The sequence below is a fragment of the Micromonospora sp. NPDC005203 genome (assembly GCF_042872705.1).
Taxonomy (GTDB): Bacteria; Actinomycetota; Actinomycetes; order Mycobacteriales; family Micromonosporaceae; genus Micromonospora.
In genome coordinates, this window is the sequence record NZ_JBIAKV010000022.1 from 1 (window position 1) to 56,833 (window position 56,833).

Annotated in this window: 54 protein-coding genes (1 of these 54 cut by a window edge); 15 read left to right on the forward strand and 39 right to left on the reverse strand. The window is 71.5% G+C overall.

Annotated features, from left to right (window positions below; translation table 11 throughout):
• Positions 1–135 precede the first annotated feature (135 nt).
• Positions 136–4,095 carry a CARDB domain-containing protein gene (locus ACFYPM_RS30420; protein WP_387204279.1) on the reverse strand — a complete coding sequence of 1,320 codons (3,960 nt, stop codon included), beginning with the start codon at positions 4,093–4,095 and terminating at the stop codon, positions 136–138.
• 447 nt (positions 4,096–4,542) lie between these two features.
• Positions 4,543–5,094 (reverse strand): GNAT family N-acetyltransferase, encoded by a 552-nt coding sequence (locus ACFYPM_RS30425; protein WP_387204282.1) that lies wholly within the window; start codon positions 5,092–5,094, stop codon positions 4,543–4,545.
• 51 nt (positions 5,095–5,145) lie between these two features.
• Here ACFYPM_RS30425 and ACFYPM_RS30430 point away from each other — a divergent pair, with 51 nt between their 5' ends.
• Together ACFYPM_RS30430 and ACFYPM_RS30435 are read left to right on the forward strand one after the other, a co-directional pair.
• Positions 5,146–5,985 (forward strand): YhjD/YihY/BrkB family envelope integrity protein, encoded by an 840-nt coding sequence (locus tag ACFYPM_RS30430; protein WP_387204284.1) that lies wholly within the window; start codon positions 5,146–5,148, stop codon positions 5,983–5,985.
• 11 nt (positions 5,986–5,996) lie between these two features.
• Entirely contained in the window at positions 5,997–7,592 is a 1,596-nt protein-coding gene (locus tag ACFYPM_RS30435) for a phytoene desaturase family protein (RefSeq protein WP_387204288.1), read from the forward strand.
• Here ACFYPM_RS30435 and ACFYPM_RS30440 read toward each other — a convergent pair.
• Together ACFYPM_RS30440 and ACFYPM_RS30445 are read right to left on the reverse strand one after the other, a co-directional pair.
• Complete coding sequence (locus tag ACFYPM_RS30440; protein ID WP_387204290.1) at positions 7,581–8,279, reverse strand: TMEM175 family protein; 699 nt, start codon at positions 8,277–8,279, stop codon at positions 7,581–7,583. The two genes, ACFYPM_RS30435 and ACFYPM_RS30440, sit on opposite strands and share 12 nt — an antisense overlap.
• Before the next feature lie 132 nt (positions 8,280–8,411).
• On the reverse strand, positions 8,412–9,992 hold the full coding sequence (locus ACFYPM_RS30445) for a Rieske 2Fe-2S domain-containing protein (protein ID WP_387204293.1): 1,581 nt from the start codon (positions 9,990–9,992) through the stop codon (positions 8,412–8,414).
• 290 nt (positions 9,993–10,282) lie between these two features.
• On the opposite strand from ACFYPM_RS30445, the gene ACFYPM_RS30450 reads away from it, so the two are divergent.
• Positions 10,283–10,504: a DUF2631 domain-containing protein gene (locus ACFYPM_RS30450; protein WP_272616168.1), complete on the forward strand. Its 222-nt coding sequence runs from the start codon at positions 10,283–10,285 to the stop codon at positions 10,502–10,504.
• Between the two features lie 76 nt (positions 10,505–10,580).
• On the opposite strand, the gene ACFYPM_RS30455 is transcribed toward ACFYPM_RS30450, so the two are convergent.
• From ACFYPM_RS30455 to ACFYPM_RS30465, 3 genes are all read right to left on the reverse strand, one after another.
• A complete protein-coding gene (locus ACFYPM_RS30455) occupies positions 10,581–11,858 on the reverse strand; it encodes a DivIVA domain-containing protein (RefSeq protein ID WP_387204296.1) in 1,278 nt (425 codons plus the stop codon).
• A 31-nt stretch (positions 11,859–11,889) separates the two neighbouring features.
• Complete coding sequence (rlmN, locus tag ACFYPM_RS30460) at positions 11,890–13,047, reverse strand: 23S rRNA (adenine(2503)-C(2))-methyltransferase RlmN (protein WP_387204299.1); 1,158 nt, start codon at positions 13,045–13,047, stop codon at positions 11,890–11,892.
• Between the two features lie 104 nt (positions 13,048–13,151).
• A complete protein-coding gene (locus ACFYPM_RS30465; RefSeq protein ID WP_387204302.1) occupies positions 13,152–14,594 on the reverse strand; it encodes a phosphatidate cytidylyltransferase in 1,443 nt (480 codons plus the stop codon).
• Positions 14,595–14,964: 370 nt separating this feature from the next.
• On the opposite strand from ACFYPM_RS30465, the gene ACFYPM_RS30470 reads away from it, so the two are divergent.
• Entirely contained in the window at positions 14,965–15,408 is a 444-nt protein-coding gene (locus ACFYPM_RS30470) for a hypothetical protein (RefSeq protein ID WP_357375617.1), read from the forward strand.
• Between the two features lie 52 nt (positions 15,409–15,460).
• On the opposite strand, the gene frr is transcribed toward ACFYPM_RS30470, so the two are convergent.
• The 5 genes from frr to ACFYPM_RS30495 form a co-directional block, all read right to left on the reverse strand.
• Entirely contained in the window at positions 15,461–16,018 is a 558-nt protein-coding gene (gene frr, locus ACFYPM_RS30475) for a ribosome recycling factor (protein ID WP_387204305.1), read from the reverse strand.
• Positions 16,019–16,101: 83 nt separating this feature from the next.
• Positions 16,102–16,869, reverse strand: coding sequence for a UMP kinase (gene pyrH, locus ACFYPM_RS30480; RefSeq protein ID WP_030487501.1), 768 nt, complete (start codon positions 16,867–16,869; stop codon positions 16,102–16,104).
• Positions 16,870–17,030: 161 nt separating this feature from the next.
• Entirely contained in the window at positions 17,031–17,858 is an 828-nt protein-coding gene (gene tsf, locus ACFYPM_RS30485) for a translation elongation factor Ts (protein WP_357250343.1), read from the reverse strand.
• A 130-nt stretch (positions 17,859–17,988) separates the two neighbouring features.
• Complete coding sequence (gene rpsB / locus ACFYPM_RS30490) at positions 17,989–18,945, reverse strand: 30S ribosomal protein S2 (RefSeq protein WP_387204309.1); 957 nt, start codon at positions 18,943–18,945, stop codon at positions 17,989–17,991.
• Positions 18,946–19,509: 564 nt separating this feature from the next.
• Positions 19,510–20,697: a hypothetical protein gene (locus ACFYPM_RS30495; RefSeq protein WP_387204312.1), complete on the reverse strand. Its 1,188-nt coding sequence runs from the start codon at positions 20,695–20,697 to the stop codon at positions 19,510–19,512.
• A gap of 230 nt (positions 20,698–20,927) precedes the next feature.
• Here ACFYPM_RS30495 and ACFYPM_RS30500 point away from each other — a divergent pair, with 230 nt between their 5' ends.
• Genes ACFYPM_RS30500 through ACFYPM_RS30510 form a run of 3 tightly spaced genes read left to right on the forward strand, consistent with a single transcriptional unit; the run spans position 20,928 to position 24,035 of the window.
• Entirely contained in the window at positions 20,928–21,287 is a 360-nt protein-coding gene (locus ACFYPM_RS30500) for a YraN family protein (RefSeq protein WP_357572114.1), read from the forward strand.
• A gap of 31 nt (positions 21,288–21,318) precedes the next feature.
• A complete protein-coding gene (locus tag ACFYPM_RS30505) occupies positions 21,319–22,839 on the forward strand; it encodes a YifB family Mg chelatase-like AAA ATPase (RefSeq protein ID WP_387204316.1) in 1,521 nt (506 codons plus the stop codon).
• On the forward strand, positions 22,836–24,035 hold the full coding sequence (locus ACFYPM_RS30510; protein WP_387204319.1) for a DNA-processing protein DprA: 1,200 nt from the start codon (positions 22,836–22,838) through the stop codon (positions 24,033–24,035). Before ACFYPM_RS30505 ends, ACFYPM_RS30510 begins: the two co-directional genes overlap by 4 nt.
• Here ACFYPM_RS30510 and ACFYPM_RS30515 read toward each other — a convergent pair.
• Positions 24,010–24,228: a hypothetical protein gene (locus ACFYPM_RS30515; RefSeq protein WP_387204321.1), complete on the reverse strand. Its 219-nt coding sequence runs from the start codon at positions 24,226–24,228 to the stop codon at positions 24,010–24,012. The genes ACFYPM_RS30510 and ACFYPM_RS30515 overlap by 26 nt on opposite strands.
• A gap of 92 nt (positions 24,229–24,320) precedes the next feature.
• Complete coding sequence (locus ACFYPM_RS30520; RefSeq protein WP_387204323.1) at positions 24,321–24,569, reverse strand: hypothetical protein; 249 nt, start codon at positions 24,567–24,569, stop codon at positions 24,321–24,323.
• 143 nt (positions 24,570–24,712) lie between these two features.
• Here ACFYPM_RS30520 and ACFYPM_RS30525 point away from each other — a divergent pair, with 143 nt between their 5' ends.
• Together ACFYPM_RS30525 and ACFYPM_RS30530 are read left to right on the forward strand one after the other, a co-directional pair.
• The gene (locus tag ACFYPM_RS30525; protein ID WP_387204326.1) at positions 24,713–25,798 is read left to right on the forward strand and encodes a tyrosine recombinase XerC; all 1,086 of its coding nucleotides are present in this window, start codon (positions 24,713–24,715) and stop codon (positions 25,796–25,798) included.
• Positions 25,799–25,890: 92 nt separating this feature from the next.
• A complete protein-coding gene (locus tag ACFYPM_RS30530; RefSeq protein WP_387204329.1) occupies positions 25,891–27,072 on the forward strand; it encodes an aminotransferase class V-fold PLP-dependent enzyme in 1,182 nt (393 codons plus the stop codon).
• Here the strand turns inward: ACFYPM_RS30530 and ACFYPM_RS30535 are convergent.
• Positions 26,993–27,730, reverse strand: coding sequence for a murein hydrolase activator EnvC family protein (locus tag ACFYPM_RS30535; RefSeq protein ID WP_387204332.1), 738 nt, complete (start codon positions 27,728–27,730; stop codon positions 26,993–26,995). The genes ACFYPM_RS30530 and ACFYPM_RS30535 overlap by 80 nt on opposite strands.
• 231 nt (positions 27,731–27,961) lie before the next feature.
• On the opposite strand from ACFYPM_RS30535, the gene ACFYPM_RS30540 reads away from it, so the two are divergent.
• Complete coding sequence (locus tag ACFYPM_RS30540; RefSeq protein ID WP_387204335.1) at positions 27,962–29,089, forward strand: sulfite oxidase; 1,128 nt, start codon at positions 27,962–27,964, stop codon at positions 29,087–29,089.
• Positions 29,090–29,162: 73 nt separating this feature from the next.
• Here the strand turns inward: ACFYPM_RS30540 and ACFYPM_RS30545 are convergent, their stop codons facing one another.
• The 22 genes from ACFYPM_RS30545 to ftsY form a co-directional block, all read right to left on the reverse strand.
• Positions 29,163–29,486: a DUF2469 domain-containing protein gene (locus tag ACFYPM_RS30545; protein ID WP_007075222.1), complete on the reverse strand. Its 324-nt coding sequence runs from the start codon at positions 29,484–29,486 to the stop codon at positions 29,163–29,165.
• Entirely contained in the window at positions 29,483–30,295 is an 813-nt protein-coding gene (locus ACFYPM_RS30550) for a ribonuclease HII (protein ID WP_387204338.1), read from the reverse strand. Before ACFYPM_RS30550 ends, ACFYPM_RS30545 begins: the two co-directional genes overlap by 4 nt.
• Entirely contained in the window at positions 30,289–30,786 is a 498-nt protein-coding gene (locus ACFYPM_RS30555; protein WP_387204341.1) for an NUDIX hydrolase, read from the reverse strand. The genes ACFYPM_RS30550 and ACFYPM_RS30555 overlap by 7 nt, the downstream gene beginning before the upstream one ends.
• 89 nt (positions 30,787–30,875) lie before the next feature.
• Complete coding sequence (lepB, locus tag ACFYPM_RS30560) at positions 30,876–31,511, reverse strand: signal peptidase I (RefSeq protein ID WP_387204344.1); 636 nt, start codon at positions 31,509–31,511, stop codon at positions 30,876–30,878.
• Between the two features lie 10 nt (positions 31,512–31,521).
• Positions 31,522–32,391, reverse strand: coding sequence for a signal peptidase I (lepB, locus tag ACFYPM_RS30565; protein WP_387204347.1), 870 nt, complete (start codon positions 32,389–32,391; stop codon positions 31,522–31,524).
• A 183-nt stretch (positions 32,392–32,574) separates the two neighbouring features.
• Positions 32,575–32,931 (reverse strand): 50S ribosomal protein L19, encoded by a 357-nt coding sequence (gene rplS, locus ACFYPM_RS30570; protein ID WP_030335223.1) that lies wholly within the window; start codon positions 32,929–32,931, stop codon positions 32,575–32,577.
• Between the two features lie 143 nt (positions 32,932–33,074).
• A complete protein-coding gene (gene trmD / locus ACFYPM_RS30575; protein WP_387204350.1) occupies positions 33,075–33,848 on the reverse strand; it encodes a tRNA (guanosine(37)-N1)-methyltransferase TrmD in 774 nt (257 codons plus the stop codon).
• 10 nt (positions 33,849–33,858) lie between these two features.
• Positions 33,859–34,419, reverse strand: a complete 561-nt coding sequence (gene rimM, locus ACFYPM_RS30580) for a ribosome maturation factor RimM (RefSeq protein ID WP_387204353.1) — start codon at positions 34,417–34,419, stop codon at positions 33,859–33,861.
• The gene (locus tag ACFYPM_RS30585; RefSeq protein WP_172862164.1) at positions 34,419–34,679 is read right to left on the reverse strand and encodes an RNA-binding protein; all 261 of its coding nucleotides are present in this window, start codon (positions 34,677–34,679) and stop codon (positions 34,419–34,421) included. The genes rimM and ACFYPM_RS30585 overlap by 1 nt, the downstream gene beginning before the upstream one ends.
• Positions 34,654–35,184, reverse strand: a complete 531-nt coding sequence (rpsP, locus tag ACFYPM_RS30590) for a 30S ribosomal protein S16 (protein ID WP_387204355.1) — start codon at positions 35,182–35,184, stop codon at positions 34,654–34,656. The genes ACFYPM_RS30585 and rpsP overlap by 26 nt, the downstream gene beginning before the upstream one ends.
• Before the next feature lie 228 nt (positions 35,185–35,412).
• Positions 35,413–36,060 carry a DUF402 domain-containing protein gene (locus ACFYPM_RS30595; protein ID WP_387204358.1) on the reverse strand — a complete coding sequence of 216 codons (648 nt, stop codon included), beginning with the start codon at positions 36,058–36,060 and terminating at the stop codon, positions 35,413–35,415.
• Positions 36,061–36,073: 13 nt separating this feature from the next.
• Entirely contained in the window at positions 36,074–37,480 is a 1,407-nt protein-coding gene (proS, locus tag ACFYPM_RS30600) for a proline--tRNA ligase (protein ID WP_387204361.1), read from the reverse strand.
• Positions 37,481–38,501: 1,021 nt separating this feature from the next.
• Positions 38,502–39,581 (reverse strand): amidohydrolase family protein, encoded by a 1,080-nt coding sequence (locus ACFYPM_RS30605; protein WP_387204364.1) that lies wholly within the window; start codon positions 39,579–39,581, stop codon positions 38,502–38,504.
• An 18-nt stretch (positions 39,582–39,599) separates the two neighbouring features.
• Entirely contained in the window at positions 39,600–40,178 is a 579-nt protein-coding gene (locus tag ACFYPM_RS30610; protein WP_387204367.1) for a Uma2 family endonuclease, read from the reverse strand.
• Positions 40,179–40,245: 67 nt separating this feature from the next.
• Complete coding sequence (gene ffh / locus ACFYPM_RS30615; RefSeq protein ID WP_387204370.1) at positions 40,246–41,805, reverse strand: signal recognition particle protein; 1,560 nt, start codon at positions 41,803–41,805, stop codon at positions 40,246–40,248.
• Positions 41,806–41,919: 114 nt separating this feature from the next.
• Positions 41,920–42,576, reverse strand: a complete 657-nt coding sequence (locus ACFYPM_RS30620; protein ID WP_387204373.1) for a response regulator — start codon at positions 42,574–42,576, stop codon at positions 41,920–41,922.
• A complete protein-coding gene (locus ACFYPM_RS30625; RefSeq protein WP_387204376.1) occupies positions 42,573–43,727 on the reverse strand; it encodes a sensor histidine kinase in 1,155 nt (384 codons plus the stop codon). The genes ACFYPM_RS30620 and ACFYPM_RS30625 overlap by 4 nt, the downstream gene beginning before the upstream one ends.
• Before the next feature lie 203 nt (positions 43,728–43,930).
• Positions 43,931–46,261, reverse strand: a complete 2,331-nt coding sequence (locus ACFYPM_RS30630) for a [protein-PII] uridylyltransferase (RefSeq protein ID WP_387204378.1) — start codon at positions 46,259–46,261, stop codon at positions 43,931–43,933.
• 19 nt (positions 46,262–46,280) lie between these two features.
• On the reverse strand, positions 46,281–46,619 hold the full coding sequence (locus tag ACFYPM_RS30635; RefSeq protein WP_172862163.1) for a P-II family nitrogen regulator: 339 nt from the start codon (positions 46,617–46,619) through the stop codon (positions 46,281–46,283).
• 25 nt (positions 46,620–46,644) lie between these two features.
• The gene (locus ACFYPM_RS30640) at positions 46,645–48,054 is read right to left on the reverse strand and encodes an ammonium transporter (protein WP_387204381.1); all 1,410 of its coding nucleotides are present in this window, start codon (positions 48,052–48,054) and stop codon (positions 46,645–46,647) included.
• A 275-nt stretch (positions 48,055–48,329) separates the two neighbouring features.
• Entirely contained in the window at positions 48,330–49,193 is an 864-nt protein-coding gene (locus tag ACFYPM_RS30645; protein WP_387204384.1) for an aminoglycoside phosphotransferase family protein, read from the reverse strand.
• A 6-nt stretch (positions 49,194–49,199) separates the two neighbouring features.
• The gene (gene ftsY / locus ACFYPM_RS30650; protein ID WP_387204387.1) at positions 49,200–50,381 is read right to left on the reverse strand and encodes a signal recognition particle-docking protein FtsY; all 1,182 of its coding nucleotides are present in this window, start codon (positions 50,379–50,381) and stop codon (positions 49,200–49,202) included.
• A 150-nt stretch (positions 50,382–50,531) separates the two neighbouring features.
• On the opposite strand from ftsY, the gene ACFYPM_RS30655 reads away from it, so the two are divergent.
• From ACFYPM_RS30655 to ACFYPM_RS30675, 5 genes are all read left to right on the forward strand, one after another.
• On the forward strand, positions 50,532–52,259 hold the full coding sequence (locus ACFYPM_RS30655) for an alkaline phosphatase D family protein (RefSeq protein WP_387204390.1): 1,728 nt from the start codon (positions 50,532–50,534) through the stop codon (positions 52,257–52,259).
• A 10-nt stretch (positions 52,260–52,269) separates the two neighbouring features.
• On the forward strand, positions 52,270–52,710 hold the full coding sequence (locus ACFYPM_RS30660; protein ID WP_387204393.1) for a MarR family winged helix-turn-helix transcriptional regulator: 441 nt from the start codon (positions 52,270–52,272) through the stop codon (positions 52,708–52,710).
• Positions 52,711–52,854: 144 nt separating this feature from the next.
• Positions 52,855–54,474 (forward strand): MDR family MFS transporter, encoded by a 1,620-nt coding sequence (locus ACFYPM_RS30665; protein WP_387204398.1) that lies wholly within the window; start codon positions 52,855–52,857, stop codon positions 54,472–54,474.
• Positions 54,475–54,483: 9 nt separating this feature from the next.
• Entirely contained in the window at positions 54,484–54,978 is a 495-nt protein-coding gene (locus tag ACFYPM_RS30670) for a universal stress protein (RefSeq protein WP_387204401.1), read from the forward strand.
• 42 nt (positions 54,979–55,020) lie between these two features.
• A complete protein-coding gene (locus tag ACFYPM_RS30675) occupies positions 55,021–55,551 on the forward strand; it encodes a DinB family protein (protein WP_387204403.1) in 531 nt (176 codons plus the stop codon).
• Positions 55,552–55,558: 7 nt separating this feature from the next.
• Here the strand turns inward: ACFYPM_RS30675 and ACFYPM_RS30680 are convergent, their stop codons facing one another.
• Entirely contained in the window at positions 55,559–56,179 is a 621-nt protein-coding gene (locus ACFYPM_RS30680; RefSeq protein ID WP_387204406.1) for an HAD family hydrolase, read from the reverse strand.
• Positions 56,179–56,833: the 3' portion of a chromosome segregation protein SMC gene (smc, locus tag ACFYPM_RS30685; RefSeq protein ID WP_387204409.1), read on the reverse strand. It continues 2,960 nt past the right edge of the window; only the last 655 of its 3,615 coding nucleotides appear in the window; its start codon lies beyond the right edge, outside the window — the gene reads right to left on this strand; its stop codon occupies positions 56,179–56,181. Before smc ends, ACFYPM_RS30680 begins: the two co-directional genes overlap by 1 nt.

Below are 56,833 nucleotides of genomic sequence, written 5' to 3' on the forward strand. Positions count from 1 at the left end.
CCCCGGCCGGCGCCGGGCGCCCCCCCCCCCCCCGGCCCCCCGGCGCGCCCCCCCCGGGGGGGGGGGGGGGGGGGGTGGGGGGGGGGGGGGGGGCCGCGCCCCCCCCCCCCCCCGACTTCTTGGAAAGCGTGTGGATCAGGGAGTGATGACGAACTGCGAGCCCGGCTGGATGACTATGTTGCCGTCGGCCGAGTTGGTGATTGTCACGTTGGTCAGGTTGGCGTTGCCGCGTGCGCCGCTCATCGCGAGGATGCCGGCGCCGTTGACGGACCTGTCGATCCGCACATTGGTGATGGCGAGGTTCGGTATGTTGCCGCCACCGTTCTTGAACTGGATGCCGTCGAACGTGGAGTCGATGATGTCGGTGTCCCGGATGGTGACCCCGACGATGTCCCGGGTGGCCGGGAAGATCGTGATGGCACCGAACTCCTGGTCCTCGTTCCAGAACGCGCCGCCGGTGCGGTAGAGCCCGTTGTTGGCGATCAGCGTCGTGCCGGAGAACGGCAGCGGGTCGTGGTCGGTCGCCAGCATGATGCCCGGGTAGTTCGCGGTGTCGTAGATCAGGTTGTTCTCGATCGAGTTGTCGTAGCCGCCGTAGATGGCGATGCCGTTGGCCCGCCAGGGCAACTGGATGGTGTTGTTGACGAAGTGGTTGTCGTGCGCGATGTCGACGTTGCGGTCCTTGACGTACGGGTTGGCCCAGACGGCGAGCGCGTCGTCGCCGGTGGTCCGGAAGGACGAGTTGAACACCCGCGAGTTACGCGTGCCGTTGCTGAAGTTGATGCCGTCGGCGTACGTGTTGCGGATCCGCATGCCAGTGAACTCCAGCCCGTCGGCCGGCCCCCACAGGTCGGGGATGTTGTCGTAGTCGCGACCCACCCAGACACCCACGTTGGCGTGCTCGATCCACACGTTGCTGATCTTCGTGCCGGTGCCGAAGCGACCGTTCAGACCGACGCCGCCCTCGGCGTTGCCGTCACCGCCCCGGATCCGGCCTGAGCCGAAGATGGCGATGTCGGAGATCTGGGTGTTCTTGTCGATGTCGAAGCCGAAGTTGCCCTCGTGCGGGTGGTTGATGCCGCCCACCACGTTCTGCGGCTCGGTGAGCGTGTAGAGCTGGGAGTGCCACATTCCGGCGCCCCGGATGGTGACGTTGCTGATGCCGACCTGGTTGTGCATGCCCCGGTTCAGCGGGTCGTCGGTCAGGATCTTCTGCTCCTGCCGCCACTGCCCGGCCGGGATCCAGACACAGCCGATGACACCGTTCTGGTCGTCGGTCACCGCCCGCTGGATGGCGGCGGTGTCGTCGAGCCCGTCGTTGGGGACCGCACCGTACGAGGTGATCGAGGTGCAGCCGGCCGGTTGGCTCGCCGCCGGGGCGACCTGCTCCAGGTCGACCGTGTCGATGACGTAGAAGGAGGCGGTGTCACCCGAGTCGCGCTGCAACTTGAAGCGGGTGCCGGCCGGGTACGACTGCGACAGCAGGGCGTTCGACTCGTCGAAGAGCCGACGGGCGTCGGCCTGCGGGGTGTTGGTGAGCGCCTCCGGCCCGTCGGTGTTGCCATAGAGCCAGCTGTGCTTCGACGACAGGGTCAGCTTGCGGGAGAAGACGTCGTTGACGTACAGGCTGATGGTCGCCTCGATGCCCCCGCCACCGGGCGCGTCCGGGATGGAGTTACGCACCACGATGGAGTTGGCCTGGTTGGCCGAGGTGAACTCGACGAACTGGCCGGTGCCGGTGAGCCGTACCGACTTGCGGCCGGAGGACTCGCTGGCGAAGTTGGTGTGCCCGAAGGTGCGCAGCGCGTCGGTCTCCAGCAGCGTGCCCTGGTAACGGCCGGCCTCCGCCTCGTAGGAGACATACGGGACGGCAGCCCCGCGCCCGACCACTATCGACTGACTGAATGCGTTGTTGGTCTCGTTGGTCTCGGCGACCGCGTTCGTGGCGTCGGCGGTGGCGGTGATGGTGGCGCCGCCGCTGGTGGCGGTCCAGCTACCGCTGATGGCCACGGTGACCGTCGCGCCGGCCGCGATCGAGGCGGTGTTGGTGGTGAGCGTGGTGCTGCCCGCCACCAGCCGGGTGACGGTGGTCGCGCCGGTCGCGGTGGTACCCCGGTTGCGCACCGTCACGGTGAAGGTGACGGACGCCCCGACGGCCGGGTTCGGCGGGTTCGAGGCGATGCTGAGCACCTGGAGATCCGGCCCGGGGGCCTGTGCCACCACCAGCGGCGACGCCGCCGTGAAGCTGTTGTTGCCGTTGTTCTGCTCGACGATCGTGTTCGTCGGGTCGACCACCGCGGTGACGGCGTAGCTGCCCATGGGGCGGGTGCCCGCGTTTGCCGACACGGTGGTCGAGGCACCCGCGGCGAGCGCGCCCACCGTGGCACTGCCGACGACCGCGCCGGCCAGACTGAAGTTGACGGTGGTGGCGCCGGCGGACGCCGACCCGATGTTCTGCACCACGGCCGACAGCGTGACCGGGCTGACCTCGCTGGGCGACGTGGGTGACCAGGTCACCGAGCTGACCACCAGGTCCGGGTTGGGCGCCGGGGTGCCGCACACCTCGAACTCGGCGACCTGGCCGGACGGGGCACCGGTGTTGCCGGTGAACCGCAACTGCACGTCCGCCGTGGTGGCGCTGACCGGGATGGTCACCGCGTTGGTGCCCTGCACGAACTGGTAGGCCGCCGCCGACACCAGACTGGTGTACGCCGACGACGCCTGGTCGCGGCCGAGGACCTGGACGGTCTGGGTACGGGTGCCCCACGACGAGTCCGGGTTGAGCTTCACGGTGACGCCGGAGATCGAGTGGTTGGCGCCGAGCGCCACGGTCAGGTTCTGCGGGTAGCTCGCCGCGCCCTCCCAGTAGGTGCCGAGCTGCCCGTCGTTCGCCTTGTCCGGGGTGAAGCTGAAGGTGGAGCCACTCGCCGTCATGGCCTTGCCCGCAGCCACGTTTGTGCAGGCGGGCGGGTTGCTGCCAGTCCGGGTGACGGTGTTGCTGTTGCCGGACAGGTTGCCGGCGCCGTCCCGGGCGCGGACGTGGTAGGACACCGTCGCCGTCGCCGGTTGGGTGTCCTGATAGGTGAGGACCGTGCCCAGCGTGGCGATCAGGCTGCCGCCCCGGTAGACGTTGTAGCCGGCCAGCCCGCTGCCACCGGAGTCGGTGGAGGCCCCCCAGGTGAGCGTGATCGTGCTGCCCGACGTGCTCTGCGACAGCGTCCCCGGGGTGCTCGGCGCGGTGGTGTCACCACTGCCGGTCCGGGTCACCGTGTTGCTGTTGCCGGAGAGGTTGCCCGCGGCGTCGCGCGCCCGGACGTAGTAGGACACGGTCGCCGTCGCCGGCTGGGTGTCGTTGAACGTGGTGACGTTGCCGACGGACTGGAGGAACGCGCCGTTGCGGTAGACGTCGTAGCCGGCGATGCCGCTGCCGCCCGCGTTGTCGGTGGAGGCCACCCAGTTGAGGCTGATGGTCGTGCCCGACTGGGTGTACGAGAGGTTGCCCGGCACGCTCGGCGCGGTGGTGTCCGGGGTGGTGCCGCCGCTGCCGTACACCTCCAGCTCGGAGAGCTGCCCGGCCGGCCAGCCGCTGTTGGCGGTGATGGTGATCCGGACGTAGCGGGTGGCGGTCTGGCTGACGTTGATCGTGACCGTGTTGCCGCTCGCCGGGTTGAAGGTGTACGTCTGCGACCCGACCAGGGTGCTGAACGACGAACCGTTGGTGCTGCCCTGCACGCTCAACGTCTGCGTCCGGGTCCCCCACCCGGAGGTTGGCAGCTTCAGCACGACCTGGTTGACGGACTGCGATGAGCCGAGATCGACCTGCACCCACTGCGGGAACGAGTTGTTGACGCTCTCCCAGTAGCTGCCCGCGTTGCCGTCGACGACCTTCGACGAGTCGTAGACGTCGGCGTGGCCACTGGACTGGGTGGGACGACCCTGGGCGAGGTTGGTGGCCGCCGCGGCGAAACCGCTGCTCGGTGCCGGCTCGGCGGAGCGGGCGGCGGCCGGGTTCGCGACGGCTGTCGCTCCGACCGTGGCGATCAGCGCGGCGGCGGCCGTGGCCGCCACCATCCTGAACAGATTCGTTCGTCTCATCACTGTCCTTGTCGTCGGGGGACGGTTGCCCCGGTGGCGGGACCACCGGGCGGGGGGGTGCGGCGGTGCGGCGCCGGCCGACGCGCGAGGGCCGGTGTCGAGAGCGACGGAGGTCCGGGCGGCGCGGGGGCGCCGCTCGTCCTGGAAACACCAGATGGGTACGACTATCAACGGGCCTCCCCAGGAGGCCCGTTGAATCTTCCGAGAGGGTGCACAGAACAGTGCACTTGTTTGTCAAAATCTTGCGTTACTTTGGCCAAAGGTTACTGACGTGCTACGGGAGCGTCAACACTTCGACCACCATGACTATTGACGGACTTGTCTGCCCTGGCAGCCGCCACCAGGGCAGACCTGCCCGGAATTTCGGGGAGGGGCCACCTCCCGACGACTGGAGGCGACACCTTCCCCGAACTTGCGCGGATCTTGCGTCAGGTCGTGCGAGAACGATCAGGCATCTGGTGCCCTCAGCACGAAGGTCTCCAGCAGCTCCCCGCCGTACCAGTCGCTGCGCTGGCCCACCTGGGTCATGCCCAGCCGCCGCGCCACCGCCATCGACGGCTCGTTGCCCGACGACACGACGGCGTAGATCTCCCGGGTACCGGCGGCGAACTCCCGGGCTACCGCCGCGCGGGCCGCCTCGGTGGCGTAGCCGTGCCCCCACGCGTCCGGGTGCAGGTGCCAGCCCACCTCGATGTCGTCGGTCCGCACCGCCGCATCCCGGCCCGGCAGCGGCTTGAGTAGCGCCGTGCCGACCACCTGTCCCGTCTCGCGTACCTCGATCGCCCAGGTGCCGTACCGGCCGCCGTCGGCGGCGTGCCGCTCCTGCCAGCTCCGCAGTCGCTCGGCGGCCTGGGCCGGGTTGGTCATCGGCAGACCTGGCGCCACGCCCAGATACCGGCTGATCTCGGGACGTGAGTAGATGTCGTAGATCCGGGCCAGATCGGCCGGATCGTCGGTCCAATCGCGCAGGATCAGGCGTTCGGTGGTGAGAACAGTCATGACCGGCGATCTTAAGGAGTGACGGCCCCGACGACAGGGAAGGAGGACCCGATGGGCAACGGATGGCAGCGCACGAAACGGATCACCAGTGCCGCGTTCCGTCCGGTACGCGGACGGGACCTGTCGCTGCACGCCGCCGCGATCACCTTCTACGGGGCGATCGCCGTGGTGCCGGTCGCCCTACTGGCGATCTGGCTCACCGCACTGGTGGCCGGGGCCGATCGGGTACGCCGGCTCACCTCGTACGCCGTGGAAGCCCTGCCCACCGCGATCGGCGCACCGCGGGCGGTGGACGCGCTCGTCAACGCCGGGGTGGAACTGACCCCGCTGCTGGCACTGGCCTCCCTCCTGCCCGCGTCCCTCTACGGCGAGGGTCTGCGCCGGGCGTTCGTCTCGGTCGCCGCACCCCGCTCCGACGAGCACCTGATCGGCTGGCGAGGCCGGCTGCTGCTGCTGCCCCTGCTCGCACCGGCCCCCGCCCTGCTGCTGTCGATCCTGTTGGCGCTCCCGCTCACCACCCGACTCGTCCGCCAGGGCGGCTGGCTCGGCGTACTCGGCATCGTGCTGTCGTTCCTCGCGGTCTGGCTGGTGCTCACGCCCGTGCTGGTGTGGGTGTTCCGGGTCGTCGGGCCGGCGTCACCGGACTGGCTCTCCACCCTCGGCGTCGGGTCGTTCACCGCGGCGAACCTCTCCGGCTTCCTGCACGGCTTCGTGCTCTTCGCCTCGCTCCCGCTGGACCTGGGCGTGCCGTTCGGCGGCTTCGACGACATCGGCGCCGGGGTGGCCGTACTCCTCTGGCTCTACCTGTTCCACGTGATCGTCCTGGCCGGCTACTCCGCCACCCTGGCCATGTCCCGATGGCGAGCCCACCGGGTCGACGGCGCGGACTAGGCTGCCGCGGCATGAGCAGTGAGATTCCCGCCCGCGCCGATGTCGTGATCGTCGGTGCCGGGCACAACGGTCTGGTCTCCGCCGTGCTGCTGGCCCGCGCCGGCCTGGACGTCCTGGTGCTGGAGGCCGCCGACGTGATCGGCGGCGCGGCCCGCACCGAAGCCCCGTTCCCGAAGGTGCCGGGGCTGCGGCACTCCACCGGCTCGTACCTGCTCGGGCTGATGCCCCCGGAACTGCTCGCCACGCTCGACGTACGGATCCCGGTGCTGCGCCGCGACCCGCACTACTTCCTGCCCACACCGGGCGGCCTCGGTTCGCCGTACCTCCTCTTCGGCAGTGACACCGCCGCCACCCGGGCGCAGCTCGCGGAGTTCTTCTCCCCCGCCGACGTGGCCGCCGACGACGCCATGCAGGCCGAGCTGGCGGCGCTGCGCGAGGACCTCGCCCCGGCCTGGCTGGCGGAGCCGCTGGCCGCCGAGGAGACCGCCGAGCGGTACGTCCGCCCGGCGCTGCGGCAGGTCTTCGTCGACCTCGTGCGGGGCTCGGTCGCCGACTACCTGGCCCGGTTCGAGTTCCGCTCCGAGTTGCTGGTCAGCATGTACGCGGTCACCGACGGCCTGTCCGGGCTCAACGCCGGCCCGGACGACCCCGGGACGGGTCACAACTTCCTCGTGCACAACATGTGCAGACTGCCCGGCTCCGGCGGCACCTGGATGATCGCCGAGGGCGGGATGGGCACGGTCTCCCGGACGTTCGCCGAGGCCGCCCGCGCCGCCGGGGCGACCATCCTGACCGGTACGCCGGTGCACGCGGTGACCCTGGACGGCGGCGCGGCCAACGGAGTCGTGCTGGCCGACGGCCGGCAGGTCGCAGCGAGGGTGGTGCTCGGCGCGTGCGACCCGTACCGGCTGATGGACCTGTTGCCCGACGGCGCGCTCCCGGCGCCGCTCGGCCAACGGATGGCGGCGGTCCGCCGTCCCGGCACCACCCTCAAGCTCAACCTGGCGCTCAGCGGGCTGCCGCGGTTCTCCTGCCTGCCGGACGGTACGCCGAGCCCGTTCGGCTCGACCATCCACCTGCTGCCCGGGTCCGCGTCGCTGGTCGGCGGGGACGCCACCTCGCCGATGACCGCGCTGCGCGACATGTGGGCGGACGTGCGGGCCGGGCGGCTGCCGGCGGAGCCCACGATCGAGTGGTACCTGCACACCACCGTCGACCCGTCGCTCTCCGACGCCGCCGGGCACCACTCGTCGGCGCTGTTCGTCCAGTCGGTCCCGTACGAGTTGGCCGGCACCACCTGGGACGCAGAACTGCCCGGCTACGTCGACCGGTTGATCGAGATCGTCGAACGGTACGCGCCCGGCACCGGTGACCTGATCGCCGACGCGGTGCCGCTGCCCCCGCCCGGCATCGAGGCGCACTTCGGCATCACCGGCGGGCACATCCACCACGTCGACAACACCGTCTCGTTCACCGACCGGATGCCCTACGCCACCGGCATCGACGGCGTGTACGCCGGCAGCGCCGGCTGCCACCCGGCCGGCAGCGTGATCGGCGCCGCCGGGCACAACGCCGCCCGCCGGATCCTCAAAGACCTAGGCCGCTGACCCCTCCTCGGCCGCGCCGGCGGACGGCCGGAGGTCGCCCGGACCCCCGATCAGGTAGAAGCCGACCAGCAGGAGGTACGCGCAGAGGCTGAGGATCGGGTTGACGAAGACGACCGCGAAGGCGACCAGGTAGAGCAGCGGCTTCAGCCGTATCCGGCGTGCGATCGCCTGGGCCAGCCGAGGATCCAGGTCGGGGTGGAGCAGTTCCCGGCGACGGGCCCACCACCAGGTCAGATTGACGAAGACCGCCTCGCCGAGCACGGTGCCGACGTAGAGCGCGGCGGTCAGTCGCTGCTCGGTCGCACTGCCGCGCAGGTTGTCCGACAGCAGGTCGGCGGTGAACGGGATCGTGGCGATGAAGAGCAGCACGAACAGATTGAGCACCAGCAGCATCTGGTCGACCCGGGCCACGTACCGCCACAGGTTGTGGTGGGCGAGCCAGACCTGCCCGGCGATCGCGAAGGTGATGACGTAGGCCAGGTAGGACGGCCAGGCGTGGGCCAGGGCGTCGGGAAGCTCCCGCCCGCTCTCCCGCGCCGGCCCGCTCTGCAGCAGCTCGACGGCCATCACGGTCAGTACGACACCGAAGACTCCGTCGCTGAACGTCTCCGCCCGGGCGGCGTCCCGGGTCTTCTCCCGGCCGCGCCCGTACCGGAACTCGTACTCCTGCGCGTCCGCCCCCGCCACGCCCGCCCCACTCTCGGCGGGTGCCGGTCCCGTCCGGGCACCCTCCCGCGATCTTGCACTTACTGTCGCCGTTCTGAGGTGATTGTCCTGCTTTGCCGGGACCGAAAGTGCAAGATCGCGGAGGAGGGCGGGTCAGATCGCGGCTTCGCCAGCGGGGGCTGGGGTTTCCGCGTCCACGCGGTGGGCTCGCACCTTGTGGCCCACGCTCGTCAGGCAGCGGCCGCTGGGCAGGTCGAACTTCCAGCCGTGCAGCTGGCAGGTGAGCTGGTCACCCTCGACGATGCCGAACCGGGTCAGGTCCGCCTTCAGGTGCGGGCAGCGCCGCTGCACCACCCAGCCGCCAAGCGTGATGTCCTCGGCGTCGGTGCTGCGCTCGTGCTCGTCGTACCAGCCCTCGGCGTACTGGAGTCGCTCCTCGGAGAGGCACTTGAAGAACGCGTAGACGAACTCGTTGTACTGGCCGATCCGGGCCGCCGAGAACCGGCAGGACAGGAAGAGCGAGTTGACCCAGTCCACCTCGTCGATGAAGAGCAGGTGCTCGATCAGCGACCGCTCGGTCCGGAACCGGTAGCGGACCTTCTCGTCCGCGTACGGCCGGACCTCCTTGCCGGGGAAGTCCACCACTATCGACTCGACACTCGCGCCGTCATACCCCACCAGATCGAAGCGGACCGGACCGCCCACGCCCTTGGCCAGGTAGATCGACTCGTCGAGCAGCGGCTCGATCCGACGCTTCATCTCGCCCAGCACGTCCACCTCGGGGTGCCGCCAGGACGCCTTCTCCGCCTCGATGATCGGGCGCTTGCGCTCCCGCATCTCCTCCAAGTGGGCGACCTTGTTCGCGAAGAACTCCTCGACCGGCACCGGGTGGGTGGTGCTCGCGCCCTCGGTGGTGACCTCGGCGACGCTGCCCGGCAGCAGCACGATCCCGTTGGTGCCACCGACCTTGGCGTACTCCGAGAGGAAGACCGACTGGTCGGGGAAGATGTTGCCCTCGTCGCCGTGGATGTCGTTGAACTGCCACAGGGCGTCGTCGAGGAAACACGGCGGGCCGGCGATCGGGAAGACGTGGTCGGCCTTCAGGTCGTCGATGTAGCGCCAGGTCCGGTCGAACTGCCGGTCCCGCTTCTGCTTGCCGAACGCGGTCTTCGCCGCCTGCGGCAACTCGTAGACCATCGGGTACCAGATCGCGCCGGAGAACTGGAGCAGGTGCGCGTGCACGTGCCCCAGCTCGGCGAAGACGCTCAGGTCGGTGGGGCGGGCGTCGTTCTGGTTGAGCAGCCGCACCCCGTCGTACTCGACCCAGAGCGAGGAGTCACCGATCGGCCCGTCGGTCGGGCTGGTCAACGCCTGAATCATGATCTTCAGGCCGCCGGGCAGCTCCACCACCTGCTCGTTGGGCGTCCTCAGGAACTTCGTGAAGCCCAGCGCCCGGAACTCGTCCTCCATCTCCGAGGTCGGGAACTCGGGGAGCAGGACCGTAGCGTCCTTCGAGACGAAATCTCGCAGGTGCTTCGCGTCGAAGTGGTCCCGGTGCAGGTGGGAGACGTACAGGTAGTCGACCTGGCCCAGGCTGCCCCAGTCGAGCAGGGAATTGTCCGGGAACGGGAACCACGACGCGAAGTAGGCCGGGTTGACCCACGGGTCGCACAGGATGCTGCCCGCGGCCGTGTCGATCCGCATGCTGGCGTGCCCGGTTCCGGTCACTCGCACCGCACAGTCCCCCTCAAACAGACAATCAGGTGTACGCCAAACGCTACCGGAGCGGGTCGGACCGCCGCCCCGCGACGCCGGTAGTGCCGTTCGACCAGCCGGGCAGGGCTCAGACGACCGGCGCTGCCCCCGTCCGGGCGCCGTCGACGCCGTCCCGCACCGCCGTGCCGGCGCGGGGCCGCACACCACCCGCTCAGGAGCGGGGGGATCTTCTGGTCGGACCCTGCGCCGGGGCCGGTACGAGGCGTGCCAGACTAACCAAAGATCCGATCGCGAGGGAAGGACCGACAGTGGCAGGAAGCGAGCCGGTAACGTCGCCAGACCAGCACAAGCCCGGGCACCGCAAGGCCGGGCAGATCGGCGCCGTGCTCTCCGCACTGGCGCTGCTGGCGATGATCTGCGGCAACCACGAGGGCAAGGTCGAGGACATCTGGCTGATCGGCCTGGCCGCGCTGCTGCTGATCATCGTGATCGGCGACGTCGTGCTGCGGCGCAACGGTCTGCGCTCCTGACCCGACCCGCACCGGACGACAACGCCGAGGGCCCGCCCCCACCCGGGGGACGGGCCCTCGTCCGTACGCGTCGGGGTCAGCGCCCGAAGAGGATGTCCTGTACGTCCTTGAGCGCCGCGTCGACCTCGGCCTCGAAGTAGCCACCGGGCACCAGCCCGAACCGGAGCGTGTCCAGGTCCTTCGGGTCGACAGGCATCGGGTTGCGACGCTGCATGCCGCCGAGCAGGGTCTCGAAGAACCGGTCCACCTGGTCCGGGTCGTACCCGCTGCCGAACCGGCGCACCTGGAAGCTCCGGCGGATCTGGTCGACCCGGTAGAGATCGCTGCCGGGCGGGCCAGCCATCGGCGGGCCGACCATCGGCGGACCGGCCACGGCGGGCGGACCGGCCATCGGAGGCCCACCTATGCCCTGCTGGGCCAGCGGAGGCGGACCGCCGGGGCCCCGGCGCATGTCGCGCAGGTCCCGCTCCGGCATCCGGATCTCCGCGGTCATGTCGGTACGCCCGTGCCGCCCGGCCTCGAAGCCGTCGAAGCGCGGCTCCTCCGGGGGATAGCCGCCCGGCGAACGCTTGTCGTCCGGACCGTAGCCGCCGGGAGAGCGGTGATCGTCCGGGCCGTAACCACCGGGCGCGCGGTGATCGTCCGGGCCGTACCCACCGGGCGCGCGCTGGTCGTCGGGGGGGCCGTAACCGCCGGGAGCGCGCTGGTCGTCCGGGCCGTAACCACCGGGCGCGCGCTGGTCGTCGGGGGGGCCGTAACCACTGGGGCCGGCGGGCAGGCCGCGCGGCGGAGAACCGTGGCCCGCCATCGGGCCGGGACCCATCGCAGCGCCGGGACCCATCGGGCCGCCAGGTCCCATCGGGCCGGGGCCGGCCGGGCCGCGCGGCGCGTCGTAGCCGCCCCGGGGAGCGTCGTACCCACCGGCGAAGGCGCCGGTCGGCTCGTCGTAGCGGCCGTAGCGATCGGCGGGCGGACCGGCCTGCGCGGGCATCGGCCGGGGCGGCATCGGCTGCGGGACCATGCCGCGGTCATCGCGCATCGGTGGCCCCATGCGGTCCGGTGGACCCATCCGGTCACCCATTCGGGGGTCGCCACCGCGACCGGCGCTGGTGCGCTCCTCAAGCTCGGCCAACTGCCGCTCGACCCGGTCCAGGTGCAGGTCGACCTGCCACTCGTCGTAGCCGTTGAAGCGGACCCGGAAGACGACGTCGTGGACCTCCTGGGAGGCCACCGGCGCGCCGACCTGGCGGCCGTCGAGCGTCGCCTCGACCCGGTCGAGGAAGGCATCCACCTCGTCGACCTTGTATCCCCGGCGGAGCGCCTTGCGCCGGAAACGCTGACCCTGACTCGCCACTATGTCTCCTGGTCTCGTTCGCTACGCCCGGTCACGCCGGTGCCTCTCCGGCGCGGTCGGTGAAGGTGTCGTTGTCCTCGGCGGCGGCGAGTTGACCACACGCGCCGTCGATCTCGCGACCTCGGGTGTCCCGTACGGTGGTGGACACCCCGGCATCGCGCAACCGCCGGACGAACTCCCGCTCAACCGGCTTCGGGCTCGCGTCCCAGCGGCTGCCCGGCGTCGGATTGAGTGGAATGAGGTTCACGTGGGTCAATTTGCCGGCCAGCAGCCGCCCGAGGAGGTCGGCTCGCCACGGCTGGTCGTTCACGTCCCTGATCATCGCGTACTCGATCGACACGCGACGGCCCGTCCGGGCGGCGTAGTCCCACGCCGCGTCCAGCACCTCGGCTACCTTCCAGCGCTGGTTCACCGGCACGAGTTCGTCGCGCAGATCATCATCGGGCGCGTGCAACGACAGCGCAAGGGTCACTGAGAGGTCTTCGCTGGCCAGTCGGCGGATGGCCGGAACCAGGCCGACCGTGGAAACGGTGATGTGCCGCTGGGACAGGCCGAGCCCCTCCGGAGCTGGGCTGACCAGGCGGCGGATCGCCCCGATGACCCGGTTGTAGTTGGCCAGCGGCTCGCCCATGCCCATGAAGACGACACGCGACAGCCGCGGCGGGGAGCCGACCACCGCGCCGGAGGCCGCCACGCCGGCCATGTACACGGCCTGGTCGACGATCTCGGCGGTGGACAGGTTGCGGGTCAGCCCGGCCTGGCCGGTCGCGCAGAAGGGGCAGGCCATCCCGCAGCCCGCCTGGCTGGAGATGCAGACGGTCACCCGGTCCGGATAACCCATCAGCACGCTCTCCACCAGAGCGCCGTCGTGCAGCCGCCAGAGCGCCTTACGGGTCGCGCCGTCGTCACAGGCCAGCTCGCGCACCGGGGTGAGCAGGGTGGGCATGAGCTGCTCGGACAGCCGCTCCCGGGTCGCCGCGGGCAGGTCGGTCATGGCCTGCGGGTCGCGGACCAGCCGCCCGAAGTAGTGATTCGAGATTTGCTTGGCGCGGAACGCGGGCTCGCCCAGCTCGGTGACCAGCGCCTGGCGGCCGGCCAGGTCCAGGTCGGCGAGGTGCTTCGGCGGCATGGAGGCCCGGCGCGCGGCGCGGGCGTCCGAGATGGCGGGGATCAACGGCAGGCTCGTCATGGCTGGTCCAGTGTGTCACGCCCTCGGCGGCAGGTGCCGGTCCGGAGGTGTCGAACGGGCCGCCACCACCGGAGCCGGATGACCAGGACGCCGTGATTCATACCTCAGTTCACCACCGGCACGAAGATCGCCAGGAGCAGGTACGCGGTCGGCACCGCGAACAGGATCGAGTCCAGTCGGTCCATCAGCCCGCCGTGGCCGGGCAGCAGGTTGCTCATGTCCTTGACGCCGAGATCCCGCTTGATCATCGACTCGGCCAGGTCGCCGAGGACCGCCGCACAGGAGATGGCCACCCCGAACAGGGCACCCCACCAGGGCTCCAGGTCGAACATCAGCCACAGCAGCAGCGCGCTGCCCACGGCCGCGGCGGTGACCGAACCGGCGAAACCCTCCCAGGACTTCTTCGGGCTGATCGACGGCGCCATCGGGTGGCGACCGAACGAGACGCCGGCCGCGTACCCGCCGGTGTCGGAGAGGACCACCGCGATCAGGGTGGCCAGGATCCGCATCCAACCGTCGTCGGGCGCCGCCGCGAGCAGCGCCGCGAAACCGGCGAGGAACGGCACGTAGACGGCGATCAGGGTGGCCGCGGTGACATCCCGCTGAAAGCCGGCCGGACCGTCACCCAGTCGCCAGATCATGGTGCCGAGCACGGTGACCAGCAGTCCGAGACTGAGCGCGTCCGGACCGGCGAACCAGGCCAGACCCACAGTCAGCACCCCGCCGGCGATCAACGGCACCAGCGGCGGGTGCGCGCCACTGCGGCGGACCGCCCGGGCCATCTCCCAGCTGCCGACGGCGACGGCGGCGGCGATCACCGGCAGGAACGCCAACGGGTAGAAGATCAGCGGCACCACGATCAGCGCGCCGAGACCGAGCCCCACGCCGATCGCCGCCGGCAGGTTGCGCCCGGCCCGCCCGTTGCCCACCTGCTGGGTGGCCGGTCGGTCGACGCTGGCCCGGCGTCGGCCCTTCGGCCGTCGGCCACCCGGCGGATCGGGCTCGGTCGCCGGCGGCAGGTCCGGTGCCACCTCGGCCCCGATGGGCGCGAGCTGCGCGGTCGGGAAACCGGCGTCGTCGTCGTAACGGACCGGCCCGTCGAACGGCTGCGGGCCGCCGTACCGGCCGGGCTCGTCGAACCGGCCGGGCTCGTCGCGCCGCTCCGGGTCACCCGGGCGGGCCGGGGCGCCGTCCGGGCCGGCCGGCGGACGATCGCCGTACCGGCCGGCGCGACCCCGGTCGTCGTACCTGTCGGGTTGGTTCCGGTCGTCGTCGTACCGGTCGCGGCCGTCGAAACGGTCGCGCCGGTCGCGGTCGTCGAAACGGTCGTCCGGGCGGACCGCGCGGCCACGCTCGTCGTACGGGTCCGTCGGGTGCGGGTCGGCGGGTGGCCGGGTGCGCGGGTCGGCGTACAGCTCAGGACCGGCGGTGGGTCGGCGTTGCCACTGGCCGGCGTCCAGGTCCTGCTCGGGCCAGGGCAGTGCCACTGGGTGCTCCGGGCGGTCCCAGCCGCGAGGCTCGCTACCGTAGGGGTCGGGGTGGGACATCACGCACCGCGACGGGGCGCGAGAACCACCACATGACGCAAGACCACAAGCATCCCCTACACGTGCGATGTTCCTCCGATTGACCGCCCCGACGGTCGGTCGATCCCCGGTGTTCACCGCCCGGTGGCCGGGAATCCTGCCGAGCCTACTGCACCCGCCGGACCGGCACGGCGGACGAGGCACGGCGACGGGCGTCGCCCCCGGCCGGCAGGTAGTCGCGGACCGAAACGCACCCATCCGGTACGCAGATTTGCAGCCATCGATCCGACTCGTTCGCTGCACGATCAGGAACTGAGCCCGGCCCGCCGGACGTGGTCCGCTGGGGCCGCGCCGGTCTCCGCCGACGTGACCACGGGGAAAGGGCACGCACATGTACAAGATCAGTCTGGCCGTGCTGGCGGCCGCGGCAATCGTCCTCGGAGCAGGGGCACCAGCCGCCGCCACCACCGCACCGACCAGGATCACCATCGATCGGCACGCCAGCGAGTTGTTCCCGTTCGAGCCGCCCGTCGGTGAGCCGGGGGTGACGTACCCGGCGACCGCCGTCACCGCGACCGCCCGGCACTGCCCGGCCGGCATCGTCCTCATGTCGGCCTCGCTGGTGCAGGACGGCCTGCCGACCCTCTGGGCCACCGGCGGCCACGGTGCCGGCGAGATCCTCTGCGACGGTGGCACGGTCGAGCTCGCGATGGCCTTCGCCCGGATCACCCCGGCACTGCACCCCGGTCGCGCCACCGCCCACTTCTCGCTGCGCGACGCGACCACCAACGAGGAGTTCGCCGAGGGCACCAGGACCGTCTGGATCCCCTGCTGAGATACGACACGAGGCCCGTTCCCGATGTCGGGAACGGGCCTCGAAGCATGGTTCAGACCTCGAGCAGCTCGACTTCCTTGTGCTTCACCAGGTCGTCGATGGTGGCCACGTAGCGCTGGGTCAGGTCGTCGAGTTCCTTCTCGGCGCGGCGACCGTCGTCCTCGCCGGCCTCGCCGTCCTTGACTATCCGGTCCAGCTCCTCCTTGCCACGGCGGCGGACGTTGCGGATGGCCACCTTGGCCTCCTCGCCCTTGTTCTTGGCCACCTTGATCATGTCGCGGCGACGCTCCTCGGTCATCTGCGGGAGCAGGATGCGCAACTGGTTGCCCTCGTTGTTCGGGTTCACCCCGAGGTCCGAGTCGCGGATCGCCTTCTCCATCGCATTGATCTGCGAGTTGTCGTACGGCTTGATGATGGCCATCCGCGGCTCGGGCACCGCGATCGACGCCATCTGGGTCAGCGGCGTGGGCGTGCCGTAGTAGTCGATGATGACCTTGGAGAACATGGCGGCGTTGGCGCGACCGGTACGGATGGCGCCGAACTCCTCCTTGGCGTGCTCAACCGCACGATCCATCTTTTCCTCGGCCTCGAGGAGGGTGTCGTCGATCACCGGTCTCCTCGCCTCCTTCTGTGCTCGTGGTGGGCTCTGCTGAAAGTCCTCAGGACCGTCGCTGCCGTCGCCGTGGGCGGGGCTCAGGCGGTGATCAGGGTGCCGATCTTGTCGCCACCCACCGCGCGGATGATGGTGTCGTCACCCTGCGCGCCGAACACCAGCATCGGCAGGCCGTTCTCCATGCAGAGGCTGAACGCCGCCGCGTCGGCCACCCGCAGGTTGCGGCGCAGCGCCTCGGAGAAGGTGATCGAGTCGAGCTTGCTGGCGGTGGGATCGATCCGCGGGTCGGCGGTGTAGACGCCGTCCACGCCGTTCTTGCTCATCAGCACCACATCGGCCCGAATCTCCAGAGCACGCTGGGCGGCCACCGTGTCGGTGGAGAAGTACGGCATGCCCGCGCCCGCGCCGAAGATGACCACACGGCCCTTCTCCAGGTGCCGGATCGCCCGCAACGGGATGTACGGTTCGGCGACCTGGGCCATGGTGATGGCGCTCTGCACCCGGGTCTCGATGCCCTCCTTCTCCAGGAAGTCCTGGAGGGCGAGGCAGTTCATCACGGTGCCGAGCATGCCCATGTAGTCGGCGCGGGCCCGGTCCATCCCACGCTTCTGCAGCTCCGCGCCCCGGAAGAAGTTGCCGCCGCCGACCACCACGGAGACCTGCACGCCGCGGCGGACCACGGTGGCGATCTGCCGGGCGATCGCCTGGACGACATCCGGGTCGACGCCGATCGCGCCGCCACCGAACACCTCACCGGAGAGCTTCAGCACCACTCGGCGGGCGCGCCCCGGCGGCGGCGCCGTCGGATCGTCCAGCTCCAGCGTCCGGTCACTCACAACCTGCGTCATCCGCCCCGCCCTTCCCCACGCGCACGCCCCAAGCGGCGCGTACCGCGAACCTGCCGCTGCCGACCCTATGTGACGAGGAGGCCGCGGTGCCTGTCACGTACACCGGCGGCCTCCTCGTTGACGTCTTCTGCCCACGGGTGCAGGTGGCACCCGGTGGCGGCTCAGGCCTGGCCGACCTCGAACCGCACGAAGCGGGTGACCTCGATGCCGGCCTCGGCCAGCAGCTGCTTCACCGACTTCTTGTTGTCGGCGACGGACGCCTGCTCGATCAGGACGTAGTCCTTGAAGAAGGAGTTCACCCGACCCTCGATGATCTTCGGCAGGGCCGCCTCGGGCTTGTTCTCCTCGCGGGCGGTCTGCTCGGCGATGCGCCGCTCGGACTCGACGACCTCGGCCGGAACCTCGTCCCGGGTGAGGTACTTCGGCCGCATCGCGGCGATCTGCATGGCCACACCACGGGCGTCGGCGTCGCCCGCCTCGTCGCTCTTGCCGGTGTACGACACCAGCACACCAACGGCCGGCGGCAGGTCCTGGGCCTTGCGGTGCAGGTAGACGGCGGTGGTGCCCTCGACCCGGGCGAACCGGTTGAGCACCAGCTTCTCGCCGATCTTGGCGGACTGCTCCTGGATCAGGTCCGCGACGACCTTGCCGTCGAGCTCGGTGGCGAGCAGCTCCTCGGCGGTGTTCACGCCGGCGCGCTCGCCGTGCTCGACAAGCTGCTGGGCCAGCGCGATGAACGACTCGGTCTTGGCGACGAAGTCGGTCTCGCAGTTGAGCTCGAGCAGCGCCTTGCCGGAGTGGGCGACCAGGCCGTTGGCGGCCGTACGGCCGGCCCGCTTGCCGACGTCCTTGGCGCCCTTGACGCGCAGGATCTCGACGGCCTTGTCGAAGTCGCCCTCGGCCTCGGTCAGCGCCTTCTTGCTGTCCATCATGCCGGCGCCGGTGAGGTCGCGGAGCTTCTTGACGTCCGCGGCGGTGATTTGGGACATGGCTCTCTCTTCGGTGTTGAGACGGCGTGTGGATGGTCAGAGGTGCCGGTTACCCGGATCCGGGCAGATCGTGCCCGGCGTACCGCCGCTGCCCGCCGTCTGCGAAAACGGACGGGCAGCGGCGATGCGATCACTCCGCGGTGGCGGCCGCCCGCTGCTCGGTGGCGGCAGCGGCGGGCTGCTCGGCCGGCGTGCCGGCGGGCTGCTCGGCCGGGGCGGCGGCGGGCTGCTCGGTCGCCGGGGCGGCGGGCTGCTCGGCGGCGGCAGCGGCCGGCTGCTCGGCCGGGGCGGCCGACTCGTCGGCCTTCTTCGGCTCCAGCAGCTCGCGCTCCCACTCGGTCAGCGGCTCGTCGCTCGCGACACCCTCGGGCTTCTCGTCGTTGCCCCGGCGACGGCCGGAACGCGCGATCAGACCATCCGCGACGGCGGCGGCCACGACCTTGGTCAGCAGCTCGGCCGAGCGGATCGCGTCGTCGTTGCCCGGGATCGGGAAGTCGACCTCGTCCGGGTCACAGTTGGTGTCCAGCACCGCGATCACCGGGATGCCCAGCTTGCGGGCCTCGTCGACGGCGATGTGCTCCTTCTTGGTGTCGACGATCCACACCGCGGCGGGAAGCTTCTGCATGTCCCGCAGACCACCGAGGGTGCGGGTCAGCTTGATCTTCTCGCGGGAGAGCTGCAGGGTCTCCTTCTTGGTGTAACCGGCAGCGGTGCCGCTGAGGTCACCCAGGCCCTCCAGCTCCTTCATCCGCTGGAGCCGCTTGTACACCGTCTGGAAGTTGGTCAGCATGCCACCGAGCCAGCGGTGGTTGACGTACGGCTGGCCGACCCGGGTCGCCTGATCGGCAATCGCCTCCTGGGCCTGCTTCTTGGTGCCGACGAACAGGATGCTGCCACCCTCGGCGACGGTCCCACGCACGAACTCGTACGCCTTCTCGATGTACTCGAGGGTCTGGCGCAGGTCGATGATGTAGATGCCGTTGCGCTCGGTCATGATGAAGCGCTTCATCTTCGGGTTCCAGCGCCGGGTCTGGTGCCCGAAGTGGACACCGCTCTCCAGCAGCTGGCGCATGGTCACAACGGCCATGGTTGGGGTACTCCTCAAGATCCCTGGTTGTCACGCCCGGCCGGTGGCCGGGCGTCCTGGCGCCTGGTCGCCGACCCATGGTGGACCCGATCAAGATCGGGACCAGGGAGGCCGTCGCTCCACGACGATTCGTGAAGAGGGCGCGCGAGGTCGACCGCACGAGGCGGTCGCCAGTTGGCCAGTGTACGCCCCTCACCCGTCCAGCCGCCCCGGGGTGCGCGGGGTGGGCCGCTCAGCCCGCCCAGCTCCATCGCGCGAGTCGCCGGGAAGATCGCGCCGCTCCCTGGAAATCAACGCCGTCCCGTAAGGCGAAATTACTGTTCGCCAACCGAGCCTGCATCGCGATCTTGCACTTCCTGCCCCGACATTAGGGGGCATCCCCGCTCAAATCGGCGACAGAAAGTGCAAGATCGGCGCGATTCTCCTGCTCGACGCAGCGGGGGGACCCGTTGGCCACAGCTCTAGCGCAACGGCACTGTCCTGGAAATAGTGCCCTCCGCGTCGCCGGTGGCCACTATTTCCTGGTTGTTGTCCGCACCAACAACGCGCGAGGCCGGTGCCGGATCAGCCGGCCGCGAGTGCGGCGGCGAGGAAGAGCACCAGGCCGACGGTCAGGTAGGCGGTGGGTGGGCGCAACCAGCCCCGACCACCGTCGGCGAGCGCCAGACCTCCGGTTCGCAGCCCGTAGAGCCCGGTCGCGAAGATCGGCAGTCCGGCAACCAGGGCGATACCCACCACCACGTTCCCGGCGTCCACCGGATCGCCGGTCACGCCCGCCAGCAGCACCCGCAGCGCGGGGATCTCGAAGATCAACACCAGCAGCGCGAAGAGTACGGCCAGCACCGGCCGTCGGGTTCGGTAGACGCCGTCGGCCACCGGGGCGTAGGTCGGCGGCTCCGCGGCGGGCAGGTCGGGCCGGGGGCCGATCCCCGGCATCGGACCGGTCGGCATCTCCAGGGGGTGCGGCGTGTCGCCGGCCCGGGTCGGCTCGACGATCGGGTAGCCACCGAGCGGGGCGGGACGAGCCTGCTCGGCGAACACACCACCCGGCGGGACGGCCGCCGACGGAGTGTCGCGAGCGGCCTCCGGCGCGGGACCGGTCAACGGGGGGCCGGTCAACGGGGGCGTCGCGGCGGTGGCCTCCCGGGCGGCCCGACGACCGGGCAGCTCACCGGAGATCTCCGAGGGGTCCCGGTCCGCCCGCCGCGAGCGGGTGGCCCGATAACCGTCCACCTCCGGTCGGGCGGCGCCCGGGTCGACCGCACCGAACCGCCGCGAATCTGCCTCACTCGCCCCGAACCGACCGGCCTGACCGTTGAGGGCGCCGAAGCGACCCGAGTCCGACTCGGGCGTACCGAAGCGGGGTGCGTCCACCGCACTCAGTCCACCGGAGTCCGACTCCGGCGTACCGAAGCGGGATGCGTCGACGGCGCCGAAACGTCCCGAGTCCGACTCCGGCGTACCGAGGCGGCCCCCGTCCACCGCACTCAGCCGACCTGAGTCGGACTCAGGCGTACCGAAGCGGCTGGCGTCGACGGCGCCGAAGCGTCCCGAGTCCGGCTCGCGGCGCCGCCGGACGCCGGTGTCCTCGACGGAGCGGCCGTCTTCCGCGCCACGCTGCTCGGGGATCTCGCCGTCCCGGTACCGCGACTCGCCCGCGCCGCGCCACTCCGACTCGCCGTATCCGCGACCCCGCTCGTCGGGGTACCAGCGCGACTCCTGATCTTCCGGAAAACTCCGTCGTCCGTCCACGTCAGGCACCGTATGCGACCGGCCACGCCCGCGCCATCTCAGCCCGGTCGGCCACGCGCCACCGGTCCCCGCAGCGCAGGCAGCCGCACTGCCGGCACCGGTCCGGGAGGCCCAACGCCGCTAGCACACCGTGCGCATGATCGTCCGGCTGTCCACAGCGACCCCGTTGTCCACAGGTGAGCCACCATCGACGTAGCCGCGGTGGTACCCGGGCGGGCACGGTTCCGGCCATGACGAAGCGGAACCAGGCGGTCGGCGCGTACGGCGAGCGGTGCGCCGCCCGGCACCTGACCGAGGCGGGTCTGCGCCCCATCGCCCGAAACTGGCGCTGTCCGGCCGGCGAGATCGACATCATCGCGTGGGACGGGCCGGTGCTCGCCTTCTGCGAGGTGAAGACCCGCCGGGGCGACGACTTCGGCACCCCGGCCGAGGCGGTCGTGCCGGCCAAGGCACGTCGACTGCGGGGGCTCGCCGCGCGCTGGCTGTCCGAGACCGGCACGACCGCCGACGAAGTGCGTTTCGACGTGCTGTCGGTGCGGCTGCCGGACGCCGGTCCGGCACAGGTGGACCACCTCAAGGGTGCGTTCTGAGATGCGCGTTCCGAAGGATCGGTGACATGCCGTGAGCTACGCGAAGGTGCTCTGCGTCGGGCTGGTCGGGGTCACCGGCCACCTGGTCGAGGTGGAGGCCGACCTGGCCGCCGGCCTGCCGGCCGTGGTGATCTCCGGCCTGCCGGACACCGCCCTGCACGAGGCCCGCGACCGCGTTCGCGCGGCCGTGGTCAACTCCGGCCAGCGCTGGCCCAACCGGCGGATCACCCTCAACCTGCTGCCCGCGACGCTGCCGAAATCCGGCTCGGCCTTCGATCTGGCCATCGCCGCGGCTCTCCTGGGCGGCTCGGGTGAGCTGCCACTGCTTCCCTTGGAGGGGGTGGTGGTCCTCGGCGAGTTGGGGTTGGACGGCACCGTCCGGCCGGTGCGCGGTGTGCTCCCGATGGTCGCCGCCGCGGCCCAGGCCGGCATCACACGGGTGATCGTCCCGGTCGGCAACGCCGCCGAGGCCGCGGCCATCCCCGGCGTACGGGTGCGAGCGGTGGACTCCCTGCACCGGCTGGTCGCCTACGTTCGGGACGGCGCCCCGCTGATCGAGCCGCCGGAGGCCACCTCGGCGCCGGCCGTGGACGGGCCGGATCTCGTCGACGTCGCCGGGCAGCAGTTCGGCCGCCGCGCACTGGAGGTCGCGGCGGCCGGCGGGCATCACGTGGCGCTGCTCGGGCCGCCAGGCGCCGGCAAGACGATGCTCGCCGAGCGGCTGCCGTCGATCCTGCCCGAGTTGGACGACGACGCGGCACTGGAGGTCACCGCCCTGCATTCGGTCGCCGGGCTGCTACCGCCGGGCGGTCAATTGCTGCGTCGCCCACCGTTCCAGGCGCCGCACCACACCGCGAGCGTGCCGTCGCTCGTCGGTGGCGGCTCGGGGCTGGCCCGACCCGGCGCGGTGTCGCTGGCGCATCGCGGCGTGCTGTTCCTCGACGAGGCCCCCGAGTTCAGCAAGGGCGCGCTGGAGGCGCTGCGCCAACCGCTCGAAGACGGTCACATCCGGCTCACCCGCAGCGGGGGCGGCACGGTCTATCCGGCCCGAACCCAGTTGGTGCTGGCCGCCAACCCTTGCCCGTGTGCCCAACCAGCAGGCGACGCCCGTTGTGAGTGCAGCCCGCTGGTCCGCCGCCGCTACCTGGGCCGGCTCTCCGGGCCACTGCTCGACCGGATCGACGTCCAGGTGCGGTTGATGCCGGTGCGAGCGGCCGAGCTGATGGCGACCGACGGCGGCGTCGAGTCCTCGGCGACGGTCGCCGCCCGGGTGACGGCCGCCCGGCAGGCGGCGGCCACCCGCTGGGCCGGCCTCGGTCGACGACTCAACGCCGAGGTGGATGGCCCGTACCTACGCCGACCGCCGTGGCGGCTGCCAACCCGGGTCACCGCCGAGTTGCGGGGCAGGCTCGACTCCGGCTCGCTGTCCGCCCGCGGCTTCGACCGGGTGATCCGGATGGCGTGGACCGTCGCGGACCTGGACGGTCGGGACCGACCAGACCTGGACGACGTCCGGGAGTCGCTGCAACTACGGACAGGAGAGGCGACGTGAGCGCCGATGACGACCGCAGGCTGGCCCGGGTCGCACTGACCTGGCTGGCCGAACCGGGCACCCGCGTGGTCCACCAACTGGTCGACCGGCTCGGCCCGGTGGCGACCCTGGACCTGCTGCTCGACGGCGGCAGCCCGGACAGCCGGGTGCGTACCGCGGTGGCCGCCCGGTCGGTGGCCGGCGACGCCCGGACGGTGGCGGCCGAGGCGCTGGACCGGGCGGACCGGCTCGGCGCCCGCCTGGTCACACCGGACGACGAGGAGTGGCCGGCACGGGTGGCCTGCCTGTCCACGCTGCGCCTGCCGGACGTCAGCCGCCGGGTGGACGGTGAGACCGCCCCACCGCTCTGCTTCTGGGTACGCGGGGCCTGGCCGCTGGGTGAGGCGCTGGACCGTTCGGTGGCGGTGGTCGGTGCGCGGGCGGCCACCGGCTACGGCCTGCACGTCGCGACCGAACTGGGATACGGGCTGGCCGAACGGGACTGGACGGTCGTCTCCGGTGGCGCGTTCGGCATTGACGCCGCCGCGCACCGGGGTGCCCTCAACTCGGGCGGCCTGACCGTCGCGGTGCTCGCCTGTGGGGTGGACCGGCCATATCCGATGGGCAACACCGCGCTCTTCGACCGGATCGCCGACACCGGGCTGCTGGTCAGCGAGTGGCCACCCGGCGCGGAGCCGCTGCGGCCCCGGTTTCTGATCCGCAACCGGGTCATCGCCGGGGCCACTCTCGGCACCGTCGTGGTGGAGGCGTCGGCGCGCAGCGGCGCGACGCAGACCGCCCGGCGGGCCATCTACACCAATCGGGTCGCCATGGTGGTGCCTGGCCCGGTGACCTCGGCGATGTCCGTCGGCGCGCACGAGCTCCTGCGCGAGTACCCCGACAAGGCTCGGTTGGTCACCGGGGTGGCGCACGTGCTCGAGGAGGTGGGGCGGATCGGGGCCGACCTGGCGCCGGTGGCGCGCGGACCGCAGCGGCCCACCGACGCGCTCGACGACGAAGCGCGGTCACTGCTGGAGGCACTGCCTCGTCGCGGCGCGCTGGGAGTGGACCGGCTCGCCGCCCGCGCCGGTGTCGACGTTCGGATCGCGTTGCGAAAGCTGTCCCTGCTCGAGGAGTTGTCCATGGTGGTTCGTCGAGACGACGGCTACGCCCTCGCCCCCCAACCCTGCGTCAAGAAGGGGGAAGGTCGGACCTGAGATGGACGAGCACGTCGCGCTCCCAGGCCGCCAGCTCCGCGGCGGCTCTACTACCGGCGTCGGTTTCGTCGAGGTACGGCTTGAGCGCGCGGGCCGCGCAGACCAACCCGGCGGCCCGGACCAGCCGGCGCATGTCCTCGGGACCCAACAATCGCCACTGCGGCGCGACCCGAGCTGCCTCCGCCGTCCGCATCGGCAGCGCGGCGTTGAACGCGTCGATCGCGTGCCGGGGGTCCAGCAGCGCGACCTCCCGGGTCGGGACGGTGTGGGTGAGAGCGACAGCGGTCAGGAGCAGCCGTCGGACGGCCGCTTCACGGGGTCGATGCCATCGACACGTTGCGTCTGATCGAGCAGCACGCCGTAGGCGGCGGAGTAGGCCGGCCACTCGGCCGGGGCAACCTCGGCGCCCTCCTGACTGAGGCGCCAGGTGAACAGTTGCAGTACGCCCAGCCAACCGTTGCCCGTCGATCTCCAACTCCAGCAGCCGCGGCGGGCGTTGCCGATGATGACCGCCTCGTCGCCGACGAACCTCAACCAGCGAAACGTGGCCAGGTCCGACGAACACCGGCACCGTGGCGGCCGGTGACCCTCGTCGCTCGGCCGTAGGCTGGTGCCGTGCCAGCTGCCGGTAAAGGTGCCTGGGCCGCTGGACCGGTCCGCAAACCGGCGCGGCCACGATGAGTCGGCCCGATCGAGGCACCCGGGCCATGCACCAGTCGCTGCCGCCCGAGCTGCGCGACGCCGTCGACGACTTCGCCGCGCACCTGTCCCGGGTGCGTAACCGGTCGGTGCACACCGTCCGCGCGTACGTCACGGATCTCGTCTCGTTGCTCGACCACGCCGTCCGGATGGGTAGCGTCGACCTCGCCGACCTGGACCTGTCGGTGCTGCGCAGCTGGTTGGCGCGGCAACGCACCACCGGGGCGGCCCGCACCTCGCTGGCCCGGCGGGCAGCGTCGGCGCGGGCCTTCAGCGCCTGGGCGCACCGGGCCGGGCTGCTCCCCGCCGACGTGGGGGCCGCGTTGGCCAGCCCTCGGGCGCACCGGGAGCTGCCCACCGTCCTGCGCGCCGACCAGGCCGCCGCCCTGGTCGAGGCACCGGCCCGGCCGGCCCCGCGCCCGCCCGCGCCACGATCGGCCGAGGCACCTGCCGAGCAGGCCCCGTTCGCAACCGCGCCACGGTCGGTCAAGGCACCTGCCGAGCAGGCCCCGTTCGCAACCGCGCCACGGTCGGAAGCGGCGGCGGACACCGCGGCGGAGGCGGTGCCGTTGCGGGACCGGGTGTTGCTGGAGCTGCTCTACGCGACCGGGGTACGGGTCAGCGAGGTCTGCGGGTTGGACGTCGGCGACGTCGACCATGGCCGGCGGGTGATCCGGGTGTTCGGTAAGGGTGGGCGGGAGCGCGCGGTGCCGTACGGGGTGCCCGCGCAGCGAGCATTGAACGACTGGTTGCGCCGAGGCCGCCCGGCGTTGGTGGGCGCCCGCTCCGGAGACGCGTTGCTGTTGGGTGCGAAGGGCGGTCGGCTCAACCCGACGACGGCGCGTCAGATCGTCGGCGCGTACGCCGAGGCCGTCGGCCTGCCCCGGACGAGCCCGCACGGTCTGCGCCACTCGGCGGCCACCCACCTGCTGGAGGGTGGTGCGGACCTGCGGGCCGTCCAGGAGCTGCTGGGCCACTCGTCGCTGGCGAGCACGCAGATCTACACGCACGTGTCGGTGGAGCGGTTGCGTGCCGCCTACCGTCAGGCCCACCCGCGCGCCTGACGTCGAGCGGCAACGCGCCGTGCACCGGCAGGCCCACCCGCCCGCCCGACCAAGCACCGGAGGCGAACGAACCCGACGGTTACGATCATCAGGTGAGCGTCCCGCAGCCCCCTGAGCCGATCCCGGGCGCCCGTCTGCTCTTCTCCCTGGACCCGGCGGTCAGCCATCTCAACCACGGCTCGTTCGGCGCGGTCCCGGTCGCCGTGCAGCGAGCCCAGCAGCGGCTGCGCGACGAGATGGAGGCCAACCCGCTGCGCTTCTTCACCCAGGGCCTGGTCGACCGGATCGCCCACACCCGCCGGCACCTCGCCGGTTTCCTCGGCGCCGACCCCGACGGCAGCGCCCTGGTGGGCAACACCACGACAGGCGTCGCCGTGGTCCTCCAGTCGCTGGGCCTGCAACCCGGCGACGAGGTGCTCAGCACCGACCACGGGTACGGGGCAGTGAGCCTGGCCATCCAGCGCGAGTGTCGCCGCACCGGGGCGGTCAGCCGCGTCCTGCCCATCCCGCTGGACGCCACCGACGAACAGATCGTGCAGATCATCCGCGCCGGGCTGCGCCCGGGGCGGACCCGGCTGCTCGTCGTCGACCAGCTCACCTCGGCCACCGCGAAGCTCTTCCCGACCGCCGCCATCGTCGGGGCGTCCCACGAGCAGGGCGTGCCCGTCCTGGTGGACGCGGCACACGCCCCCGGAATGCTGGCCACCCCGGTGAGCGGCATCGGTGCCGACTTCTGGGCCGGCAACCTGCACAAATGGGCGTACGCCCCGCGCGGGACCGCGCTGCTGACGGTGGCACCGCGGTGGCGGGACCGGATCGAACCGCTTGTGGTCTCCTGGGAGCAGGAGTCGGGTTTCCCGGCCCGGATCGAGTGGCAGGCGACTCTCGACTACACGTCCTGGCTGGCCGCCCCGGCGGGGCTGTTCACGTTGCGCAGTCTCGGCCTGGATCGGGTGCGGGCGCACAACGCCGCGCTCGCCGCGTACGGCCAGCGGGTGGTGGGGGACGCGCTCGGGGTGGCACCCGCCGACCTGCCCGACCCCGGCGGGCCGGGGGTGTCGCTGCGTCTCATCCCGCTGCCGCCCGGCACGGGCACCACGATCGACGCGGCCCGGGCGTTGCAGGCGCGGATCGGCGAGCGGCTCGCCACCGAAGTCGCGGTGATGAGCTGGAACGGCCGGGGGTGGCTGCGGCTCACCGGTCAGGTCTACAACACCGCCGACGAGTACGAGCGGTTGGCCGTGCGCCTGCCGGCGCTGCTCGCCCAGCGCTGACCTCGCCGCCGCCGGCTCCCCCGACCGGGAGTAGGCGCACCGGGCCGAGGCCGAGCAGGGCAAGCGGATCGAGATACTCCTCGCTCCGGCGGAGCCCCCAGTGCAGGCACGCCTCGGCCGGGCAACCCGGATGACCGGGCAGCAGCCCGCCCAGCGGTGTGCCGGCGGTGACCGGCTGGCCGGGTCGTACGGCCGGTTGGACCGGCTCGTGGGTGGTCCGCAGGCCACCGGCGTGGCCCACGGTGACCACCGGCCGGCCGGCCACCAGGCCGGCGAAGAGCACCGTGCCCGGCCCCGGGCTGCGGATCAGCACTCCGGCCGGGGCGGCCAGGTCGACGCCGCGGTGGCCCGGCAGCCATGGTCGCGGCGGCGGGTCGAACCGGCGCACCGGACGAGGCTGCCCGTCGACCGGCCAGCGGAACCGCCCGGCCGGCATCGGGACGGCCGGCACCGGGACGACGGGCGGCGGTGGGTCGGCCGGCGGTGGGTCGGCGAGCCGGACGGTCCGGGCGGCGACCGGCACGGTCGGCGTCGGTGGTTGGCCGGGCGCCGCCACGACCAGCACCGCCAGCCCGCCGAGCTGGACGGTCAGTGCGAGCGGGAGCGCGACGCAGGACAGCAGCGTGTGGCGGATCGCATGAACGGATCGTGGTCGCATGACGGCAGCCTCGGCCGAGGCTGGCTCGTCCGCCAGCCCGGCCGGCGGGGCTGTGGACAACCGGAGTGGCTGTGGACGACCACCCAACAGCCTCGGTGATCTGTTATGCGGACGCCGTCCACGCCGCAACCGGCCGACCGCACTCCGCCTCGGCTGACCGCCCTTGTGAAACAGGCCATAGGCTGGGCCGAGTACGGCGGGTGCCGCCGTGTGGACCGGGGAGGCCCAGATATGACCACTGTCGATGACCGGACGCCGACGGTGGCCGACGTGAGCGGCCCGTCCCGGCTCGCGGGGCCGGACGAGGCGATCAGCGCCGAGGAGTTGCAGCTCGCCGCCCGCAACCACGGCATCCCGTTGGAGGCGCTGCGTTACGACGTCACCCCGGCCGGGCTGCACTACCTGCTCATCCACTACGACATCCCGGAGCTGGACGCGGCGACGCACACGCTGACCATCGGCGGCGCGGTGGACCGGCCGCTGACGGTCACGCTCGCCGAGCTACGCGAGCGACCGCGGGTCACCCACCAGGTGACGCTGGAGTGCGCCGGAAACGGCCGAGCCCTGCTGCACCCTCGGCCGGTCAGCCAGCCGTGGCTGGTCGAGGCGGTCGGCAACGCCGAGTGGACCGGCACCCCCCTTGCTCCGCTGCTGCGGGAGGCGGGCCTCGACCCGGCCGCGGTGGACGTGGTCTTCACCGGCGCGGACCACGGCGTCGAGCGCGGGATCGAGCAGGACTACCAGCGGGCGCTTCCGGTCGCCGACGCGCTGCGCGAGGAGGTGCTGCTGGCGTACGAGATGAACGGCGCTCCCCTGCTGCCGCAGCACGGTGCGCCGCTGCGGCTGATCGTGCCGGGCTGGTACGGCATGGCGCACGTGAAGTGGGTCCACTCCGTCGACGTCCGGACCGAGCCGTTCGAGGGTTATCAGAACGCGGTCGCCTACCGGGTGCGCACCGACGCCGACGACCCGGGAGTGCCGGTGACCCGGATCGAGCCACGTGCGCTGGTCCGGCCGCCCGGCTTTCCGGACTTCATGTCCCGTCGCCGGGTCGTGCGGGCCGGTGCGTGCACGGTGGACGGTCGGGCGTGGTCGGGGCACGCGCCGGTGGTCGCCGTGGAGGTCACCACCGACGGTGGGCAGAGCTGGGCTCCGGCCGAGCTGGACCCGGCCGGCGGGGGCGACTTCGCCTGGCGGCGTTGGCGGTACGAGTGGACCGCCGCCCCCGGCCGGTACGTGCTCGGCGCGCGGGCGACCGACGCGTCCGGGCGGACCCAGCCGGTCGAGCAGCCGTGGAACCGTGGCGGCTTCGCCAACAACCTGGTGCAGCGGGTCGAGGTCGTGGTGCCGGCCGAGTGACCGGCAGGTGCCACGCCACGGGTGGGGGACCCACGGCGCGGCTGAGCGGTGTGGCTGAGCGGCGTGGCCGCGGTCAGCCGCCGAAGCCGGAGTCGGCGGGCAACGAGATGTCGGGCTTCTCCAGCTCTTCGACGTTCACGTCCTTGAAGGTCATCACTCGGACGTTCTTCACGAAACGGGCCGGACGGTACATGTCCCAGACCCAGGCGTCGTGCATCTCGACCTCGAAGTAGACCTCGCCGTCAGAGTTGCGCACGTGCAGGTCGACCTGGTTGGCCAGGTAGAACCGACGCTCCGTCTCCACCACGTACGAGAATTGGCGGACAATGTCGCGGTACTCCCGGTAGAGCTGCAGCTCCATCTCGGTCTCGTACTTCTCGAGATCTTCCGCGCTCATCGCACTCCGCCTTCCATGGCCACATCTTCCCCCACCGGCGTCGGAGGCCGAGGCTGCTCGCCCAACGCCACGCCGACGGTACCCCCTGACGCCCCGGAGCGCTCCATCGGCTCGTCCCAGCCGGGACCGCCGGGACGTCTGGCGCGTGGCGGCCGTCCGTCGCGGCCCGAGACCGTCGCGACATTGACGTACGAGAACCGGTGCTCGCGGCACGGTCCGTGCTCGCGCAGCGCCGCCGAGTGCTCCGGGGTGATGTAACCCTTGTGCTCGGCGAAGCCGTACGCCGGAAACACCCCGTCCAACTCCACCATCAACCGGTCCCGAGTGACCTTGGCGAGGACGCTCGCCGCCGCGACGCACGCCGCCACCCGGTCACCCTTCCACACCGCGAGCCCCGGCACGCCCAGCCCGTCCACGCCGAAGCCGTCGGTCAGCACGTACTCCGGGCGGGTGGTGAGCGAGGCGAGCGCCCGGCGCATCGCGGCCAGGTTGCACACGTGCAACCCCCGGGCGTCGACCTCCTCGGCGGGGATGACGACCACGGCGTACGCGAGGGCGCGGTCCACCACCTCGGCGTACACCCGTTCCCGACTGGCCGGGGTCAGCAGCTTCGAGTCGGCCAGCCCTTCGATCTCGCCGCGCCGACCTTCGGGCAACACCGCGGCGGCGGCGACGAGCGGACCGGCACACGCGCCCCGGCCCGCCTCGTCGGCGCCGGCGACGTGTCGGAAGCCGCGCCGCTGCAGCGCCCGTTCCAGGGCGTAGAGGCCGGCCTCACGGCGCACCACCGTGCGCGGCGGGGTCAGCATGGCGCCTCGCCCTGGTCTGCGGTGGTCGACATCCCCAGCCGGGTCAGCAGGGCGGGCAACTCCGGTGGGTAGAACCGGTCGCCGCTGGCCACCAACGCCGTGGGAAGCCACCAGCGGTGGTCGGCGATGCTGCGCCGCTCGATGTCGTTGAAGCCCGTGGTGTCCACCCGCCAGGATTTCACCCGGACGAGGAAGAAATCCTGCTCCTGGCGGTACCAGACGCCGTCGAAGGAGAACTCGGTCGCGTCGGACCAGACCGGCTCACCCAACTCAACCGGGTCGAGTCGCAGGCCGGTCTCCTCGGCCAACTCGCGGGCGGCGCCCACAGCCGGCGCCTCCCCCGGGTCGAGCCCACCACCGGGGGTGAACCAGTAGCGGTGCCCCGGTCGGGCCGGGTCGAAGCCCTCGAAGAGCAGGACCCGGCCGGCCGCGTCGACGAGCAGCACGCGGGCCGCGCGTCGAGGGGTGTAGACACGGTTGGCACTGTTCACGCCTGCGGGGCTCGCAAGCTCACTCCTCGGGCTCACGGTCACCGCACCAGCCTGCCAGACCGACGCCGGATCGCCCACGCCCCGTCGGCCTACGGCTTGGGAATGCCGTCGAACCCGTCGGGCACCGTCAGCCAGGTGGCCCGGTTGACCGGCCAGAAGACGGTGAACGCCCGCCCGATCACGTCGTCCTCGGGGATGGTGGCCTCGGTGATGTTCTGCCCGGACTGCTGCCAGTGCTCCAGCGAGTCACCGGAGGCCGAGCGGTGGTCACCCATCACCCACAGCCGACCCTTCGGCACGGTGATGTCGAACTCCTGGTCGGCCGGCTTGTCGCGGACCCCGTCCATCGAGAAGATGTACGGCTCGTCCAACGACTTGCCGTTGATCATCAGCCGTTCCTGCGGGTCGCAGCAGACCACGTGGTCACCGGGAACGCCGATCACCCGCTTGATGAAGTCCTCGCCCTTGGGATTGCCGCTCCACTCGATCGGAGCCTTGAAAACGATCACCTCGCCGCGGTGCGGTGATCGGAAGTCGTAGACCAGCTTGTTGACCAGCACCCGGTCGTCGATCTTGAGAGTGTTCTCCATGGACGGGGAGGGGATGAAGAAGGTCTGCAGCACGAAGGCGCGGACCAGCACCGCGACCAGGATCGCCACACCCAGCAGGATCGGCAGCTCCTTCCAGAAGGAGCTGCGCGGCTTGTCGGTCTGCTCGTCAATCACGCCAAGGAGCCTACGTTGCCGAACTGGACGTCATCGACCGGAACGCGCGGGAACCACGGAGAGCGGCCGCCAACGGGAGGATCAGCACCACACCGCCCTGCGGGGTCGGTCGCGCCGGGGGCACGCCCGAGGATGCCACGCTCGGCCCGGACACGTCGTCGAACGTCGACGGCACCGGCAGCGAGTGCCACCGCGACGAGGGCCAGACCACCATGAAGGCGCGGCCGATCACGTTGTCGATCGGCACCGGACCCTGGCAACGCGCGTCCTGGGAGACCTCCCGGTGGTCGCCCATCACGAAGATCTGACCTGGCGGTACGACGACATCGTCGAAGCGCCGGGAGCGGCACTCCGAGGGGTTCGGCGGCAGGTCCAGCGGGGAGTCCCGCAGGACGTACGGCTCGTCGAGGGGCGTGCCGTTGACTGTCACCCGCCCCTGACTGTCGCAGCACCTGACCCGGTCGCCGGGGAGACCGATCACCCGCTTGATGAAGTCCTTCTCACCGGGACGACTCACCCCGATCAGGTCGCCGACGGTCCGGGTCACCTTGCCGACGAAGCCCGGCTTCGGCTGCTCGTCGACCTGTGGCGCCCACCGGTCGGTCCCCCGGAAGACCACCACCTCGCCGCGGACCGGGTCACGGACGTCGTAGACGACCTTGTTGACCAGCACCCGATCATCGACGAGAAGCGTGTCCTCCATCGAGCCGGACGGGATGTAGAACGCCTGGAGCAGGAAGGTGCGGATCAGCACCGCGAGGCAGAACGCCACCACCAGCAGCAGCGGCAGCTCCTGCCAGAGCGGCATCTGCCGGCGGGTGCGGCGAGCCCGTCGGCGCCACGGATCGACGGTGCCGTCCTCGTCAAGCGTCTGCACCACGCCACTCCCCGGTCCGCAGAAACACCACCGCCCGGGAGCCTCGTCGAGGCTCCACGGGCGGCAGTGGACGGCTACCCGCCCACGTGGGCGGGTCCGCCGCCGTGCTGCGCCCGTGACGACCAGGGTAGTGCGGTCTGGTCGTTACGGCATATGCGCAGCTCAGGCGGCGTGGCGAGCGGGAAGTCAGCTGGGCTGCTTCTCCCGCTTCTCCTTGATCTTGGCCTTCTTGCCGCGCAGCTCGCGCAGGTAGTACAGCTTGGCGCGACGCACGTCACCGCGGGTCACGACCTCGATCCGGTCGATGCCCGGGCCGTTGAGCGGGTAGGTCCGCTCGACACCGACACCGAAGCTGACCTTGCGGACCGAGAAGGTCTCCCGCAGACCGTCACCCTGGCGGCGGATCACGACGCCCTGGAAGATCTGGACACGGGAGCGGTTGCCCTCGACGACGCGGGCGTGCACCTTGACGGTGTCACCGGCCCGGAAGTCGGGAAGGTCGGTCCGCTTCGACTGGGCGTCAAGGGCGTCCAGGATGTTCATCGCTGCGTCCTCGTAAGGCTCACGGCGCACCGTCACTCGGTGCGCGGGTGGGTGATTCTGATCCCCGGGTGGTGGTCGGCGGGCCGACCCCGGTCGGTGATCCTCGCAGCCGCCCGCGGGAGCGGACGGATGCGGCAACCCCCCTACTTTGCCACATCCCCCGGTGGCGACTGAAATCCGGCCCGGTCCAGGGCCGCGATGTCCCGTTTGTCGAGCCGATCGGCGGGCAGCGCGGCGAGCAGGTCCGGACGCCGGGCGGCGGTCCGCAGCAGACCCTCCTCGCGCCGCCAGCGGGCGATCTTGCCGTGGTCACCGGAGCGGAGCACCTCCGGGACGTCGTGCCCGCGCCAGCTCGGCGGCTTGGTGTAGATCGGGGCCTCCAGCAGCCCGTGCGCGTGCGACTCCTCGTCCAGCGAGCCCGCGTTGCCCAGCACCCCCGGCAACAGCCGGGTCACCGCCTCCAGCATCACCAGGACCGCGACCTCGCCGCCGAAGAGCACGTAGTCACCGAGCGACACCTCGGTGACCGGCATCCGGGTGGCGGCGTGCGCCAACACCCGCTGGTCGATGCCCTCGTACCGGCCACAGGCGAAGAGCAGATGCGACTCCGCCGCCAGTTCGTGAGCCATGGCCTGCGTGAACGGGGTACCGGCCGGCGACGGCACCAGCAGCCGTGGCGGTGGGGCGTCGACCGGCGCGAGGGCGTCCAGCGCCTCACCCCACGGCTCCGGGCGCATCACCATTCCCGGCCCGCCACCGTAGGGGGTGTCGTCGACCGTGCGGTGCACGTCGTGGGTCCAGGTCCGCAGGTCGTGCACGGCAAGCTGGAGTACGCCGTTGGCCCGCGCCCGCCCGATCAGCGACAGATCGAGCGGGGCGAAGTACTCCGGAAAGATCGACACGACGTCGACGCGCATAGGGGTGTTCCTAGAGATCGAGCAGTCCGGCCGGCGGGTCGACGATCACACGTCCACCGGCCAGGTCGACCTCCGGAACGATCGCCCGGACGAACGGGATCAACGCGGTGCGCCCCTCGGGGCGTCGCAGCACCAGCAGGTCCGAGGAGGGCGCGTGGTCGATCCGGACCACGTCGCCCAGCCGTTCGCCGGCCGGGGTCACCACGGCCAACCCGACCAACTGGTGGTCGTGGAACTCCTCCGGGTCGTCCGGCGGGTCCACATCGGCGCTGTCCACCACGAGCAGCGTCCCACGCAACGCCTCGGCGGTGTTGCGGTCCGGGATGCCCTCGAACGCGATAAGCACCCGACCCTGGTGGAAGCGGGCTTCCTCGATGGTCAGCTCCGCCGGAAGCCGGAACGGCACCCCGGGTTCGTCCGCCGTGGCGGGAGCCGGGGGTGTCGCCCCGGGTTCGGTGCGCAGCACCGAACCCGGGGCGAACCGTGCCTCGGGCTCGTCGGTCCGCACTTCCACGGTGACCTCACCGCGGACGCCGTGCGGCTTGCCGATCCTTCCGATGACGAGCTGCATCAGTACGAGTCGACGATGTCGACGCGTACTCCGCGCCCGCCGATGGAGCCGATCACCTGGCGCAGCGCCTTGGCGGTCCGGCCGGACCGCCCGATCACCGTGCCGAGGTCCTCGGGGTGCACACGGACTTCGAGCCGCTTGCCCCGACGGGAATCGACCATCCGCACCCGGACGTCGTCCGGGTGGTCGACGATGCCCTTGACCAGGTGCTCCAACGCCGGACGCAGAGGCATGTCAGGCCTGCTCACCGGCGTTGGCAGTGGCGGCGGGAGCCTCGGCCGCAGCCTCGGTCTTCGGCGCCTCGGCCGCAGCCTCGGTCTTCGGAGCCTCGGTCTTCGGCGCCTCGGCGGCAGCCTCGGTCTTCGGAGCCTCGGCGGCCTTGGCGGCCTTCTTGGCCGGCTTGGCCGGGGTCTCCGGGGCGAGCCCGGCGGCGGCCTTCGCCTCAGCCTCGTACGTCGCCTTGCGGTCGGCCCGCTCGGGGGCGACGAGCAGCGGCGGCGGGGCCGGCAGGCCCTTGTACTTCTGCCAGTCACCGGTCAGCTCCAGCAGGCGCTGCACCGCCTCGCTCGGCTGAGCGCCGACCGACAGCCAGTACTGGACCCGCTCCGACTTGACCTCGATGATCGAGGGGTCTTCCTTGGGCTGGTAAATCCCGACGAACTCGATCGCCCGGCCGTCGCGCTTGGTGCGCGAGTCGGCGATGACGATGCGGTACTGCGGGTTGCGGATCTTGCCCATCCGCAGGAGCCGGATCTTTACGGCCACAGTTGTTTCGCTCCTGTTGCGATCTCACCGGCCCGTGCGGGCGGTGTGCATGGGTGAGCGCCGACCGGACCCGTGGGGTTGGGCCGGAGACTACTCGGTGGACTAGCGACGTGCCCGGGTTAGAGGGCGCCGGACGCGCGCCGGATACCAGCGACCCATTCTGCCAGATCCGCCGCCGATCTCGCGCATCGGACCCGAACACGTCGTCAGCGGTGACGCGGGACACCCTCAGCGCACCGGCGGACGGTCCCACCCGGGCGGCAATTCGTCCGGTACGTCCCAATCGGTAGGTGGGGTGAAGTCGCACCAGGTGCCGTCGAACGGAAACGCTCCGGTCTCGGCGAGCGCGATCACCCGCTCCCCCTCGGCACGGACCGCCTTCTCGTCGGTCACCCAGTAGTCGGCACCGAAGGCAAGCCGCTCGACGAACTCGTCCTCGTCCTTCCACTGCCAACTGAGGTCCGGGTGGACGACCACGTCCAGGTCCTGGTCCACCACGTCGACACCGGCCACCGTGCCGTCGTCCCAGCGGACGCCCGGCTCCTCCAGGTTGACGTACCAGTTCAGGAAGCGCCCCTGCGCGTCGCGGAACCACCAGACGGAGTGCGCTGCCCCGGCGGGCAGGAACTTCAGCAGCGGCGGCCCGTTCCAACGGCCGTGCGCCAACCGGTACGACGACGAGACCCACTGGGCGAACGGCATCGCCCGCATCCCCAGCCCCGCCTCGGTCACCTCGTGGGCCACCGGCGAGTCCCGGGCGATCCACACCAGCAGACCACGCTCGTCGTCGCTGACCACGCGGCCCGGTCGGACCCATCCGATCCGACCGTGCCGCACGTTGCGGTGCACGATCAGCCGACCCGGCGCGAAGCGCACTGCCTTCCTACGCTCAGTAGGCGCGGGCGAGGATGGCGACCAGGTCGGGCTCGTCCTCCGAGTCCGGCACCGAACCGTCGGCGCGCAGCAGGCAGCGCACCGTGACGCCCTGCCCGTTCGCCTCGGCCTCGCCGGCCACGCCGACCGCCGACCACGGCACCCGTGCCCAGCCGGTCGCGGCGGCCTCGATCGCCTCGGCCAGGGTCGCCACCTCCACCGTGCGCGACTCGCGGTTGGCCAGAGCCTGGTCGTGCAGCACCTGCTGGTCGGTCTCCAGCGCGGCCAGCACCGCGGCGACCACGTCCGCCACCGGCGTCGGGGACTTCGAGCCGTCCGTACGACGCACCACCACCGCGTTGCCGGCGGCCAGGTCACGGGGGCCGACCTCGACGCGTACCGGATAACCACGCAGCTCGGCGTCGACGGCCCGGCGGCCGAACGGGGTGTCGGTCCGGTCGTCGAGCGCGACCCGGACACCGGCGTCGCGCAGGCCGTCGCGCAGCTTGGCCGCCGCCTCGCCGACACCGTCGCCGTCCTTGACCACCATGACGTACGCCTGGATCGGGGCCAACCTCGGCGGCACGCGCAGACCGTTGTCGTCGCCGTGCGCCATGATCAGGCCGCCGAGCATCCGGGTGGACGTGCCCCAGGAGGTGGTCCAGGCGTGTTCCCGGCCGCCCTCCTTCGAGGAGTAGCTGATGTCGAACGCCTTGGCGAAGTTCTGGCCCAGCTCGTGGCTGGTGCCCAACTGCAGCGCCTTGCCGTCGCCCATCATGCCTTCACAGGTGTACGTGGCCGTCGCGCCGGCGAACCGCTCGCGCGTCGTCTTCAGGCCCACCACGACCGGAATGCCGATCACGTTGACCATCAGATCCTCGTACGCCTCGTGCAGGATCCGCCGCGCGTAGGCCCGGGCGTCCTCGCGGGTGGCGTGCGCGGTGTGCCCCTCCTGCCAGAGGAACTCACTGGTCCGCAGGAAGATGCGTGGACGCAGCTCCCACCGGACCACGTTCGCCCACTGGTTGAGCAGCAGCGGCAGGTCCCGGTACGAGTCGATCCACTTGGCCATGAACTCGCCGATGACCGTCTCGCTGGTCGGGCGCACCACCACCGGCTCGGCGAGCGGCTTGCCGCCACCGTGGGTGACGACCGCCAGCTCCGGCGAGAAACCCTCGACGTGCTGGGCCTCCCGCTTGAGGTAGCTCTCCGGGATGAACAGCGGGAAGTACGCGTTCTCCGCACCCGCCGCCTTGATCCGGGCGTCCATCTCGAGCTGCATGCGCTCCCAGATGGCGTAGCCGGCCGGTCGGATGACCATGGTGCCGCGAACGGGGCCGTTGTCGGCCAGCTTCGCCTTGGCGATCAGGTCCTGGTACCAGCGGGGGAAATCCTCCGCACGGGGAGTGAGCACGCGTGCCATGACCGCACATCCTATGCGCCAGGCGGGACGCCACCGCGCCCGGGAGGCGTCGCACCCCCTTCTGCCCACGCCGAGGGGGTCGGCCAGACGAACCTGCACCGCGCCGGACGGGCCGGGCCACGCGGTGCGGGCCGGGCCACGCGGTGCGGGCCGGGCCACGCGGTGCGGGCCGGGCCACGCGGTGCGGGCCGGGCCACGCGGTGCGGGCCGGGCCACGCGTCCTGCGCTGAGCCTGACCCAACCGCCCGGCTCCCCGACCTCACCCGCCGTACCCCGCTCGCCGCACCTGCTGGGCCACGCCCGCACCCCCTGAGCCCAGCCCCACCCCGCAACTTCCCTGTTGCTGCTGCCTCCGGGGCACGGGAGGCAGCAACAACCCCGATGTTGCGCGGATCTTCCTCGCCAAGGGCAGGCCCGCCGCCCGCCGAGGCCACCGCCCGCCGCCCGCCCGCCGCTTGCCAGCTCGCTCGCCCGTCCAACTCGCTCGCCCGTCCAACTCGCTCGCCCCTCCAAGATCGCGCTCGATCCTGGATGTTCAACGCCGTTGCGTTGGGGCTATGGCCGACGGGTCACTCCGCTGCTGACTGTCAGGGCTTGTAGATCAAGACGCGTCGAGCAGGAGACCCACGCCGATCTTGCACTTTCTGTCGCCTATTTAAGCGGTAATGCACCCTAATGTCGGGGCAGAAAGTGCAAGATCGCGATGCAGGCTCGGTTGACGAACAGGCATCCCGCCTGACGCAACGGCGTTGTCCAGGATGTAGTGGCCTCGACGTTGTTGGACACCACTAGATCCAGGATCGAGCACGATCATGCGGGGCGACACGCCCCAGGCGGCGAGCCGCGGGAGCACGAGGACCTGGAGCGCGGGGCAACGAAGAAGCGGCACCACCACGACAGCGCGGCACCACGACAGCACGGCACCACGACAGCACGGCACCACGACAGCGCGGCACCACGACAGCGCGGCACCACGACAGCACGGCACCACGACAGCGCGGGCGCGGGCGCGGGCGCCGGATCAGCGCAACACCCGGCCGCGCAGGATCGTGCGGGATGGGGCGCGGACCACCCGTAGGTCGCGGCGGGGGTCCTCGGGATAGACGGTCAGGTCGGCGAGGCCACCCTCGACCAGGCCGGGGAAGCCGAGCCACTCCCGGGCGGCCCAGGAGGCGGCGGCCAGCACGTCGATCGGCGCCATGCCGGCTCGTTCGTGCAGCAGCATCATCTCCTCGGCGGCCAGCCCGTGGTCGATGCCGCCGCCGGCGTCGGTACCCACGTAGATCGGCACGCCCGCCTCGTACGCGGCGCGTACCACCTCGGGGAACCCGTCGCGCAGCGCGAGCATGTGGTCGGCGTACCCGGGGAACTTGCCCCCCGCCTGCTCGGCGATGCCGCCGAAGGTGGCAATGTTGATCATTGTGGGGATCAGCGCGGTGCCCTGTCGGGCCATCTCGTCGATCAGGTCGAGGCTGAGGCCGGTGCCGTGCTCCACCGAGTCCACCCCGGCACGCACCATGATCTCGACGGCCGACTCGGAGAAGGTGTGCACCGCGGCGCGTGCCCCGGCGTCGTGCGCGGCCCGCACGGCGGCGGTGAGGGTGTCCGCGTCCCAGGCCGGCGCCAGGTCACCCACGCCCCGGTCGATCCAGTCGCCGACCAGCTTGATCCAGCCGTTGCCGGCCTTCGCCTGCGCGGCCACCGTGGCGGCCACCTCGGTCGCGTCGACCTCCACACCGATGTCGCGCAGGTAGCGCTTCGGCGGGGCGACGTGCCGGCCCGCGCGGGCCAGTCGCGGCAGGTCCGGCTCGTCGTCGAGTTCGGGGTACGGGTACGGCGAGCCGGCGTCGCGGATCGCCAGCACACCGGCGTCCCGGTCGACGTGGGCCAACTCGCGGGCCTGGTCGAGGGAGGTGATCGGGGCGCCACCGCGGGCGATGCCGATGTGGCAGTGCGCGTCGACAAGCCCCGGCAGGACGAACCCGCCGTCCACGACGGTCTCCGCGCCGGGCACCGGGGTGAAGGTCACCCGGTCGCCGACCAGCCAGAGATCCTGGACCTCGTCGTCGGGGAGCAGTACGCCGCGCACATGAAGAGCCATGCGCACAGTCCTACCCGATCACTCCTCGTCGGGGGCGAGTAGGTTGTTCTTCCGGGAGGTCAGGGCCGGCAGGTCCACGGAAACCTTCCACGGCTGCTCGGTGACGAACAGGTCCTCGGTGTGCGCGACCTGCTCGTACTCCCGGTTCGACCCGAGGGAGTACTCGGTGAGCGTGACCCGTTCCTGGAACGGATCCACCACCCAGTAGGACCGGATGCCGGCGTGCGCGTAGACCTTCGCCTTGTCGTACATGTCGCGGAAGCTGGAGGTCGGCGACACGACCTCCACGGCGAGCAGGGCGTCCTCGACCGGCACGGGTGACTGGCCAGCGTGCTTGCGTCGGATCACCACCACGTCGGGGCGTGGCTCGTTGCGCCGGTCGACCCGCATCGAGAGGTCGAAACTGACCAGGTACTCCGGTGGGCAGTTGACTTCGACGGCAAGCAGCAGTCGGACACAGAAGTCTTGGTGCAGGGCAGTGGGGGACGGCACGATCAACCTTCCGTTGATCAGTTCGTACGGAAGGTCCTTCGGCAGTTCGCCGAGGTCGTCGACCGTCCACTCGTGCCGTTCGGGCAGGATCGGGGCCGCGGTCATGACATCTCCTTCCAGGGGGCGACATCACCCTAGGCAAGGATGACGTCGCCTGCCGTCACCGACACGCTCAGCGCGGGCCCTTGTCGCCGCCCTTGCCGAGCTTGTTGAAGTCGATCTTCGGGAGCTTGAAGCCGGGCGGGAGGCCCTGGCCACCGGCGAGGTCGTTCGGGTCCATCCCCGGCGGGAGCTGCGGCATGCCACCCGGGAAACCGCCCGGGAGGCCGGCACCGGCCCCGGTACGCGGACGACCGCCGCCCTTGGTGCCCTTGCGCTTGTTCTTGGGGGACTTGGTCGCCTTGCGGCGGCCACCGCCGGGCAGGCCCATCATGCCGCCCATCTGCTTCATCATCTTCTGCGCGTCGGCGAAGCGGTTGAGCAGTTGGTTGACGTCCATCACGGTGACCCCGGAGCCGTTGGCGATGCGCGCCCGGCGGGAGCCGTTGAGGATCTTCGGGTTGGTGCGCTCGCCCGGGGTCATCGACCGGATGATCGCGGTGACCCGGTCGAAGTGACTGTCGTCCAGCTCGGCGAGCTGGTCCTTCATCTGCCCCATGCCGGGCATCATCGCCAGCACGTTGGCGATCGGACCCATCCGCCGCACCGCGATGAGCTGGTCGAGGAAGTCGTCCAGGGTGAACTGCTCGCCGCCCATCAGCTTGGCGGTCATCTTCTCCTTCTGATCCGAGTCGAAGGCCTGCTCGGCCTGCTCGATCAGAGTGAGGACGTCGCCCATGCCGAGGATCCGGCTGGCCATCCGGTCGGGGTGGAAGACGTCGAAGTCCTCCAGCTTCTCACCGGTGGAGGCGAACAGGATCGGCTGCCCGGTCACCTCGCGCACCGACAGCGCGGCACCACCACGGGCGTCGCCGTCGAGCTTGGAGAGCACCACGCCGGTGATGCCGACGCCGTCGCGGAACGCCTCGGCGGTACGGACGGCGTCCTGACCGACCATCGCGTCGATGACGAAGATGACCTCGTCCGGGGAGACGGCGTCGCGGATGTCGGCGGCCTGCTGCATCATCTCGGCGTCGATGCCGAGCCGGCCGGCGGTGTCGACGATGACGATGTCGCGGGCCGCGCGCTTCGCGTGCTCGATCGACGCGCGCGCCACCTGCACCGGGTCACCGGTGCCGTTGCCTGGCTCCGGGGCGTACACCTCGACACCGGCCCGGCCACCGAGCACCTGGAGCTGCCCGACGGCGTTGGGGCGCTGGAGGTCGGCGGCGACGAGCAGCGGCTGGTGTCCCTGGGCCTTGAGCCAGCGGGCCAGCTTGCCGGCCAGGGTGGTCTTACCGGAACCCTGGAGACCGGCCAGCATGATCACGGTCGGCGGCTGCTTGGCGAACTGGAGCCGTCGGCCCTCGCCGCCGAGCACGGTGATCAGCTCTTCGTTGACGATCTTGATGATCTGCTGGGCTGGGTTGAGCGCCTCGGAGACCTCGGAGCTGCGCGCCCGCTCCTTGACGGCCGCGATGAAGCCCTTGACCACCGGCAGCGCGACGTCCGCCTCCAGCAGCGCGAGGCGGATCTCGCGCGCGGTGGCGTCGATGTCGGCGTCGGTGAGCCGTCCCTTGCCGCGGAGCTTGGTGAAGATCCCGGACAGGCGGTCACTCAAGGTGTCAAACACGCGAACATCCCGTTTGTCAGTGTTCCGGCGGGCACAACGCGGCCGGCACTGCGGAGTCCGGCCACCGCTAGGGTAGCCGCCCCACCGCAAGGCCGCTGTCGCCCGGCCCGGGCCTCACCCCGACACCAACCCCGACTGGTACGCGAACACGACGAGCTGGGCCCGGTCCCGGGCTCCCAGCTTGCCCATCGCCCGGCTGACGTGGGTACGCGCGGTCGCCGGACTGACCACCAGCCGGGCGGCGATCTCGTCGTTGTTCAATCCCTCACCGACCAGGCCGACCACCTGGCGCTCCCGGTCGGTGAGCGTGTCCAGCCGCGGGTGCGGGCGCGGCACCCGGGACGGTCGGGTGGCGAACTCCCGCACCACCCGACGGGTCACCGACGGCGAGAGCAGCGCCTCCCCCTCGGCGACCAGCCGGATCGCGCGCAGCAGCTCGGTCGGTCGGGTGTCCTTGGTGAGGAACCCGCTCGCCCCGTGCCGCAGCGCGTCGAAGACGTATTGGTCCAGCTCGAAGGTGGTCAGCACCACCACCCGCGTACCTGTCAGTTCGGGGTCCGCGACGATTCGCCGGGTCGCCTCGATGCCGTCGATGCCGGGCATCCGGATGTCCATCAGCACCACGTCCGGTCGCTCCCGGCGCGCCAGCTCGACCGCCCGCAGCCCGTCGGCCGCCTCGCCGGCCAGCGCCAGGTCGTCCTCGCTCTCCACGAGCGCGCGGAGACCGAGCCGGACCAGGTCCTGGTCGTCGGCGATCAGCACCCGGATCACGGGGTCGGCTCCGCGGGCAGCCGGGCGTACACCCGGAAGCCGCCACCGGGGTGCGGCCCGGTGGTCAACCACCCGCCGAGCGCCGCGACCCGCTCCCGCATCCCGGCCAGACCGTGCCCGCGCTCGTCGGCGGCCGGCGCTACCCCGGCACCCATCCCCCGGTCGGTGACCTCGACGGTCACCTCGTCGGCGCGGTAGTCCACCGTCACCTCCGCACTCGCCACCCCCGCATGGCGCAGCACGTTTGTCAACGCCTCCTGCACCACCCGGTACGCGGCCAGGTCCAGCGCGGCCGGCAGCTCCCGGGGGGCACCGACGACGCGTACGTCGACGGCGAGCCCGGCGCCGGCGAGCCGGTCGCGTAGTGCCGGCAGCCTGGCCAGGCCGGGTATCGGCTCGCGCTCCGCCCCCTGCCGCACCGCGCCCAGCGTGACCCGGAGCTCGTCCAGCGCCTCGCGGCTGGTCCGGCTGATCGCGGTCAACGCGGTCTCCGCCTGCCCGGGTCGTTTCGGCAGCAGGTGCAGGGCGATCTCCGCCTGCATGCTGATCGCGGCCAACCCGTGTCCCACCACGTCGTGCACCTCCTGCGCGATCCGCAACCGCTCCTCGTCGGCCCGCCGCCGGGCCTCCTCGGCGCGACCGCGGGCCTCCTCGGCCCGGCTGCGCGCCGCCACCTCGCGGTTGACCCGCACCACGACCCCCACCGCGAACGGTACGACCACCCAGGCCGACGCGGGCAGCACTCCGGTCCAGCCCGGCGCGGGCCCCCGGCCGACGAAGACGTGCGCCAGTAACGCCACGAACGCCCCACCGGTGGCGAGCGCCGCCGGTCGCACCGGCAGTCGAACGGTCACGGTGTACACCGCCACCAGGAACGTGAGCAGGATCGGCCCGTACGGATAGCCGAGTACCAGGTACGTCGCGGTTGCCGCGCTGACCAGGGCGAGGGTGGCGACCGGGGCGCGCCGCCGGGCCAGCAGGGCGAGCGCGGCGACCACGATCAGCACCCGGCAGACGGCGTCGATGGGCCTCGCCCCGGGCTGGTTGTCTCCGGCCAGATCGGTGGCGAGCAGCCCGAACCCGAGCAGCGCCAGAGCAAGCACGACATCCGCCGCCTCGCCTCGCCCCGCCCACTGCCCGCCTCGTCGCATGGCCGTCATTCTGCCCGCGCCGACGCCGCTCAAGGTGCGCCCAGGAGCGACACCGCCCCTACGCCCCCAAACGTACCCACCCACCCACCCCACCCCACCCCACCCCACCCCACCCCACCCCGCGATCTTGCACTTTGTGTCGCCGTAATGCGCTTTCTGCGAAGTATGCGGGGACAGGAAGTGCAAGATCGCGGGAGTGAGGGCTAGACCGCGGCGAGGACCGCCTGCTCCAGGCGTGCCCGGGCCTCGTCGTCCGGCCAACCGCCGACCAGGTAGAAGGCGTCCACCACGTCGGCGCCTAGAGTGGAGATGCGTGCCGCGCGGACCAGGGCGCCCGCCTCGTCGAGGGCGCAGGTGACCCGGTAGAGCAGGCCGGCCGCGTCGGCCGCGCGTAGCTCCAGCAGCACGGCGTCGGTGGCCGCCTCGCGGTGCCAGACAACGCGGGGAGCGGCGCCGCTGCCACGGGCGGCGAGCGCACGGCCGCGCAGTCGCTGGGTGACCGACACGTCACCGCCGACCGCCCGGCGCAGGTCGGCACGGAGCGGCACCGGATCCGGCGCCAGGCCGTAGCGGGGCTGCACCCGGCACTCGACCAGAGCCCGGCCGTCGACCACTGACGCGTCCGCGGAGATCACTTCCAGCCGGTGCAGGGCCAGGCAGCCGGCAACCGTGGCGAGCAGGCCCCGCCGGTCGGCTGCGGCGACCGACACCCGGTCCCCGGTCAGGTGGACGACCGGCAGTGGCCCGGCCAGCAGGGCCGGATCGGGTGCCGGCGGCTCGGGCAGTACGCCGGTGTCGAGTGCGATGCGGACCCGGGCGACCAGCTCGGCGACGAGTCGACCCTTCCAGTCCGACCAGGCCGCCGGCCCGGTCGCCGCCGCGTCGGCCCGGACCAGTGCGTGCAGCAGGTCGAGGGTGCCGGTGTCACCGACCGCCTCGGCCACCGAGGCGATGGTGACCGGGTCGGACAGGTCCCGGCGGGTGGCCACGTCGGGCAGCAGCAGGTGCAGACGGACAAGCGTGCCGATCAGCTCGACCTCGCCGGGGGGCAGACCGATCCGGGCCGCCGCCGCCTGGGCCACCGGCACCCCGACGGTGCTGTGATCACCGGGAAGGCCCTTGCCGATGTCGTGCAGGAGAGCACCGAGGAGCAGCAGGTCGGGGCGCTCCACCTCGCGGGCGTGCCGACTGGCCTCGTGCGCGGTCTGCACGAGGTGCCGGTCGAGGGTGTAGCGGTGCACCGGGTTGTGCTGGGGCAGGCTGCGCAGTCGGGTCCACTCGGGCAGCCAGCCGTCGACCAGGCCGTACCGGTCGCAGGTCTCCCAGGCGGGCACCAAGCCGGGACCGGCGCCGAGCAGGGTGGTCAGCGCGGCCCGGGCCTCGGCCGGCCAGGGCGCGGGCAGCGGCGGGCAGTACGCCGCCAGCCACTCACAGGTGGCCCGTGCGATCGGCAGGCGGGTCGTGGCCGCCGCGGCGGCCACCCGCAGCGAGAGGCTCGGGTCGGGGCGTGCGCCGATCGCCGTCCGGGCCAGCACCAACTCACCGTCGTGCTCGACCACGTCACGGGCCACCGGGCGACGCGCCGAGCGGCCGTTGCCGCCTCGGGACCGGCCGGAGCGCAGTCGGTCGGCGGCGCGGAAGGCGTCATCCAGAGCGTGGCTGACCGTGCGGGCGTCACCGGCGACCCGGCGCAGGAGGGCGTCGCGGTCGTCCACGACGGCTCCCGGCCGCCGCGCGGCGTCAGACGCGCCGGGCTGGAGTTGTCGCAGACCGAGCAGGGCGGCCACCCCGTCACGTTCCTGGGCGACCAACCGGTCGACCCGGCGGCCGACCTGCTGGTGCAGGGCGTCCCGGGTGTCCAGCAGGCGAAGGTGGGCGGCACGCACGGCGGGACGCAGCGCGTCGGTGATGCCGGCTGCGGAGATCGCCCGCAGCAGCCCCACGTCGCGCAGTCCCCCGGCGGCCTCCTTGAGGTCGCCCTCCAGCAGGAACGCCAGCTCACCGTGGGCCTGCCAGCGCGCGGTGGTGACCTCCCGCAGGCCGGGCAGGTGTCGTACGGCGGTGCGCCGCCAATGATCGGCGGCGGTGCGGCTCAGCGCGTCGGCAAGCGTCTGGTCACCCACCACCAGGCGGGCGTCGAGCAGCCCGAGGGCGACCTTGACGTCGTCCTGGGCAACCGAGAGCGCCTCGGCGACGGTGCGTACCGAATGGTCGAGTCGCAGGCCCGCGTCCCAGATCGGGTACCAGATCGAGGCCGCCAACTCGTTCGTGCCGGGCACCCCGGCGTGCAGTAACACCAGGTCGAGGTCGCTGTACGGGGCGCACTCGCGTCGGCCCAACCCCCCGACCGCCAGCAGTGCCACTCCGTCCTGCGCCGGCAGCAGTCCGCGCAGAAAGGTGTCGTACGAGGCCGCCCGGGCCAGCCGGGCGGCCTCGCCGATCCCCCCCGGAACGCCGACGACCTCGTTGATCAAGGGGTTCGCGCCACCGTCATCGGTGTTGCCTGACGCGTCCTTCTTGATCAACGAGGTCATGTCGGTCGTGGTCTCCAGATCAGAGTGCGTCGAGGCCGCGTTCGCCGGTACGCACCCGGACGACCTCTTCGACACCGGTGACCCAGACCTTGCCGTCACCGATCTTGCCCGTGCGGGCCGCGCCGACGATGGCGTCGACCACCTTGTCCACGTCGATCTCGTCGGTGAGCACCTCTACCCGGATCTTGGGCAGGAACTCGACCGTGTACTCGGCACCCCGGTAGACCTCGGTGTGCCCCTTCTGCCGCCCGTACCCCTGAACCTCGCTGACGGTCAGCCCGGCCACCCCGAGGGCGTGCAGGGCCTCCTTCACCGCGTCCAGTTGGTACGGCTTGATGACCGCGGTCACCAGCTTCATGTCCAACCCCTCCATCCCTGGAACGTTAACCGGCGACCTTTTCGCTTACCGGCTCGGCGGGCTCCGCCTCCGGCTTGGCGCCACTCGTCGTGCCGCCGGGGGTGCCGATGCCGGCCATCGCGAACGCGCTGCCCGTGCCGCCACCGGCCGGGGACAGGTCGTAGCTGCTCTCGGCGTGCTCACCGATGTCGATGCCCTCGACCTCGGCCTCGGCCTTCACCCGGAACCCGATCGTCTTCTCGATGACGAAGGCGAGCACCCAGGCGATGCCGAACGACCAGGCGGTGACGATCAGGCCGGCGAGGGCCTGCCGTCCGAGCTGGGTGACGCCGCCGCCGTAGAAGAGGCCGTCGGAGGCGCCCACCACGTCGGTGATCGCGGCGTTCACCGAGTTGGTGGCGAAGAGACCGAGCCAGAGCGAGCCGATCCAACCACCGACGAAGTGCACGCCGACCACGTCGAGCGAGTCGTCGTAGCCGAGCTTGTACTTGAGGCTGACGGCGAGAGCGCACACCACGCCGGCGACGATGCCGAGCAGGACGGACGCCCACGGTGCGATGAAACCACACGCCGGGGTGATGGCGACCAGACCGGCGACGGCGCCGGACGAGGCACCGACCATCGTCGGCTTGCGGTCCTTGACCCACTCGACCGCGATCCAGCCGAGCACCGCAGCCGCCGTGGCGAGTTGGGTGTTGATGAAGGCGAGGCCGGCGACCGAGTCGACGGTCAACTCCGAACCGGCGTTGAACCCGAACCAACCGAACCACAGCAGACCCGCACCGAGCGCGACGAGCGGGATGTTGTGCGGCTTCATGCCCTCGCGCGGCCAACCGAGCCGCTTACCGAGCACCAGCGCCACGGCCAGGGCCGCCGCACCGGCGTTGATGTGCACCGCGGTGCCACCGGCGAAGTCCAGCGCGTGGATGTCACCGCCGATGATGCCGCCGCCCCACACCCAGTGCGCGACCGGGAAGTAGACGAGCGTGGCCCACCCGAAGGCGAACAGCAGCCAGCCGGCGAACTTGGCCCGGTCGGCGATGGCACCACTGATCAGCGCGACGGTGATCACCGCGAAGACCATCTGGAAGGCCATGAACACGTAGAGCGGGACCCCGATGCCGCTGGGGTTCTCCGCCGTGGCGCCCCACAGGTCGGTCTCGGCGAGGAACGTCTTGGTGCCGAGGTACGCGCCCGGGTCGCCCCAGAAGCCGTTCACGTCGGCCCCGAAGGCGACGCTGAAACCGTAGAACCACCACAGAATAGAGATGAGCCCGATGGCGGAGAAGCTCATCATCATCATGTTGAGTACGCCCTTGGCCCGGTTGAGGCCGCCGTAGAACAGCGCCAATCCGGGGGTCATGAGCAGCACGAGCGCGGTCGAAACCAGCAGCCACGTGGTATTGGCGCCGTCGATCGTCGGTGCTTCAGGCACGCTGGCCTCCTAAAGGTGAAGTCCTCCTTCGCGGCTTTCCGGGGCAGCGTCGCCCGTAGGCCGGTTGCGCGGAAGCTTCGCGGCCGGCTGTTTCACACACGGTCCCGTGCGGGTTTCCGGTTCGTGACGGGTTGTTTCGTACGTGTCACGAAGTCCGCACAGTCATCGGCATGGACAATGGTGGATCGTTCGGACGGCGCACGTCGATGGCTGACCGGCCAGGCGCATCGACCGGTCCGCTTGACGGGACCGGCCGAGCATCGACCGGTTCGCGCTCAGCGGAGGGCGTTCTCCAGGGCGTGCCGCTCGTAGTCGAGCAGCCGCAGATCCCGCATCGGCCGGCGCAGGTGGCCCTTGTGCACGATCCGGACGAACGCCGGCTCGCCGGCGGCGGCCATCCGGCGGATCCCCTCGACGTGGTCCACGATCCGTTTACGGATGGTCCGGATCAGCCGGTGCCGGTCGCGCGGGATCAACCCGTAGGCGTCGGCGAAGAGCCGCAGCCGGCGCGGCCGGTCCGGGTGCTTCCAGCCCAGGGTGATCGAGTCCCGGTCCGCGAAGATCGGCACCCAGGTCCAGGCCGCGTACGCCACGTCGTAGATCCGCGCCCCCGGCGAGGCGAGGTCGAAGTCGATCAACCCGAGGGTGCCGTCCGGCCGCCAGATCACGTTGTGCGGCGCTGCGTCGTGGTGGCAGATCACCTCGGTGTCCGGCGGTGGCGGCCCGAACGAGCGCCAGACCGCCTGCGGCGGCGGAATGAACCCGTACTGCGCGTCGTGGAACATCCGCAGCATGGTGGCGACGGTGACCAGCGCCTCGTCGGTCACCCAGTGCGGGGCGAGCGGATATTCGCCGCACTCCCCCTCCAGGTATGACAAAACCTCACGGTTGCGCTCGTCCATCCCGAGCGCCCGGGGGGCGCCGGTGAAGCCCACGTACTCCAGGTGGCGTAGCAGGGCGTGCACGGACGGTGTCCACGGCCCGGCGTTGCGGCGGACCGTGTCACCGACGCGGACGACGGTGCTGACGTTGCCGCCGTGCAGCGGGATCTCCTGCGAAGTCACGTACGGTCTCCCGAGGCGCTGCGAGGGGTGGGCGGGCTCGCGCCAGCCCGCGTACGCGCGATCGTCGGTGGTCACCCGAGACTACGCGTCCCGTCCGGTGGCCTCGGTCCCCAGCAACGCGTCCACGAACTGCGCCGGGTCGAACGGGGCCAGGTCGTCCTTGCCTTCGCCGAGGCCGACCAGCTTCACGGGGATGCCGAGCTTGCGCTGCACGGCGATCACGATGCCACCCTTGGCGGTGCCGTCGAGCTTGGTCAGCACCACCCCGGTCACGTTGACCACCTCGGTGAAGACCCGGGCCTGCTCCAGGCCGTTCTGGCCGGTCGTGGCGTCCAGGATGAGCAGTGTCTCGTCGATCGGGCCCTGCTTCTCCACCACGCGCTTGACCTTGCCCAGCTCGTCCATCAGGCCGACCTTGTTCTGCAGGCGGCCGGCGGTGTCGATGAGCACGGTGTCCACGCCGGTGTCGATGCCGCGCTTGACCGCGTCGAAGGCGACGCTTGCCGGGTCGGCGGCCTCGGGCCCACGGACGGTCTCCGCGCCGACCCGCGAGCCCCAGGTCTCCAGTTGGTCGGCGGCGGCGGCCCGGAAGGTGTCCGCGGCGCCGAGCAGCACGGTCCGGCCGTCGGCCACCAGCACCCGGGCGATCTTGCCGCAGGTGGTGGTCTTGCCGGCGCCGTTGACGCCGACGACCAGGACCACGGCCGGTACGCCGTCCTTCGGGGCGGTCCGCAGCGACCGGTCCAGGCTCGGGTCGAGCGCGTTCACCAGTTCGGCGGCGAGCAGCGCGCGCAGCTCGGAGGCCGAACGGGTGCCGAGCACCCGGGTGCGCTCGCGGAGCCGGTCGACGATGTCGCGGGTGGCGTCGACGCCGACGTCGGCGGTGATCAGGCTGTCCTCGATCTCCTCCCAGACGTCCTCGTCGAGGTGGTCGCGGGCGAGCAGGCCGAGCAGCCCCTTGCCGAAGACGTTCTGCGAGCGGGACAGCCGCGAGCGCAGCCGGACCAGCCGTCCGGCGGTCGGCTCGGGCACCTCGACCTGTGGTTCGAGCACCGGCGGCGGCTCGACCAGGACGCCGGTGGACAGATCGGACTCCGGTGCCTCCACCGGCGGGCCGGCGAGATCCTCCTCGGCCCGGGTGTCGACCTCGGTGCGGGGAAGCGGGGGCTCGGGCCGCCGCCGCAGTCGCGGCACGACCAGCCCTACTGTGCCGGCGATCAGCACACCGAGCAGGACCAGAGCGAGGACGAGATATTCGGCCATGCCGGAATCCTGTCAGATGGCGACGACGGCGTCCCAGCCACCGCACCCCCGAGCGGGCCGGGAGTCTCCGCCACCGCACGGTTGAGCGGTGCTCGCGGTCTCCGCCACCGCACCCGGCTCGTGCCCGGAGCCGGCGGTAGGCTCGGCCGCATGTCCGCCGCACACCTCCTCATCGGCCCCCTCCTGCGGCGAGTCGTGGACACCCGCGCCACCATCTGGGTGGAGACGGCAGCGCCCGCCGTGGTCACCGTCCGCACCGCCGACGGCGCCACCGGCACCGCGCCCACCTTCTCGGCGTACGAGCACCACTACGCGCTGGTGGTGGTGGAGGGGCTCACCCCGGACAGCGCGACCAGCTACGAGGTGCTCGTCGACGACGAGCTGGTCTGGCCGGTGCCGCGCAGCGGCTTCCCGCCGAGCGTGATCCGCACCCGGGCCGCCGACGACCGGGACCAGCCGGTCAACCTGATCTTCGGCTCGTGCCGGGAGACCACCCAGCACGCCACCACCCGCAAGCTGCCGCCGGACGCGCTTGACGCGTACGCCCGGCGATTGATGGCCGACCCGGAGTCGAATCCGCTGCCCGACCTGCTGGTGCTGCTCGGTGACCAGGTCTACGCCGATGTCACCTCGCCGACGGTGCGCCGGCTGCTGCGTCGGCGCCGTCGGCGGCCGAAGGGCGCCCCGGCCGACCAGGTGGTGAGCTTCGACGAGTACACCAAGCTCTACCTGGAGTCCTGGCGCGATCCGGAGATTCGGTGGCTGCTCTCCACCGTGCCGAGCGTGATGATCTTTGACGATCACGAGATCATCGACGACTGGAACACCTCGGCGGCCTGGCGTGCGCAGGTGCGCGAGCAGCCGTGGTGGCAGGAGCGGATCGGCAGCGGGCTCGCCTCGTACTGGGTCTACCAGCACCTGGGCAACCTGTCCCCGGACGAGATCACCGCCGACCCGGTCTACGCCAAGGTCGTCGCCGCCGAGGACGCAACAGGTGTGTTGCGTGAGTTCGGGCACCGGGTCGACCAGGAGTCGGACGTGGCGCACGACACCGAGCGCTGGCGCGCGGTGCAGTACCAGTGGAGTTACGCACTGGACCTGGGCCGGACCCGGTTGGTCATGCTGGACAACAGGTGCAGTCGGGTGCTCGACCAGGGCAGCCGGGCCATGTTGCCCCCCGGCGAGTGGTCCTGGTTCCTCGACCAGGCGCACGGCGTCTACGACCACCTGGTGGTCGGCGCGTCGCTGCCCTGGCTGCTTCCGCAGGGCATCCACCACATCGAGGCGTGGAACGAGAAGCTGGCGGACTCGCGTCGCCCGTGGGTGGCCCGCGGGGCGGAGAAGCTGCGCCGCGCTCTGGACCTGGAGCACTGGGCGGCGTTCCGGCGCTCCTTCGAGGCGCTCACGGAGACCTTCGCCCGAATCGGCACCGGCACTCCGAGGCAGTCCGGCGCACGGGTCGGCGCCGGCCCGGCGTACGCCCCACCGGCGTCGATAAGCGTGCTCTCCGGGGACGTGCACCACTCGTACGTGGCTCGGGCCCGGTTCTTCGACCCTGCGGTGGTCACGCCCGTGCACCAGCTCACCTGCTCGCCGATCCACAACCAGGTGCCGGCCGGCATCCGTCCGCTGATGCGGTTGGGCTGGTCGGCCGGCCCGGCCGGGGCGACCCGGGCGTTGGCCCGCTCGGCGGGCGTACGACGGCCTGGTGTGCGCTGGCGCAAGTTGGCCGGCCCCTACTTCGGCAACGCCGTCGCCACGCTCACCCATCAGGGGCGTGACGCGGACGTGGTCATCGAGGGCACCACCAAGGACGGGCACCTACGCCCGGTGATGCGGCGTCGACTCTCCGGTAGCGGCGAGCCGACCGCGCCGTAGTCTCTACGCCGTGGATGAGCACCTGCCGGAGCCGATCCGGGCAGTCGAGCACGAGTTGACCGCTCTGCTGCGTCGTGGGCGGGCGGTTTCCTGGGAGATCGCCCGGGAGGTGCACCCGAATCTGGAGCCGAACACCTACGGGCTGCTGCTCTGGTTGCGGCGCAGCGGGTCGATCCGGTTGACCGAGCTGGCGTCGCGGCTCGGTGTGGGCAAGGGCACACTGAGCCGGCAGATCAACGCGCTGGAAGCCCTCGGGCTGGTCCACCGCGACCCCGATCCGAGCGACCGGCGGGCCGCGCAGATCCACCTCACCGAGGAGGGTCAGCGCCGGTTCGACGTCGCCCGTGCGGCCCGGTTGGGTGAGTTCCTGCGGGCGCTGGACGGCTGGCCGAGCCGGGACGTCGAGGAGTTCGCCCGGCTGCTCGGCCGGTTCAACGACTCCTGGCAGTAGCCCTCTCGGCGGGGAATATGGCACCGGTCCGCCAAGTTGTTGCTTCAGGCAACCAAGGCATACGGTTGCTTCAGGCAACTCTCAGGCGGCACGTGCGCACCACCCGCCGCCGCTCCACCTCGACTCCGCTCGGAGGCAACAACGATGAGCCAGGCGACAGTGCCCAGCTCGGCGACCGCCGTCACCATGACCCACCGGCAGATCCTGGAGGCGCTCTCCGGCCTGCTGCTCGGCCTGTTCGTCGCGATCCTCTCGTCCACGGTCATCTCGAACGCGCTGCCGCGGATCATCACCGAACTGCACGGCGGCCAGTCCGCGTACACCTGGGTGGTGACCTCGGCCCTGCTCGCGACCACCGCGACCACCCCAATCTGGGGTAAAATGGCCGATCTGGTCAATAAGAAGTCGCTGGTCCAGCTCGCCCTGGGGATCTACGTGCTGGGTTCGGTGCTCGCCGGTCTCGCTCAGGGCACCGGTGAGCTGATCGCCTGCCGGGTGCTCCAGGGCGTCGGCGCCGGCGGCCTCACCGCGCTGGCCCAGGTGATCATGGCCACGATGATCGCGCCGCGCGAGCGGGGCCGCTACAGCGGCTACCTCGGCGCCGTGATGGCCGTCGGCACCATCGGTGGTCCGCTGATCGGCGGCGTGATCGTCGACACCTCCTGGCTCGGCTGGCGCTGGTGCTTCTACGTCGGCGTGCCGTTCGCCATCGTCGCCCTGATCGTGCTCCAGAAGACCCTGCACCTGCCGGTGGTCAAGCGGAAGGCGCAGATCGACTGGTGGGGCGCCACCCTGATCACCGCGGCCGTCTCGGTCCTGCTGATCTGGGTCTCCCTCGCCGGTGACCAGTTCGCCTGGGCCTCCTGGCAGACCGCCGTCATGGTCGTCGGCGCGCTGGCCCTCGGTGCCCTCGCCGTCCGGGTGGAGACCCGGGCCGCCGAGCCGATGATCCCGCCGCGGCTGTTCCGCAACCGCACCATCACCCTCGCCGTGATCGCCAGCATCGCGGTCGGCGTCGGCATGTTCGGCGCGTCGATCTTCCTCGGCCAGTACTTCCAGATCAGCCGTGGCCAGAGCCCGACCATGTCGGGTCTGATGACCCTACCGATGATCCTCGGCCTGTTGGTCGCCTCCACCGTGGGCGGGCGGATCATCACCAGGACCGGGCGCTGGAAGCGGTTCCTGGTGGTCGGCTCGGCGCTGCTCACCGTCGGCTTCGCGCTGATGGGCACCCTCCGTGCCGACACCAACTTCACCCTGCTCAGCGTCTACATGGCGCTCATCGGCGTCGGCCTGGGCCTGACCATGCAGAACCTGGTCCTCGCCGTGCAGAACACCGTCGGCCCGCACGAACTCGGCGCGGCCAGCTCGGTGGTGGCGTTCTTCCGCAGCCTCGGTGGCGCGATCGGCGTCTCCGCCCTCGGCGCGGTGCTCGCCCACAAGGTCAAGGACTACACCGCCGAAGGGCTGTCCCAGCTCGGCATCCCCGCGTCCAGCTCCGGTAGCGGCGGCACCCTGCCCGACGTGCACACCCTGCCCGGCCCGCTGCGTGCCGTGGTGGAGAGCGCGTACGGCCACGGCGCCGGTGACATCTTCCTGACCGCCGCCCCGTTCGCGCTGATCGCACTGATCGCGGTGGCCTTCATCAAGGAGGTGCCGCTGCGGCAGCACAACGGCACCCCGGTTTCCGACGGGGTCGAGCGGGAATCGACAGTCGCAGCCGGCGCGGGCGCAGCCGTGGTCCGCACCGGCGACCAGAGGTGAGGTAGAGCCATGAGCGTGGGAGCACCGGACCGCGAGGAGTACGGCCCCCGGACCCGCCCGCTGCCGTTCGAGCGCGGCACGGACGGCCCCCGGGTGGTCCTGGTGGGCGTGGACGGCACCCGCACCTCCGAGCGGGCCGGCGCCTACGCCGCCGGCCTGGCCCGCCGGCAGGGCGCCGCCCTGGTGGTGGTCTTCGTCGGCTCGGCGAGCGGGCTGACCGCGCTGGTGCCCGGTATGGACGCCGGGGCGGTCCAGCGCACCCACGACGAGCTGGCCGCCGAGCTGCGTCGGGAGTGCCAGCGGGGGGCCGAGCAGTGGGGCATCCCGGTGACCTTCCTGTTCCGGCGCGGCGACGCGTACGGCGAGTTGTGCGCGGCGGCCGACGAGTTCCAGGCCGACATGGTCGTGGTGGGCACCTCCGAGCAGGCCGGTCACCGGCTGGTCGGTTCGGTCGCCACCCGCCTGGTCCGCACCGGCCACTGGCCCGTCGTCGTGGTGCCCTGAAATCCTGTCGCGACTGTCGTACCCGAGCCGCAGGATGGCCCGATGACGACATGGACGGCACCGGAGATCGACCGCACCCACGAACCCCTCGTCGCTGACGAGCGCACCATGCTGGAAGGCTGGCTCGACTACCACCGCGACACCCTGCTGCACAAGTGCGCCGGCCTGACCGCCGAGCAGCTACGCACGGCGAGTGTCGAGCCGTCCGGCCTGAGCCTGCTCGGGTTGGTCCTGCACATGACCGAGGTCGAGCGGTCCTGGTTCCGCCAGCGCTTCGCCGGCCAGGACCTGCCCGACCTCTACGACTTCGACGCCGACAACGACGCCGAGTTCCACGCCGCGGCCGAAGCCGACCCGGAGGCCGCCTTCGCCGCCTTCCGCGCCGAGGTCGACGCGGCCCGGGCAGCGACCGCCGGCCGGTCACTGGACGAGACGTTCACGCTGACCCGCAGAGGCGGCACCGACACCTTCAACCTGCGCTGGGCGTACGTGCACATGATCGAGGAGTACGCCCGGCACAACGGCCACGCCGACCTGATCCGGGAACGCATCGACGGCGTCACCGGCGACTGACCGACGCTCAGTGGTCCAGGGCCGCCCGCAGGTAACGCAGGTCGGCGTGGCCGCCCCAGCGGTGCGCCGACAGCCCGGCGGCGCGGGCGCCCCGCACGGCCCAGTCCTCGTCGTCGACGAAGAGGACCCGGGCCGGCGGGGTGGCCAGGGCCACGCAGGCGGCCTGGAAGTACTCCGGAGCCGGCTTGTGCACGCCGATCGTGGAGGAATTGACCACCACGTCCAGCTCGCCGACCAGGCCCAGCGCGGCCAGGTCGGCGTCGAGCAGGTCGGTGGCGTTGGTGCCCAGCCCGACCCGGACGCCCGCCGCGCGAACCTCCCGGACGAACGCCAGCACCTCCTGGTCGACCTCGCCCCGGTAGCCCTGCCACTGCTCGACAGCGGCGCGGGCCCGTTGCGGGCTGCCCACCGACTCGGCCAGGGCGTCCGCCACACTACTCATCCACTCGGCGTGGCTGACCTGGCCGGTAAGCACCGGCTGGAGCCGCCCCCACTGCATGGCGATCTCACCGAGCACCCCCTCGGAGAGGCCGTACTCCCGCTCGACGACGGCGGCCACCGCCGGGTCCCACCGGCGCAGTACGCCGTCGAAGTCCAGCAGGAGCGCCGTCGCGCGTTCCCGAGCCACTACCCGTTCTCCTCGCCGCGGCGGTGCCGCTGGTCGTCCTCGTCGGCCCGGTTGAGCCGTTGGCTGATCACCTGGGTGACCCCGCTACGCATGGTCACTCCGTAGAGCGCGTCGGCGATCTCCATCGTCCGCTTCTGGTGCGTGATGACGATCAGCTGACTCTTCTCCCGCAACTGTGCCAGCAACGTGATCAACCGGCCCAGGTTCACGTCGTCCAGGGCCGCCTCCACCTCGTCCATGATGTAGAACGGGCTGGGCCGGGCGCGGAAGATCGCCACCAGCATGGCCACCGCGGTCAGCGACCGCTCGCCACCGGAGAGCAGCGACAGCCGCTTGATCTTCTTGCCCGGTGGGCGGGCCTCCACCTCGACACCGGTGGTGAGCAGGTCGTCGGGGTCGGTGAGGATCAGTCGGCCCTCACCGCCGGGGAAGAGCACGGTGAACACCTGCTCGAACTCCCGGGCGGTGTCGGAGAAGGCGCTGGCGAAGACCTCCAGGATCCGCTCGTCCACGTCCTTGACCACGGTGAGCAGGTCCCGACGGGTTGCCTTGAGGTCCTCCAGCTGCTCGGAGAGGAACTTGAAGCGCTCCTCCAGCGCGGCGAACTCCTCAAGCGCGAGTGGGTTGACCTTGCCGAGCAGGGCCAGTTCGCGT

What these genes read in the sequence shown, in the direction of transcription:
- ACFYPM_RS30420 (WP_387204279.1), bottom strand. Translation starts at nt 4,095, where the DNA reads ATGAGACGAACGAATCTGTTCAGGATGGTGGCGGCCACGGCCGCCGCC.
- ACFYPM_RS30425 (WP_387204282.1), bottom strand. Translation starts at nt 5,094, where the DNA reads ATGACTGTTCTCACCACCGAACGCCTGATCCTGCGCGATTGGACCGAC.
- ACFYPM_RS30430 (WP_387204284.1), top strand. Translation starts at nt 5,146, where the DNA reads ATGGGCAACGGATGGCAGCGCACGAAACGGATCACCAGTGCCGCGTTC.
- ACFYPM_RS30435 (WP_387204288.1), top strand. Translation starts at nt 5,997, where the DNA reads ATGAGCAGTGAGATTCCCGCCCGCGCCGATGTCGTGATCGTCGGTGCC.
- rlmN (WP_387204299.1), bottom strand. Translation starts at nt 13,047, where the DNA reads ATGACGAGCCTGCCGTTGATCCCCGCCATCTCGGACGCCCGCGCCGCG.
- ACFYPM_RS30465 (WP_387204302.1), bottom strand. Translation starts at nt 14,594, where the DNA reads ATGTCCCACCCCGACCCCTACGGTAGCGAGCCTCGCGGCTGGGACCGC.
- ACFYPM_RS30470 (WP_357375617.1), top strand. Translation starts at nt 14,965, where the DNA reads ATGTACAAGATCAGTCTGGCCGTGCTGGCGGCCGCGGCAATCGTCCTC.
- pyrH (WP_030487501.1), bottom strand. Translation starts at nt 16,869, where the DNA reads ATGACGCAGGTTGTGAGTGACCGGACGCTGGAGCTGGACGATCCGACG.
- tsf (WP_357250343.1), bottom strand. Translation starts at nt 17,858, where the DNA reads ATGTCCCAAATCACCGCCGCGGACGTCAAGAAGCTCCGCGACCTCACC.
- rpsB (WP_387204309.1), bottom strand. Translation starts at nt 18,945, where the DNA reads ATGGCCGTTGTGACCATGCGCCAGCTGCTGGAGAGCGGTGTCCACTTC.
- ACFYPM_RS30500 (WP_357572114.1), top strand. Translation starts at nt 20,928, where the DNA reads ATGACGAAGCGGAACCAGGCGGTCGGCGCGTACGGCGAGCGGTGCGCC.
- ACFYPM_RS30515 (WP_387204321.1), bottom strand. Translation starts at nt 24,228, where the DNA reads ATGCGGACGGCGGAGGCAGCTCGGGTCGCGCCGCAGTGGCGATTGTTG.
- ACFYPM_RS30525 (WP_387204326.1), top strand. Translation starts at nt 24,713, where the DNA reads ATGAGTCGGCCCGATCGAGGCACCCGGGCCATGCACCAGTCGCTGCCG.
- ACFYPM_RS30535 (WP_387204332.1), bottom strand. Translation starts at nt 27,730, where the DNA reads ATGCGACCACGATCCGTTCATGCGATCCGCCACACGCTGCTGTCCTGC.
- ACFYPM_RS30540 (WP_387204335.1), top strand. Translation starts at nt 27,962, where the DNA reads ATGACCACTGTCGATGACCGGACGCCGACGGTGGCCGACGTGAGCGGC.
- ACFYPM_RS30545 (WP_007075222.1), bottom strand. Translation starts at nt 29,486, where the DNA reads ATGAGCGCGGAAGATCTCGAGAAGTACGAGACCGAGATGGAGCTGCAG.
- ACFYPM_RS30550 (WP_387204338.1), bottom strand. Translation starts at nt 30,295, where the DNA reads ATGCTGACCCCGCCGCGCACGGTGGTGCGCCGTGAGGCCGGCCTCTAC.
- rplS (WP_030335223.1), bottom strand. Translation starts at nt 32,931, where the DNA reads ATGAACATCCTGGACGCCCTTGACGCCCAGTCGAAGCGGACCGACCTT.
- trmD (WP_387204350.1), bottom strand. Translation starts at nt 33,848, where the DNA reads ATGCGCGTCGACGTCGTGTCGATCTTTCCGGAGTACTTCGCCCCGCTC.
- rimM (WP_387204353.1), bottom strand. Translation starts at nt 34,419, where the DNA reads ATGCAGCTCGTCATCGGAAGGATCGGCAAGCCGCACGGCGTCCGCGGT.
- proS (WP_387204361.1), bottom strand. Translation starts at nt 37,480, where the DNA reads ATGGCACGCGTGCTCACTCCCCGTGCGGAGGATTTCCCCCGCTGGTAC.
- ACFYPM_RS30605 (WP_387204364.1), bottom strand. Translation starts at nt 39,581, where the DNA reads ATGGCTCTTCATGTGCGCGGCGTACTGCTCCCCGACGACGAGGTCCAG.
- ACFYPM_RS30610 (WP_387204367.1), bottom strand. Translation starts at nt 40,178, where the DNA reads ATGACCGCGGCCCCGATCCTGCCCGAACGGCACGAGTGGACGGTCGAC.
- ACFYPM_RS30625 (WP_387204376.1), bottom strand. Translation starts at nt 43,727, where the DNA reads ATGCGACGAGGCGGGCAGTGGGCGGGGCGAGGCGAGGCGGCGGATGTC.
- ACFYPM_RS30630 (WP_387204378.1), bottom strand. Translation starts at nt 46,261, where the DNA reads ATGACCTCGTTGATCAAGAAGGACGCGTCAGGCAACACCGATGACGGT.
- ACFYPM_RS30635 (WP_172862163.1), bottom strand. Translation starts at nt 46,619, where the DNA reads ATGAAGCTGGTGACCGCGGTCATCAAGCCGTACCAACTGGACGCGGTG.
- ftsY (WP_387204387.1), bottom strand. Translation starts at nt 50,381, where the DNA reads ATGGCCGAATATCTCGTCCTCGCTCTGGTCCTGCTCGGTGTGCTGATC.
- ACFYPM_RS30655 (WP_387204390.1), top strand. Translation starts at nt 50,532, where the DNA reads ATGTCCGCCGCACACCTCCTCATCGGCCCCCTCCTGCGGCGAGTCGTG.
- ACFYPM_RS30665 (WP_387204398.1), top strand. Translation starts at nt 52,855, where the DNA reads ATGAGCCAGGCGACAGTGCCCAGCTCGGCGACCGCCGTCACCATGACC.
- ACFYPM_RS30670 (WP_387204401.1), top strand. Translation starts at nt 54,484, where the DNA reads ATGAGCGTGGGAGCACCGGACCGCGAGGAGTACGGCCCCCGGACCCGC.
- ACFYPM_RS30675 (WP_387204403.1), top strand. Translation starts at nt 55,021, where the DNA reads ATGACGACATGGACGGCACCGGAGATCGACCGCACCCACGAACCCCTC.